Raw genomic sequence first — 51,252 nt, forward strand, 5'->3', positions numbered from 1 at the left:
AAAGCATGAAAAGGAGCTATTAATTTATGATCTGGTTTCTTCAAGAGCTTTGGGGTTTCCTTAAGTTTCGAAAGAAGTTTTGGCTCTTGCCGATCCTCCTTGCTCTCTTTTTGACGGGTAGTCTTTTGATCTTTACTCAAGGGTCGATCGTCGCGCCATTTATCTATACACTTTTCTAGTTTAAGGCCTCCTCTATGGAAGAAAGAAAACGGCAGGAAAGAGATTTTCATAACCTTGTTCGGGAAGAGAAGCTTAAAAATGATCCATCACGATATGATTATTTTTGGTCGAATCGTAAATTTTACTCCATTGCGGTCAAAAGTCGGGAGTTTGTGGAGCAATGGTTGAAACCACGAATTCAGGGAAAGAAGGTCCTTGATTATTGCTCGGGCAACGGTCTCATGTCGATCTGGCTGGCAAAGAATGGGGCGGCGGAGACCTGTGGCATCGATATTTCAGACGTGTCGGTTGTTAATTCTCAAAAGGCTGTTGGCGCCGAAGGACTTCAGAATCGCTGTCGTTTTTCCGTCATGGACGGGGAGAAGATGACGTTTGAGGATGACAGCTTTGATCTGATTTATGAGCGGGGTGTCCTCCACCATCTGGATCTTGAAAAGGCCTATTCCGAGCTTTCGCGTACCCTCAAGCCGGACGGGGCCTGTTTGTGTGTGGAGGCCTTGAAACATAATCCGGTCATGCAATGGTATCGCCGTAAAACGCCGCAGCTACGAACCTCTTGGGAAGTCGATCATATTCTGGGAAGAGACGAGATTGCATTGGCAAGGAAATTTTTTAATCACGTTGAAGTTCTGGGCTGTTTTTATCTCTTTGCCCTGCTGGCGGTCCCTTTCAGAAACACCCGATTTTTTAACCCTCTCCTCCGTTTTTTGGAAGCGGTCGATCATCTCGTTTTGCGCCTTCCCTGGATCAAATGGCAGGCGTGGCACGTGGTCTTTTCACTCGAGCAGCCAAGGAAATAATTACAATTTAAGGTTCGATCCCCATGATTTCGCCCCGTCGCATCCTGAAAAATACGACCTTCTTAACCGTTGCCTTCGTGACAAGGAAGGTCATTCATCTTGTCGCCTTTTCCCTGATCGCCCGATACACCGGCGTCCAGACAACAGGTCTTTATTTCTTGCTTCTTTCTTTTGCGGCTCTCTTTACCTCGCTGATGGATTTTGGTCTGACTCCGGCGATGATTCGTGAGGCTTCCAAGGCGCCGGAGCGGCTCCACGACTATCTTGGCAACGTTCTTGGGTTGAAGGTTTTTCTCTGCGTCGCCGCGTCCGCTGCCGGTTTTGGCCTGATTCATCTTCTGGATTATCCGGATCTGACCCAGCGGCTCGTTTATCTCACGACAATTTACATCGTCCTGGACTCGCTGGCGGATACCTTTTACGGCTGTCTCCGTGTCCATCACAGGATGGAGTTTGAGGCAAAGGGGATGGTGGTCTCTCATTTCCTGATCCTCCTGATCTCGTCTTTCGTTGTTTTTTTTCAACTGAATATCTACGGACTGGTTTTTGCCTTGATTATGGGCGGTCTTTATAACCTGATCTATTCCCTGTTTTGTACCCTTCGCGTCTTACACCTGAAGTTGAATCTTTACTTCGACCATTCGGTTGTTAAACAACTTGTCTCCATCGCGATACCGATTCTGGGAGCGGCGGCCTTCAGCAAACTCCTGTTCATTGATACCTTTCTTCTCTCTTATCTTACCGATGAAACCGTCTTAGGCTGGTTTAGCGTTCCTTCCACGCTTGTTCAGAGCTTCATGTTCATTCCGATGGCGGTGACCATGGCGATCTATCCGGCCTTGAGCTCATTCCATATCCATTCGCCCGAGCGGCTCATTGAGACCTTTGAACGTTCCGTTCAGATCCTGATGATATTTATTATCCCCGCAGCGATCGGCATGGCGGTTCTGGCGCCGGGGATCATCCGGTTTTTCTTCGGGATTAGTTATGGTCCATCTGTCCTTCCGTTTCGAATATTGACTTTCTCATTGATTCCGATTTTTTTCAATGGACCGATGAGCGTCCTGCTCGATGCCTGCCATCGGCAGGTCAGCAATAGTTTCTTGATGGCTGTCGCCGCCATTCTTCATCTGGGATTGGCATTGACCTTCATCCCGAACTATCAGGCGGTCGGCATTGCATGGGCTGCCGTGTTCGGCCATACGGCATTTTTTGTCTTGGGAATTTTCGCGGTACGCGGGATTTTGGCAGGTGCCTTGAAGAGATGTCTTACTGATATGGCCGTCATTTTTGTCGCAGCGGGTCTGATGGGACTAGCTGTTTTCGGCTTGAGGAACATCTTCCATTTTATTGTCCTGATTCCTGTCGGAATTGCGGCTTATGCTGTTTTGTTTTTTCTGATCACTCGGCTGGCAAAAAGATATCTTGGCAGAAAAACATTCCATTTTATTGGATCACCATTTATGAGGATGCCCCCAAAAAAAGGTGAAGATCTGGTGGAATGCCGAACACCATGAGATTGAGAAACGCAATGCCTTTGAGTCAACAGTCAATCGTCCTTCTTCTGGCCGCTGGAACGATGGTTCTTTGGCCCTATCCCTCTCCAATCCTGTCGCTGGGTTTCCGTCCCTTTGTTTTTGTCTTTATCCTCTTCTGTCTAGGGGCTTCTCTCCCGATCTTCCGGAATGCATCGCAGCTCATCGCAATCAAAAAGTTCGCACCATCGATTCTGTTTGTTGGCGTTCACTGGTTTTCCTGGTTTCTCATGCCGAACTATGCGGCATTGTCTTTTACGGGATCGGTTTCGATCTACCTCGCGGCCTCCATCATCCTCGTTTTGGCGATAAAACGGCTTGATGACTATGCGCTTGTGATCAAGGTCATTCTCTACCTGTCGTCAATAAGTATGGCCGTGCTGATTTACAGACACCTTGTGAACTTCGATGTTTTCTATCTGGCTCCCCATTTCTCGTTTTCGGAACGGCGGGGCTATACAGACAGGAACGTCCTCTCTTTTTTTCTATTATTGTTTTTCCCGTTTGCCTATGCCCTTTTTACTCACCAGCGAAGGCTCGGACACCTTCTTCTCCTGGCGATCATCTCCTTTTCCGCTATCCTGACCTTTTCGAGGATGGCGCTTGTCGTCGTTCTGTTTTCCATTCTTATTTTTCCTTTCATGGGATCGATGAGAAAAAGGTATCTTGTTCAGTTAGGGACTCTTTTAGCTTCAGGGCTCATTCTTATTGGGGTCTTTCGTGTGAGTCCTTGGGACGGCTATCTCAAATATCTCAAATGGAAGCGAACGACTATCATGGAGCAGGATCGCCGTAGTTCGCTAGCGGCATTGAAGTGGGGTTTTTCTCTGGAACGGGGAAGAGGCAGGTATCTCCTCATGGCGGCACAAGGTTTCCTGGAGAAACCGGTCCTGGGTCATGGCTTGGTGTCTTTTGGCAAGAACAATCCCGAGTTTTGCGCCCCTGAAGACCTGGAGTGTCAGAACTTTTATGGTCGGAGCAAACCTGTTCGACTTCCGAGAACGCACAATGACTACGTACAGATCCTCTTTGAGTTGGGGGTAGTCGGTTTTATTCCCTTACTTTGGCTGGTGTTGGACATCTTGCGGCGGCTTTGGCGCTCCAAAGAGAGAGTCCCTCGGCAATATCAGTGGCTCTGGGATGGACAATGCGGTGCGGTTGCAGCCCTATTCCTCAGTCTTTTCTTCAATAATGCCTATGAGGCATGGCCGTTTTGGTTTATTGTGGCAGGCTGCTATATTGTTGCCGAAACCAGTTCGAAATGGGGTGAGGCAGCCGTTTCAGCGCCAACGAACGAAAGATGAAAGAAATTGCGGTGACCAACTTTATCTGATAATTACCTGGCATGGTTAAAAATCTCTGTGTTAAATTGATGGCATATAGCGGTCGGCCTCAAGCTTTGGTGGGCATGACACTTCTCGCACTGCTCGTTCCAGGGCCCAAGTATTTCCTTTTTTCGGGTCTTCCTCTGATCAACCGGGCGGATATTGTGGCACTTGTATTCCTGATTCTACTTTTTCTCTCCTTCACAATGATGCCGTTTCAAGGGAATCGTTCCTCCAGGATGATCCGCTGGAGCATGGTTTGCCTTGCATCGGTGACACTCCTGAAATTGTTCTCTTTTCTCTTCTTGAATGCCTATTATAAAGGTTCCTACGACTATTGGCCATTACTCAGAGAACGGGACTGGACCCACGTTTGTGAGGTTGGAACACGGGACTGTTTTCGCAATCCGGTTCCGAAGAAAGACTCTCTGCATCAGATCCTGGGGGGAGACCCTCATCTTCTTACAAGTGATTCGCGGTTGAGCTCCCTTCCCCCGATCCGGCCGGCGTTTTCACCTGACAATATTTTGTCTTTTCCACGGTATACCCGTCGAGACGCCTCGATTGATTTTCACGCGACGCCGCATTTCGATTTTTTGCGATGGGGATACGGTTCCTGGCGACTCGGTTTCTTCAATACGTTTGAATACGGTTGGAGTCCCTCCACTCCGGGAAATCGTATCCGGACGAAGGCCCCCTTTGTGGCCTCCTGGGAGGTCTGGCCGGAGGGGGAGGAGATTAGAATCCAGTTTCAGGGGATGCTGCTGCTCAGCCAGTGGGACCGTATTTTGTGGGAGGGAGAATCAGGCGAGAACGAACAGGTACTCTCCTTGAGTGAGGGAAGGGATTTCGAGGCAGGAAAGCCTCTTAAAATCACCTATGGATATGAAAAAGGGATTTTTACGTCGGACGATGAATGGAAGTTTTTTTATAGTAATGAGTCGGAGATCTTTGCTCCGTTCTTAAAGATGGAAGGGATTCGTCCCGGCATGGGGCCCGCCCCATGGCTGAAGTGGATGTTGAGTGGAATCTATTCGATTGTTTTTCTTTTTGTGATGGGACTCCTGGTAACGATCTATTGGGTCCGTCGTGATTTTTTACAGACCTTGAAAAGTCCCAGAGGTATTGTCTGGTGTATCACATTCCTCGCGATGATGGTTGGTCTTCTCGTCTGCCGAGTCAATGAGGTTCTCATATGGAAGGGAGGGGCCGATGCGATCATGTATGATCACTATGCCTCTCAAGTCCTCTCACTGGGATCCCTGGAGGCGGGAGAGAAGTATTTCAGGGTGAATCCCCCCGGGACAGTCATTCATGGATCGCAATCCTCTTCGGTCTTTTTACTTATCTTTTTGGGCAGATGATTTTCCTTGCCTCCAGGCCGTTTTCACGGTCCTTCCTCCCCCTTCTGATTATCGGCTTTCTCCTCTATGGTTACCAGACATCCTTCCTCTATTTTGACGGCAGAAATGAGAGCACAGCGAGTTTTCTTATTGTGGCCGGCCTGTTTTTTGCTTTGACACGAAAAGGGGATGTTGCGTCGGTTTTTTCAGGTCTCCTGCTGGGCCTTGCCACCACGATCCGTCCCGACAACCTCCCTTGCATCCTTGCCGTGACGGGATTCATCGGCCTTCATGGAAAGAAGTCCGGAAGAGAGCTGGCTCTCATGGTCGTTCCGATGTTGATGGCGACGACGCTGCCACTCATCCATAACCTTTATTATGGTCACACATGGGTATGGAGTTCTACTGTCGCGTGGGACTCAAACCTCCAACTGTCGCCCAAAGTCTTTTTCAAAGGTATTTTCAGCCTCGATGGAGATATCCTGTTGATGGTTGGAAAACGTATTCTGAAAGCGCTCTCTTGGACTCCATTCATGCGAGTGCCCTGGGAGACTGTCTCCCATTTATTTTCCGGTGTTTTTTTCCTCTTGAATATCGGTCTCCTCGCGCTGCTGTTAACCGCAAGGTCGCCGCGCCGCTATCTGGATATTCTTCTTGTCTGTCTCATGTTTTCACCCATTCTCTTTTGGAAAACCGGTGGTCGATTTACTTACGCTTACTTCCTTCTGGTATATTTTCTTTTCTGTTATCGGTTGTGTAGACGTCTTTCTGCTGCCAAGTTGACAGCGGCATGAAAAAAGTGAGAATTTATCTATTGCTCTTATGAAGACGATCGTTACCGGTGGAGCCGGTTTTATCGGAAGCCATCTTGTTGACCAGTTAATTGCTGAAGGTCATGATGTCGTGGTCATCGACAATTTTTCTACGGGTCGGAGGACCAATCTTGCTCATACCCGCCAGACCAAGATTGTAGAAGCGGACATTAATGATCATTTGTCTATCCGACGCTGGTTCGAAGGAGTCGATTGGGTTTTTCATTTGGCCGCGTTGGCTGATATTGTTCCTTCCATCGATCGACCAGAACAATACGTACGAAATAACGTTAACGGTACGTTTTCGGTATTGGAGGCAAGTCGAAAAGCCAAGAAATTTATTTATGCTGCATCCTCTTCGTGTTACGGGATTCCCGATCTTTATCCGACCCCGGAAACGGCGGAAATCCGCCCCCAGTACCCCTATGCGCTCACCAAGTTTCTGGGAGAGCAGTCTGTGCTCCACTGGGGATTAGTCTATAAGCTGCCCGTCATTTCACTCCGATTCTTCAATGTATATGGTCCGCGATCCAGGACCTCAGGGACCTATGGAGCCGTGTTTGGAGTTTTTATGGCACAGAAGATCCATGGTCGGCCATTTACGGTAGTTGGAGATGGGACTCAGGTTCGGGATTTTACCTATGTTACTGATGTCGCAAGGGCGATTCTCATGGCCGCTGATTCTCCCATTCGGCAGGAGGTGTTTAATGTCGCAAGCGGAGAGGTTCACAGCGTGAACGAGATTGTGGATCTGATCGGAGGAGAGAAGGTTTTCATCCCGAAGCGACCGGGAGAACCGGACAAAACCCAGGGGGATATCTCCAAGATAAGTGAAATGCTTGGGTGGCAGCCATCTGTCCCATTTGCCAAAGGAGTCCGAGAGCTTTTAAAGAATATAGACTATTGGCGAGAAGCCCCCGTCTGGACGTCAGAGGCAATCGCTCAGGCGACTGAAACGTGGTTCAAATATCTATCCTGATATCCACTAGTGTCCTGTCCTGAGTCATAAATAGATGCTAAAAAATGAGGTTGCAATCAACGTGTTGATCGAGTAGCTAGCTCAATTCACAATTCAGGTGAAGAGGTGGGTGTTTTCTTACATGGGTGCTACACAGTTTGAGAGTTATGCCAAAAATTACCGAAACCGTTTCATCGGTTTTCTTCAACAGTTAGATCTGGGGGCGGTTGCCACTGCCGCCGAAGTTTTGATGCGAGCTTGTCAGGAAGGGCGGCGAATATATTTAGTGGGCAATGGAGGGAGCGCCGCGATTGCGTCGCACTTTGCCATCGACTTTTTGAATGTGAATCGTGAGTGGAAGGGGGAAAAACCATTCAGAGTCACCAGTTTGGCGGATAATTTATCTGTCGTAACGGCCTTGGGAAACGACGAAGGTTTCGAAAATATTTTTGTAAGACAGCTTGAGAGATATTTTGAGCAAGGAGATGTCTTAATTGCAATATCTGCAAGCGGACATTCGCCTAACATCATCAATGCCGTTGAATATGCCAATCGGAAGGAGGGGATCACGGTTGGGTTAGTCGGATTTGATGGCGGGGTTCTGAAGGGACTTTGCAGGCACTTGATCCATGTCGCGACTCCTGTTGGCGAATATGGTCATGTGGAGGATTCGTTCGCGTTTCTTGATCATTTGCTAACTACGTATTTTTTTCGGATGGTTAACGATCGTTTTTTGAATCAATGCAATCAATCAAATTAAAGACAGTCGAGGAGTTGTCTCATCTGCTGGCTGAACGGAAGGGGCAGGGGAAAAAGATCGTTCTCTGCCATGGCGTCTTTGATCTGATACATCCCGGCCATATTCACCATTTTGAAGAAGCCAAACGACAGGGGGATATCCTTGTTGTGAGTATCACGCCGGACAACTTTGTGAATAAGGGGCCTGGACGTCCTGTATTTAATCAGAGATTGCGGGCCGATTTTCTGACGGCGCTTGAAATGGTGGACTATGTTACCATTAATCGATGGCCTACAGCTGTTGAGACGATTCGTTTTCTTCGTCCCGATATCTATGTTAAAGGGTGGGAGTATAGCGATGGGGAAAACGATGTGACGCAAGGGATCACGAAGGAAACCGAAGCGGTCCATAAAGTTGGGGGAGGGATCTTTTTTACTCGGGGAGATGTCTTCAGTTCTACGGAGCTTTTGAATGCTTACTTTGACGTCCATTCGCCAGAGACAAAGGAATTTCTGAGGAATTTTCGTCAAAAATACTCCGCAGAAAATGTCATCGGTTTTCTCGATCAACTTCGATCTCTGAAAGTTCTTGTGATTGGAGAGACTATCATAGACGAATATCTTTATTGCCACACGATGAACAAGTCAGCCAAAGACAACATACTTGTCAGTCGTTATCTTTATGAAGAGGCCTTTGCAGGCGGCATACTGGCTTGTGCCAATCACATGGCAGGATTTTGTGGTCAGGTTGATCTGGTCAGCGTTCTGGGGAAGGAGGATGACCGGCAGGATTTTATTCGCAGTCGATTACACTCAAAAGTGAGGCCATATTTCTTTTTTGGGAAGGGGAAAACAATCGTCAAACGAAGGTTCGTTGATCCGCAATTCGTTTCAAAACTGTTTGAAGTTTGTTACCTTCCCGATCCTGAACCAATGTCGTCATCGGCCTCTAGGATCGAGGATTTTCTCGCCACGCGTCTCCCTGAATATGATCTGGTCTTGGCGGTCGATTACGGGCACGGTTTTTTTCAGCCGGGCATAATCGGGTTGCTTTCCGAAAAGTCCTCATTTTTGGCCATCAACACGCAGACCAACAGCGCCAATCTTGGTTTTAACGTCATCACAAAATATCCGAAGGCGAACTTCATTTCTCTTTCAGAGCCAGAGATAAGACTGGCGACTCATGATCGGGATGGGTCGCTTGAGGAGAGTATAGGGGTGATTTCACGTCAGTTGCATTGTCGCCAAGTGGCAGTGACCCGGGGGAAATTGGGTTCGATCACTTACCGCGAGCCGGAAGGTTTCTTTTCGGCGCCTGTTTTTTCCAATAAAGTTGTCGACCGGATTGGGGCCGGAGATGCGTATTTGTCGATTACGGCACCTTGTGCCGTCAAAAACTATCCAATCGATTTGATGGCTTTTGTCGGTAATGCCGTCGGTGCGATGGCGGTCAATGTCGTCTGTAACCGGGAACCGGTGGCACCGGTGCATCTTTATAAATTTATAACGGCTCTCCTGAAATAACAAAATGACGGACCAACTTCAGATCGACGGCGAAAAACTTTCATATCATCCTGCTCGCGTCGCCCAGTGGGCGGAGGCTCAGGACGATTGGGAAAAAGCCAGGAAAGTCTATCCTGTTTATATAGAAGTTTCTCCGATGGGTGCCTGTAATCACCGCTGTACATTTTGCGCTGTCGACTACATAGGGTATCAGATGCGCAAACTGGATATTTTTCATTTGAAACGAGCGCTGTCTGAGATGGGCGCGGCCGGTGTCAAGAGTGTGATGTTTGCCGGAGAGGGGGAACCGTTGCTCTTTAAACCTCTTGCCGAGACGGTAGTTCATTCGGCGGCTTCCGGGCTGGATGTCGGCATTACTACGAATGCGGTGCCTCTTACGAGAACATTTTGCGAAGAGGCCTTGGGTTCTGTTCAATGGATCAAGGCGAGCGTCAATGCGGGCTCCGCGGAAACATATGCCAAGATCCATAAGACCGACCCTCGTGATTTCGAGAGGGCACTGCGGAATATGGAAACGGCTGCCGTTTTGAAGGAAAGCGGCGGTTTAAAAAAATGTCGACTCGGAATCCAAATGGTTCTTCTGCCGGAAAACGCGGGTGAGGCCCATGCTCTTGCTCAGCGCGCCAAGGAGATCGGAGTCGACTATGTTGTCATCAAACCCTACTCTCAACACCTTAAAGGGATCAGCCGCGTTTATGAAGGGATCGAGTACAGCCAGTATTACCATTTGGCTGAACATTTAGAGAAGCTTAACGACGATCGGTTTCATGTTGTTTTTAGACGTCATACCATGGAAAAGCTCCAGCAGGAGCGGTCCTACTCGGTTTGTCAGGCGACACCGTTTTTCTGGGCCTATATTATGGCGAATGGGGATCTTTACGGTTGTTCGGCCTACCTTAATGATACGCGTTTCTGTTATGGGAATATCCATGAACAGGGTTTTAGGGAGATCTGGGAGGGTGAAAAACGCAGACAAAATTTTGAATATGTTCGCAGCCAACTGGATATTTCCGAGTGCCGTACGAACTGTCGTATGGATGAGGTTAACCGTTATTTGTGGAAGGTCAGGTTTCCTCCGGAGCACATCAGCTTCATTTAAAGGATTGTTATTATGGCCTCCTTATTACTTGATATTCCATTGGCGATCGTCTCTGACCTCTACCGTTCGCTCTACTTGATTCGAAGAACAGAAGAAAAAATTGTCGAGCACTATGGAGAACAAGAGATGCGATGTCCTGTGCATCTTTCAATCGGACAGGAGGCTATTGCTGTTGGTGTTTGTACTGCCTTGAGACAGGAGGATGTTATTTTCGGAACTCACCGTTGTCATGCGCATTATCTGGCCAAGGGAGGGGATCCGGCCCTATTGTTTGCCGAGCTTTGCGGGAAAGAAACCGGATGTGCTTCGGGCAAGGCCGGTTCCATGCATCTCGTCGATGTCGCGCAAGGCATGTGGGGGGCCTCTGCCATCGTGGGAGGGTCGATCCCGCTAGGTGTCGGTGTCGCCCTTTCGGCCCAGATGACTCGATCCGGAAAAGTGGCGGCCGTGTTTTTCGGGGATGGAGCTACGGAACAGGGTGTTTTCTATGAATCATTGAACTTTGCTTCTTTAAAAAAACTTCCGGTTCTTTTTGTTTGCGAGAACAATTTTTACGCAACGTACACTCCCTTTGCCAGACGGCAGGCTCGGGACAACATTTTCGAGCGAGGAGAGAGTTTTGGAGTTCCTGGTTGTCGCGTGGATGGTTCAGACGTTCTGGAAGTTTTTCGAGCGGCGCAAAAAGCGGTTTTGCAGGCACGTCATGGCGGAGGTCCGACTTTGCTCGAGTGCCAGACATATCGCTGGAAAGACCATGTAGGCCCCGGTTGCGATCATGAATTGGGATATCGGAGCGGGGCCGATCTCCAATTTTGGAGGGAGAAATGTCCGGTCAAGCGTTTGCGCGGGTCACTTGTTGAACAAGGTTTGGATCCCTGTGTTGTTGAAGGATGGGAGAAGGGCATTGATTTCAGGATTCAAAATTCATGGGAGTTTGCTAAGGAAAGTCCTTTTCCAGTCAACAGTTCCCTTTTTCAAGGAGTGTTTTGATTCCAATGCGTGAATTGACCTTTCGAGAGGCCATAAGCGAGGCGCTTGTCCAGGCAATGCGAGGAGATCAACGGATTTTCATCATGGGAGTTGGTGTGGATGATCCAAAAGGGGCCTTTGGAACAACTTCCGATGCCCTAAAACAATTTGGTGGATCCCGAGTCTTTGACGTCCCCATTTCTGAAAATGCGATGACCGGTATTGCCATTGGGAGCGCCATGGATGGCCTTCATCCGGTGCTGGTTCATGCCCGAAATGATTTCCTGCTGCTCACAATGGATCAGCTTGTTAACAATGCGGCAAAATGGTCCTATATGACGGCAGGCAAAATATCCGTGCCAATGACCGTCCGAGCCGTTATTGGTAGAGGGTGGGGACAGGCTGCGCAGCACTCCCAAAGTTTACAGGCGCTTTTTGCACACGTTCCAGGTCTGAAGGTTGTTCTTCCTGGAGGCCCCTTCGAGGCCAAGGGATTGTTAATGTCGAGCCTGAAGGAGAAAGCGCCTGTTATTTTTCTAGAACACCGGTGGCTTTACGAAAAAAAAGACGGGGTCCCGCAAGAACCGTACTCATTACCCTTGGGGAAGGGCAGGATTCTCAGACAGGGGAAGGATATCACTATCGTGGCGATGTCCTATATGGCATGGGAATGTCGGCAGGTTTCGGTTAATCTCGCCCGTCAAGGGATAGAAGCTGAGTTGATCGATCCGATGACGGTCTCGCCTCTGGATGTCGATATTATTGTCTCGTCCGTCAGAAAAACCGGTCGATTGCTGGTTGTTGACACTTCCTTTGTATTTGCAGGAATGAGCGCGGAAATTGTTGCCTCGGTGAGTGAACGTGCCGGCCCGGCCTTGAAATCTCCCGTGCAACGTCTGGGGCTTCCTTTCGCGCCAACCCCGTGCAGTGCCGTTCTGGAAAGAGTCTATTACCCGGACACGGGAACCATTGAGCAGGCCGTACTGAGGATGCTTCAGAATGGGTCCCTTGAACATTTCAATGTCGTTTCAGGGAAGGGATATCAGGCAGAAAACCCCTCTTCGGAATGGAACGGGCCTTTTTGATGAAATTGGACGAAATTAGTGTCATTGTGCCAGCCCTCAATGAAGCGGGAAACTTGTCTCAAACGGCGGAGGCGATCTTTAATGCCGTTCATGGGTTACCGGTTTGTCTGGAAATTTTGCTTATTAACGACGGAAGTCGAGACGAAACCGGATCGTTGGCAAATCAGCTGGCGGGTCGATATTCGGAAATCAGGGTGATTCATCATTCAGAGCCAAAGGGGCTTGGTTTCTGCTATCGTGAAGGCATTCGTAGGGCCACCTATCCTCGCGTTGTGATGATTCCCGGTGATAATGAGATCGAAGAAACCTCCATTCGAAGGATGTTCGAAGCCTCCGTGATGTGCGATTCTGTACTCCTCTTCATTGGCAACACGTCAGTTAGGTCTCCTGTACGCAGGCTGATCTCCTCCTTCTATGTTCAGCTTTTGAATTTCCTCTTTGGGTTAAAGATTCGTTACTACAATGGTCCCTGCATCCTTTCAAAAGAAAGGGTTCGCGAGGTCATGCTATCGACGGATGGTTTTGGCTATATGTCGGCGATTGTTGTTCAACTTGCAAAAATGGGAGTGTCGCTTCACGAAGTCGAGATGAGACTGAAACCTCGGACGTATGGACAGACCAAATTTTTTACTTTCAGGAATATCTGGAGTGTATTAACGATGTTGGTCAGACTCTATTACAAGATTTACCTGTCACCTCAACGACGTCGATGGTATACCAACGTTAGTTGAAATTTGAGAAGAGAAAAAATCATGAGGGCTGTCAAAGAATTTCAACTAAAGACTGGACATCATCTAAGAAGATGCATTACTGAACGGCGCTTGTCTGGATAAGCGGAGCGATCAATGAGTGAAGAGATAAATATACTGGAATATGTGAGGATCATCTATCGTCGGTGGTGGATTGTTGGAACCTTTGTCATTGTGGGGCTCCTCGTTGGGGTTACTTATGCCTTAGTGTCAACTTCGTTTTATCGTGCCCAAGCATCAATTATACCGTCTGCTTCTGAAGGAAGCGGGATTGCCCTTCCTGCGGGGTTGGCAGGATTTGCCGGTGCAATGGGTGTTCCGATGGCTAATGATCCTACCAGAAGAGCGGTTACCCTTCTCGAAAGTCGCGCTCTTGCGGAATTAATTGTCAAAAAATTCGATCTCATCCCCGTTCTGTATGATATACCTGAATATCTTTCTCCGGAGGAGCGAGAGAGGGAGATAAAAAAAATTCCCCTCTATAAGGCGGCGGAATCTTTGCGGGGCATGATGAGTTTTGAGGAGGCCAGACAGGCAGGTACGGTTGAGATCGCTGCGGTTTCAGTCAAGCCGGAACTGACGGTCGATCTGATTCGCTGGTACCTTGAGGGTTTTCGAGAATTTATCAATCAGGAGTCGATGATGAAGTCACGGCACAAGCGTGTCAATTTGGAGGCTCAAATTTTGAGAAATCAGGTCGAACTGTTGGAGGCAACAAAGCTCATCAGCGATTTTTATGAAAAGACATCGATTTCGGGTGTCGATTCGAAAGTTGATGTGACAATTAACTCCTCAGCTGTCGTGAATGACACTGGAATTTCGGTTGCCTATGGTGACCAGAATGAGTCCGGTCCGGATGTTGGTGAACAATCGGATTCGTCCTCGTTCGACCTGGGGGAAATTCGGATGAAAGAAAAAAAACTGGAAGAAAGAACACGGGGTGTCATTGTCAAGGATGTCCCTCAACAGGCCTATTTAGAGTATCTTATGGGGAGATTGGCGCTTTTGAGGCAACTTCAGGGAACCTTGGTTCAGCAGTACGAAAATACCAAGGTGGAGGAAGCCAGCGCCATAGCCGGTTTTTCTCTCCTCGACGCGCCGTCCCTCCCGGCTCGGCCCTGGAAACCGAATCGAACTATGGCTATTAATGTTTCTTTGTTGTCATCGTTTTTCCTTTCTCTATTCGTTGTTTTGGGATGGGAGTATATCCACCGCTTGAGAGTGGGAGAGCGACACCTATGAAATTTAAAAGTTCCTGGATAAATAGGTTTCTTGCTTCTCTTGTTCTTGTTTCATTTCTCTTTTCTGTTGGGGTAAGCGACGTGTTGGCTCAAACGAAAATCCCGACCGAGAGTGGTGGTGGTGCCGATGCGGCCTCCGGATTAAGCTTTCGCGAAAAAAGCATTCCTCCTCCTCCGTCACCGTTTCTTCATGGGGGTGGGACAGCTGGCGTGCCTCAGATTTCTTCGCCGATGGGCGGAGGAATGGGCGCTCCCCCTGTTCTTTTTTATCAGGTTCACGTGCTTGGGGAGGTGACTTATCCGGGGACTTATCGGGTGATGGCCTCAACACGAATGGCTGAACTGGTTGGGATGGCCGGCGGAGTGACTCCACTTGGGTCCGATAGACGAGTCGAGTTGCGTCATGAGAAGCAACAAAAAACCTATGATCTGCTTCAATTCAAGATTTCGGCTGATCTCTCTCAAAATCCTTATGTTCAGGATAACGATATCATCTTTGTGCCACTTAAAAGAAAAACGATTCGTATTGTTGGAGCTGTCAAGAGGCCCGGTGAATACGAGATGGTTCGTGAGACATCTATTGACGATGTGGTTCGTTTGGCCGGTGGATTTACTGTCGGCTTTCTCGTGGAAGACGGAATTCATATAATTCGTTTTGAGGGATCACAGCGACAAGTTATTAAATTGGAACCTTCTTCTAGTGATTGGAAAAAATTCGATATCCAGGGGGGAGATGTTATTTATATTCCAAATGTTATTACCAAGAAGAACAGGTTTGATTTCGGTTTGCCCAAGCTCCCGGGAGACAATATTTTTTATCCGTCTTTTGAAGACAGGGTTTTTGTCGTCGGTGCCGTGAACGAAGCGGGCGCCTATCCCTTTAATCCTTACTACACGATCTCTCAATACTTGAGTCTGGCAGCTGGAAAAACGCTCATGGCAAAGAGAAAGCTCTATGTCGTTTCTCCAGACGGCAAGCGTGTCAAGGTGAAGAAAGGCAAAGAAGAGGGCATCGTCATCAATCCGGGGGATACGATCATTGTGCCGGAAAAGAGATTCGACTCTGAAGGGTGGCTGAGCCTCTTCATGACGATCACCAATTTTACTACGAGCATGATCTTTACGATCGTGGCACTCTCGCGACTTTAAGAATTTCTTTTCATCTCATCCCGGTATTGAAACCAGATCTGACCATAAGGATGGCTCTTGTGGTTTTCGTACCACGGTCCGCCTTCCGTATAGTGAATCAACTTCGTTGATTCATCATACCTCTCCAGAACATTCCAGCTCTTTGGGATTTCTCCGATAAACTGATCCGAAATCGGTTCAAACCGATGAAGCCAGCTTGCTGGCTTCATCTCCACATCCTCCTTCGACCAACAGGTCAATCGTTTACAATTTAATAGCATCAGGCTGGACCAGTTCTTCCGGGGGTAGTTTGTCTGGGGTCGTCCATCCAACTTGATTGCTACTTCCGAATGGTAGTTATGTTTGACGACCCGGAGCCAATAGGAATCAAGATCCAGGTCAAACAACTCGTTGATATCGGAGAAACAGAGCATGTCGTTATCCATAAAGAGTGCCTTTCCTTTGAAACCACAGAGATAAGGCACCAAGAAACGTGTATAGGTAAATTCTGTTGTGGCGAGCGGGTCTTTTTCTCTTCGGAATCCTGTTTTTGCAACAATATCCTTCAACCTAAGGGGATTAATTTCCACCGGTCTTGAGGCATGTTTTTCTATCGAGTATTTCAGAACGTGGTAAGCAATTTCCGAACCAGGATCAAATCCGATAAAGATTTTGTTTTTTTCCACCATGACTACACAACACCTGCTTTCAAAATATCATTCAGATGAATGACCCCTTCCACGTGTTGATCGGCGTCAACAACTACAAGGGCCGCAATTTCGTGACACTCCATTAACTGGACCGCCTTGGCAGCCAGGTGATGCTTGTAAGTTGTTTTTGGGGCTTGAGTCATAACATCACGGGCCTTTAGGTGAGAAAAATCGGTTGTCTTTTCCAAGAGACGCCTCAGATCACCATCGGTGATTACTCCCGCAAGCCTTCGATCATGATTAAGCACCGAGGTCATCCCCAGCCTCTTGGCGTTCATCTCCGTGATAACCTCTTTCATCGGTGTCTCTTCGTAAACAATCGGAAGATCCGATCCTCCCCTCATCAGATCCTGTACCTTGGTCAATAATTTCTTCCCCAACGTTCCTCCGGGGTGAAAGAGGGCAAAGTCTTCTGCCTGGATCCCCCTCTTTTCTAACAACGCAACCGCCATTGCATCTCCCATCGCGAGGGCTGCCGTGGTGCTAGTGGTTGGGACAAAACCGATCGGAGCCGCCTCTTCACGAACACTGACGTTCATGACGATGGTACTTGTCTTGGCTAGCGTGGAATGTTCATTTCCAACAAGGCAGATGAGAGGGAGATCCATTCTCTTGATGGAGGGGAGTAGTTTAAGGATTTCTTCGGTTTCTCCGCTGTTGGAGAGGGCGAGAACGACATCTCCCTTCGTCAGCATGCCAAGGTCGCCATGGCTTCCTTCAGCGGCATGAAGAAAAAAGGAGGGAGTGCCTGTGCTGGCCAACGTGGACGAGATTTTTCGGGCAATAATTCCCGATTTGCCAACTCCTGTCACCGCGACTCTTCCTTTGCAGCGAAAGAGAATGTCAACGGCCTCGCAAAAGTTGGCATCAATCCGGCCTCTCAAGTCCTGAATCGCCTTGGCCTCAATTTCCAGGACCCTTCGCCCACTTGTTATGATGGTATCATTTTTCATCAGTTCACTTTCCTCTTACAACGGCATAAACGGTTTTCAGTTTTTTTAGAAGCGCCGGGGCGTCACTTAAACGTAGCATATTTGTTCCATCGGAAAGGGCTCTTACCGGATCTGGATGGATTTCCATAAAAAAACCATCACAACCAGCCGCCACTGCTGCCAAAGAGAGTGTTGGAATGAATTCCCGCTGACCATCTGTTGAGGTTCCGTTTCCACCAGGGAGCTGAACGCTATGCGTGGCATCAAAGATCACCAGACAGCCGGTCTTCTTCATGATTGGAATTGAGCGCATATCGGACACCAGATTGTTGTAACCAAAACTTGTTCCCCGATCTGTCAACAGGACCTGGCTATTGCCTGTGGAACGAACCTTTTCAACCGCCTGTTCCATGTCCCAGGGGGCCATAAATTGACCTTTTTTGATATTCACCGGCTTTCCCGTACGACCAGCGGCGAGTAACAGATCGGTTTGACGACAGAGAAAGGCGGGAATTTGAAGAATATCAATAATCTCTGCCGCGGCCCGAGCCTCTTCCGGATGATGGACGTCAGACAGTATCGGGACACCAAATGTTTTCCTGACTTTTTCCAAGATTCGGAGCCCCTCTTCGATCCCCGGTCCCCGGAACGACTTGACAGAAGTCCGATTCGCTTTGTCATAGGAGGACTTGAAAACATAGGGGATCCCCAATTCGTCTGTCAGACGTACCATGGATTCTGCGACCTGCAACGCCAGATTTTCGCTTTCCAGGACACAGGGACCTCCAACAAGAAAGAGACTTTCTCCCAAAATGACTCTTCGCTTTTCTGTGTTAAGAATAATTGTCATTGTTGTGAAAGAAGAAGGGAGGCTTTCTGAAGATCCTCTGAGGTATCAACCTCAACGACTGATTGGGACGTTGAAAATACACGGATGGGATAACCATTTTCGAGTGCTCGAAGCTGCTCCAAGGATTCTGCTTTTTCAAGCGGTGAGGGGGGGAGTTGGCTAAAGAGAGGAAGAAACTGACGCTGAAAGATATAGACTCCAATATGTCTGAAAACTTGGGTCTGTTTTCCATCTCTGGCAAATGGGATAGGAGACCTGGAAAAATAGAGTGCCATCCCCTTTAAATCGGTTACCACCTTGACCAGATTTGGATTCTCAATTTCGGTTGGATCGGACAGGTCACTTTTGAGGGTCCCCATCGGGGCGGTCTGACCCGGTTCACAAAAGCCCGAAATCAAGGTGTCAAGTGTTGCAGGTTGAATCAGCGGAAGGTCCCCCTGGAGGTTGACAACCACTTCGGCTTGATATTTCGCGTTGACCTCGGCCACTCGATCTGTACCGCTGGTGTGACGCGATGAGGTCATGATGACATGGCCATCAAATGACTGGGCTACTTTGAAAATCCTTTCATCATCAGTTGCTATCACAACCTCGTTGGCCAGTTTTGCCTGCCTGGCCCTCTCATAAACATGCTGGACCATCGGTTTTCCACAAAGGTTGGCGAGGGGTTTTACAGGTAGGCGTGTTGAACCGTAACGTGCCGGAATAACTATCAAAGTTTTAAGAGCCCTCATGGAGGAGACTATATATAAGCGGCGGTTTAGGGGGAGTCAAGTTGCCATCATTTTATGGGACTGTTGAAAAATGCCATCTGCTGCGTTCCCCTCGTCGCCGGCTCCTCGACGTACCCTCAAGTACGCCTGCGTCGCGGCTCCTCGGGGTGCCTTTAATCATATTGATCTTAAGCTAAACCATCCATATTAAAAACCATTTATATGTGAAAAGGAGGATATAACTATGAGTTTGGCTACCAGTGTAGGCTCGGTGCAGAAAGAGGTTATTACGGGAAGAATTGACAATATTACCCGCATTCCTCCGAAGTATAGGAGTGTTACACCTCCATGCCCCAAAAGTGTTAAGATTGAATTGACGGCACGTTGTGATTTCCAGTGTTTTTTCTGTGCGACCAGCTTTAGACTGCGCGAAAAGGGGGATATTGACTGGGATTTATTGTGCCGACTCCTTCGTGAGATGCGAGCGGCAGGTGTCGAAGAGATAGGAATGTTCTATCTCGGTGAGTCTCTTCTTTACAAAAAACTAGCCGAAGCGATTGCCTATGCCAAAAATGAGATTGGATATCCTTATGTTTTCTTAACCACCAATGGGAGGATGGCTACTCCGGAGAGGATTAAGGCCTGCCTCATGGCGGGTCTCGATAGCTTGAAATTTTCCTTTAATTGGTCAGGACCCGAGCAGTGCAAGGAAGTGACGGGTGTTGATGCCTTTGAAACCGTTGTTCGGCATATCCGTGAAACATGGGAAGTGCGGGATCAGGTAGAGAAGGAGACAGGTCACAGGTGCGGTTTATATGCCTCTTCGATCCAGTACGATGGAGAGCAGCTGAAACGAATGGAGAACGCCGTATTGCAGATCAAGCCTTATGTCGATCAACACTACTGGCTTCCTCTTTATTCGCAGGCGGGACTTACTGGTGGTGCTAAGGATACACAGCCCGTTGCCGGCAACATTGGGAGGATAGGAGCGCTGAGAGAGCCTCTTCCCTGCTGGTCTCTTTTCACGGAAGGGCATATTACCTATGATGGACGACTCTCTGCCTGTTGTTTTGATCATGATGGGCGCTTCAACATGGGGAATTTGAATGAGATCTCCTTTATGGAGGCCTGGCATAGTAAGCCGTTTCAAAAACTCCGTCAGGCCAATCTTCGAGAAGATGTGGCAGGGACCGCCTGCGAAAAGTGTATCGCTTATTGCTAGCGTTAGTTACACCACCAATACCTTCAGAGGGCTTGCGATCAGCGCAGAGATTGGGGTAGTGAAGTGGCCGATGCCCGATTATTCCACCATTACCGAACTTCCGGACAGTCTCGTTATGCCGATCCAGATTCGGCGGACCTACAGTCGGTACCTGTTTGGCTCTCTCTATTGTGAGGGGAAGGATGTTCTGGAGGTCGCTTGTGGGGGGGGGCAGGGGTTGGGGCTCCTTGCCAAAAGGGCGAGAAAGGTTGTCGGAGGGGATTATGAAGAAAAGAACCTTGCCTATGCCCGGCAGACTTACAAGGGGCAAGGGAAGATAGAGATCGTATCGCTGGATGCCCATGACTTGAAGTTGCCGGACAGGAGCTTTGATGTTATTTTGCTCTACGAAGCGATCTACTATCTCCATTCGCCCGAAAAATTTTTACAGGAGTGCCGCCGTGTTTTAAGGCCTGGAGGAGTCCTGATCCTTTGTACTGCCAACAAGGACTGGCCTGATTTTAATCCAAGCCCCTTTAGCCATCGCTATTTTTCTGTGCCCGAACTGAACCGATTTCTTGGCGAGAACGGTTTTCGTCCAAAATTTTATGGGGCGTTCCCCGATGATCCAGCGGAGGGGAGTCGGCTGCGCTCTCTTATCAAGAAGGTCGCCGTGAAGCTCCACCTGATTCCCAAAACCATGAAGGGAAAGGTCTTGCTCAAGAGGCTCTTTTTTGGGGGGTTGGTGAAGCTGCCTTGGGAACTGAAGGAGGGGGATGCGACCTATGAGGAGCCTGTGGCATTACCTGCGGACCAGGTTGACACGGTTCATACCGCGCTATACGCTGTCGGGACTTCAGTATGATAATCAAGAAAAACATCCCCTTTTTCCCCTATCAGGCATTCTTTGGCTCACGCGATAAGGAGTTTACGGAGGTTCTCCAGGATGTCTTAAGGCGAGGGGCCTTTATTCTTCAAAAAGATCTGGAGGAGTTTGAAAAAAATCTTGCCCGTTACCTGGGCGTGAAACATGCCCTGGGAGTTGCCAATTGTACGGATGGATTAGTAATTGCCCTGAAGGTGGCGGGGATTCAGCCAGGGGATGAGGTGATCCTCCCATCGCATACGTTTATTGCGACCGCCTCCGCGATCCATCTCGCGGGTGGAGTTGCCGTTCCCGTAGAGTGCGCCGAAGACCACCTGCTTGATCCTGAATCGGTGGAGTTGGCGGTGACATCACGGACCCGTTTTTTGATGCCGGTTCAACTCAACGGGAGGACCTGCCGGATGGATCGCCTTCAGAAGATAGCGGACCGGAACGGCTTGCAGATTGTCGAAGACGCAGCCCAGGGGCTTGGATCGAGCTATAAGGGGCGATACGCGGGCACGTTTGGTGTTGTCTCGGCCTTCAGCTTTTATCCGGCGAAGATCCTCGGCTGTTTTGGAGATGGCGGGGCGGTTGTGACGAATGATGATCGCCTTGCGGAGATCATTTATGCCATGCGGGATCACGGCCGGAATCGCGAGGGGAGGGTGATTTGTTGGGGCACCAACTCACGTCTTGATAACGTTCAGGCGGCTATTTTGAATTATCAGTTTCAGTACTATGCCGAGACGGTTCGTTGTCGTCGTGAGGTCGCCTCTCTTTATACGAATTGCTTGAAGAATATTTCCGAGCTTCTTCTCCCCCCTGCCCCTGACAGTGATCCGGACCATTTTGACACCTTTCAGAATTATGAGATTGAGGCCGAGCGTCGTGATGAGCTCCGGGCCTACCTTAAAGAGGTCGGTGTTGGGACGCTTGTCCAGTGGGGAGGGACGGCGGTCCATCAGTTTCGAGAACTGGGATTTAAGCAGAATCTGCCTAAGACAGACCGGTTGTTTACCCGTTGTTTGATGTTGCCTATGAATACCTACCTGACCAACGAAGAAGTTACTTATATTTGTGATCGGATTCTGGAGTTTTATTCCCATCGTCGTTGATTTCATGCAATCACTCTCATCAAAAGAATTGTCAAAACGGATTCGTCTCCACGCCCTCCGTATGACGAGCCGAGGAGGGAGCTCCCATATCGCTTCAGTCCTTTCCATGGCGGATCTGCTGGCGGTTCTTTACGGCGAGATTCTGAATCTGGATCCTTCTAATCCCCAATGGGCCGATCGGGACCGATTCATTTTGAGCAAGGGGCATGGGGGCGCCGGTGTCTATGCCGCTTTGGCAGAAAGAGGTTTTTTCCCCGTGGAACAGCTCAAAACTCACTATCAGGATGGTGCCTTATTGAGCGGTCATGTCTCTCATAAAGGAATTCCAGGGGTGGAGGTTTCAACAGGATCTCTGGGGCACGGTCTGTCGATTGGCGCCGGAATGGCGTATGCGGGGAAACTCGATGGGCGAAAGCACCGCGTTTTTGTCCTCTTGAGTGACGGTGAGTGCGATGAGGGATCAATTTGGGAGGCGGTTCTTTTTGCCTCGCATCACCATTTGGATAACCTCGTTGTTGTTATCGACTATAACAAGATCCAGAGCCTCGCCTCTGTCTCCGAGACATTGGAACTCGAGCCGTTCGCGGATAAATGGAAGAGTTTTGGGTGGGCCGTTTACGAGGTGGAGGGGCATGACCATGAAAAAATCAGGGACCATTGCCTGAAGATTCCGTTTCAAACCGGTCGTCCGAGCTGCCTGATCGCGCATACAACGAAGGGGAAGGGGGTCTCCTTTATGGAAAATTCTGTTTTATGGCACTACCGGACTGCCCGAAATGAGGAGTTCGAAAAGGCGTTGAAGGAACTTGAAGGAGAGGCATGAGGGATCATTTCATTAAAAGACTGACTGAACTTGCCGCTAAAAATCCAAAGATCCTCTTGATCACGGGTGATCTTGGTTTTGGTGTATTCGAGGAGTTTGCCAGGCGGTTTCCGAAACAGTATCTCAATGCAGGGGTAGCAGAGCAAAACATGTCGGGACTGGCCGCCGGTCTGGCATTGGAGGGGCGTACGGTTTTTACCTATTCGATTGGCAATTTTCCCACATTGCGTTGCCTGGAACAGATTCGTAATGATATCTGTTATCACCAGGCCGATGTGAAGATCGTTTCGATTGGAGGCGGCTTCAGTTATGGGGCCCTTGGATTTTCGCATCATGCCACAGAGGATTTGAGTATTCTTCGGGCCCTGCCGGAGATGACAGTTGTTGCTCCGGGGGATGATTGGGAGGCGGAGGAGGCAACCGAGGCCCTCGCTCGTCAAGAAGGGCCAGGTTATCTCCGTTTGGACAAATCGTCTGCTGGTCATACCGCTCGAACGGGGGAGACGTTTGAAATTGGACGGGGTCGTGTTTTGCTGGAAGGGGATGATTTTACACTTGTCTCCACGGGGGGCATCTTGGGTGTCGTCCTGGAGGCCGCCAAAAAATTAGTTCATGAAGGGATAAAATGCCGCGTGATCAGTCTCCATACATTGAAACCTCTGGATACAGAGATTCTTCTAAAGTCGGCTCGTGAAACGGGTGGCATCATGACGGTAGAAGAGAATACCGTGACCGGTGGATTGGGTGGGGCAGTTGCGGAGGCCTGTCTCGAGGGAGGTGTTCCCCCAGCACTCTTTTATCGGATCGGTTTGAGAAACAGTTTTGCAACGATTGTTGGTAGTCAATCTCATTTAAGGCGATGCTACGCCATGGATGAGCAGACGATTGTTAAAAAGGCTATTCAATTTCTTGGATTTAAAAGAAAAATATCAAAAAAGGGAGCTGCGCTATGAAATACCTTGTCACCGGTGGTGCTGGTTTTATCGGGTCTCACATTGCGGAACGTCTGGTTAAAGAGGGAGAGAGGGTCCGCGTTCTGGACAATCTCGATGCAGGCAAGATGGAGAATTTGGCCCCCTTGGGTGATCGAGTGGAGTTTATCAAGGGAGATATTCGTTCTCGGGAGGATATTAAAAAGGCCGTTCAAGGGATTGATTACATCCTTCATCAGGCTGCCTTACGGAGTGTTCCGAAGTCAATGACCCGGCCGATCGAGTATCACGAGGTAAACGTGACAGGGACTTTTAACCTGCTTAACGAAGCGAAAGGGGCAGGCGTGAAGAAGGTTGTTTTTGCCTCTTCGAGTTCCATCTACGGGGTTACGGACAAGTTTCCTCAAAAGGAAGGATCGGAGGCAATGGCCGTTTCTCCCTACGCCCTGACGAAAAAATTAGGTGAGGAATATTGCCAATTCTATTCCTCCGTTTTTGGTCTTCCGACCGTCTGTCTCCGCTATTTCAACGTCTTTGGTCCGCGTCAAAGCCTGGATGACGACTATGCGGTCGTTATTCCAAAGTTTATTACCTTTCTATTGCAGGGGAAACGGCCTCCCATTTACGGGGATGGCACTCAATCGAGGGATTTTACTTTCATTGCGAACGTTGTTGATGCGAATCTGGCTGCTTTGCGTTCAGATGTGGGACGTGGTGAGGCAATTAATGTTGCGTGTGGTGACTCCCACAGTGTGCTCTCCTTGGCAGAACAGATTGCCAAGCTGGCGTTGGTTAATGGGATCAAACCGGAGTATCTACCTCCTCGTCCAGGAGATGTGCCAAAGACACAGGCCGATATTACACGCCTCCGAAAATTGCTCGGCATTACACCCCGTATCTCTTTTCAGGAAGGTTTGAGGACGACTATCCAGTGGTTCCAGACCCAAAAAGCAGCCTAAAAGGGAAATTTCGTTATCGTAAGCTCGAGTTGCGCCATCCAATGGTCTTGATCGTGGTTTTGTTGAAAAAGGGCATTCCAGGCATGTTCGTAGCCAATCATCAGTTTCGAAGCTAGTCCTTCCCTCTTCCCACAATATCAATATTCTCCCCCCCTGCGGTGATTGTCAAAAAACGGTCACTGTCCCGCCTCTCATAGGCGAGTCCAGAAGTTAGCAACAGCCCCTCCCTCAAATCCCACCGGATTTTTCCATAAGCTCCATCACTGTCAGGACCTAAGGGATCTCCCAAAAGTCTCCGATTCAGGCTGTGTCCTGACGTATAAAGACTATGCCGATAGGCGATTGCGGGTAGATGTTTGTATTCGATTCGCAGGTCGACGGTTCCCGAATCGGTCCAGTAGGGGAGATAAAAACCTGTCAGGTACATCGCCTCGTCCTCAAAAAGGACTTCACTATCGGAGATAGTATCATCGAAAGCGCCCTCTGCGTAGAATGAGGCGTTTCGAAGAAACGGGAGCAACCAACGTATTTCAATACTGAAAAGCCGATTAGTGTCGGCCTCTCCCCCCTTGTTGCCAAGGAAGGCCGGGAAGACTCCTGTGAATTCGCTTATTGCATCAAAAAAGCCGGGAGCATTGGATCCTTCCCCTCCCATGAGGACCAGATGGTTCACGGCGATTTCGAAGAATCGTACCGGTTTGAACGCCAACTTGTAACCGGTCAGAAAAGGTCGTGGGATGTCTTGTTCCGGTCCCAGATTGGCAACGAATAGTTGGAACGAGGTAGGGCCGGCGTATTGGAGAAGGGAGGGGAGATAAAGAGGTGATTCAGTTCCGGCTCGAATCATATCAAGGGGGCGGGCATTGTTGGAGAGCAGGAGACCGCCATGCTCCCCCTGTCCCCATGCGATATTCTCTCTCCCAACTTGAAGAAAAAATTTTCGATAACCTGCCTTTCCGTAAAGTCGGTGAACAATGACATTAGCTTCATTACCTGTGGAATGAGGCAGGAGCGCCTCGAAACGCGGATTGGCAAGGACTGAAAAGTAGGGAGAAAGGCGGGCGGTGTGAACCGTTTCCAGAGCGGCGGTCTGTCCCTCGGCAAAATGGCGTCCTTCACTGAAATTTGTGAGTGGAGCGACCGTGGCATCGATGGAACCGAGGCCGTTGTTCACCGGGATTGGTGTGGGAGGGTTGTCGAGCGAGGTGAACCCAACGGTTGCTGATTGGATTGGATCTATTGTAAGCGGTCGCGGATTCTCTATGTCAAATCTCTTCTTGAGCCTTTTGATGATCGCCTCGACAAAGGAGGGCGGCGCGGTCTTGTCCCATCTTTTCTCTGCCTCCTGGACCATTCTGGCAATCTCTGCTTCGCTCCAGGGTCTGTAACCGTAGAGGGCATCTTCTATGAGACCAGCGGCGATCAGTTTGTCGATGTCACGATAGGCATGATCGTCGAGTGGGAGATTAGGGGTGCTATAACCTTGAGATTCGGGAGCCAGAAAAAGGATTGAGACAACGATACCGAAGAGGAGGATTCTATTCACCCATTCACCCGTTCGCCGATTCACTAACCGTTTCTTGGGTTGCCAGCTCCCGTTCTCGGAGTCGTAGGCAGCTCTTCTTTCTCTTTTGAAGAACATCCAACAGAGATGGAAACCAAAACAGCGTAGTTATAGCGCAGCAGGAAATTCCGAGACAGCAGAGTGTGCCAAAGGAGCGGACCCCGCCCATATTGGCAAAAATGAGGGAGCCGAAGCCGATGAGGGTCGTCAGGGCGGAGCCGACAATCGGCTGAAAGCTCTTTGTATAAACCTCGCCAAGTTTCAGGTGGGGCTCGGAGCGGACACGCTCATAGAAATGGATGGTGTAGTCATCTGCGGTTCCGAGGATAATCGGCAGGGCAGCCAGATTGATGATGTTAAAAGGAATCCCCAGAACTCCCATCCAGCCGAGCGTTGCCAGGAGCCCGACCCCTAACGGGATAAAGGCGGTGAGTGTTGAGGAGATTGTCCGGAAATTGATCAGGAGTGCTCCCAGAATAGTGAGCAGGGCAAATCCGATCACATATTTCCCCTCGCGCGAAAGCATTTTGACGATTTCATAGAAGAGAGTTGATTCCCCCGACGCATGAAAGGGGCCTGAGCAGTCGGGACACTGTGCCTCCCGGACCTCTTCTACAAATCTCATGAGTTTTTCGCTCTCCTGTATGCTGAAGTTCGGGAAGATGAAGACCATCCTTCCCAGGCCCCCCTCGCGATCGCTGAATTTTTGTGTGATCTGAACCGGCAGGGAATCGAGTCTGATTTTTTCCGGCCTCAGCATAATCTTGAAATCCTCATAGGCACCGCGTTCTTCAGGCCCAAGCCTTTGGAGGATGGCGGAGGTGAAAAGGGAGCGGATCTCGCGTACTATTTTGATCTTTTCCTCCTGATCCTCCGGCACGAAATCCTGGAGGGAGAGGACCGTTTTGAAGGTGGTTCCGATAGAAGAGGCCCGCTGTTTTTTCTGGACCTCTCGAAGGGACGAGGCGAGTCGTGGGGCATCCTCGGGCACCGTTGTTAGAACCACTTCGGGATTTACGGTGCGATTAAAAATGGTGTCCACCTGCTGATCCAGATTTTTTGTCTCCTGTTCCCCCAGAATTTTGTTCAGGTCGTAATCAAACCGGACTTGCGGAATCATGATGAGCGGAAGGAGGAGCAATAGGGAGCTGGCTATAAAGGTATATTTTGAGAAGACCCATTGGGCGGAGAAGGAGAATCTTCTCTCTGTCTTGAGGAATCCGGATTTGGAGGGGAACCACTTTTCGGTCAGGAGGACGAGAGGGGGAAATAGGAAGACAAAGGCGACCACGCAGAGAATGATACTGATTCCGGCAATGATCCCGAGTTCAAAAAAGGCCTTGAACCGACTGAGAGAGAGGGCCAGGAACGCGGCGGATGTTGTGAAAGAGGCGGCGGCAAACGGCCGCCCCAGATGTTCGACCGCCTCAGAGAGGGCCTCTTCAACAGACCTCCCTTCCTGTCGGTGGCGTTTCCATTCTGAGAAGATATGGATGCCGTAATCGGCTGCCAGTCCCAGAACAATAGCACAGGCGGAGGCGCTAAAGAGATTAAGTGAGTGGAAGATCCAATAGGCGACTCCGAGTGTCCAGCTGAGACTCACGATCAGAGGCAGACTGATGAGAAAGACCGGTCTCAAACCTCGGAAGTGAAAAATGAGATACAGGATCGCCCCCAGAAGAGAGATGAAAGAGAGGAGCGTGGCATCTCTCTCAAGGATTGTCCGTTGAGTTAATGCCTTAATGTAGGGACCGGTGAGACGGACCGATAGGCCCGGGTCGTACTTCTGAGGATTCAAGTCCGCGATGATCCGGTTTAGATCCGAAACAAACGGTTCTGTTTTGCTAATTTCCGTGGCTCTCCAGTCGGGCTTGATCAGGGAGACAAAAAGTGTTCCTTCCTTGTTTTGATACCGGTGGGTTCCGCCGAGATAGGATTGATATTCCTCTCTGAGTTTTGTGAATTCCCCCGAAAGGTCAGTGGAATTTTCTTCCAGGTCAATAAACAGGTTTGTCTTTTTTAATTTTTCCTGACTGATCTGTCTCTGTATCTTATCTTTCAGGTGGGCTAATTCCTCTGCCGTGAGATAAAGGAGACCGTTCTTTTTAATAAATTGGTGTGGTGGCTCATCGTCGATGTATCGGATCCCTTTGTGTCGTGAGACCGCCTGCCGCAAGTCGCCTAAAAACCGGTCTGCTGCCTCGGCGTTTTTGCTTTCGGTGGCCACGACAATAAAGCTCGCACCGCCGACGATTCGATCCAGTTCTTTAGCCTGGATAACGGCCGGATGATCATCGGGGAGGAGATCGCTAAAGCTGCTTCGAATCTCAATTTTTTTTGCCGCCAGGACCGAGAAGGTGGTTATGAGAAGACCGAGCAAAAGGACGACCACCGGATGACGAAGTGTGATCCTGGCTAAGCCCTTTAATAGGGATGAGAAAATGATCATAGGAACCTGCTATAGTATTTCAACTTTTAGCGGATACGACTGTACCCGCTAAAAGTTAGAAATACTTATGGTTTATCAACAAAAATGTACTAACCAAAAGCTGATCAAGGAATAAAAAGCACCCGCCAGCAGATCGATAATATAGTGGTGGCGGAGGTAGACGGCTGAGAACCAGACAAGCGCAGCGAAGCAATAGAAAGGGATCACCCCCTTTTTGAAAACCTTGTGGGCAAAAAGGATGACGAGTACCGGAAATCCGGCGTGCATGGAGGGGATTGCCCCAAAGACCCAGGCACTCCTGGCATAGAGGTGCTCAAAATACGGTATTCCAATCCATTGATCAAAATAAACAAGGCCCGCCACATTTCCTGGGATCGTCCAGTCACCCGGGACGAGGCCGTATTGTTCCACGTACCAAGGGGGTGCGACCGGGAGCAAAATGTAGGTAAGAAAGGCAAGCAGGTTTACGAGCAGGAAGGCCCAGGCAAAGTGTTTTGAGAGAGGACGATGTTTAAACCAGGTCCAGAGAAAAAAGCCGATCGGGACAACGACATGAAGGGAATAGGTGATGGCCGTCAGTAGATCGAGCGGAAGAGAGTGGTGTGAGGCGAAATATTCGTTCGGGATGATACGGGTTCCATGATAGGAAAATCCGAAGAGGCTCTTTTCGAGCTCATACGGCCAGATAACATGAATCGGGCCGGTCCAGGATTTTGGAATGGCACGGAGAAAATCGTAGAGAACCCCAAAAAGGGCTAATGGCAGGAGATCAAGGATCAACTGCCGGCTCTTCTGATGGGCATAATATCCCGTCAAAAGAAGACCGACAATAAAAAGATGTTCTGTGCCGACCCCGAACAGGAGTTGTACGGAGAGAAGATACAACGCAGCCAAGATGAAAGGGAGCCGCTTCATGTTACGAAAAGAGCCTCAGGGCTTCCGGAAGGACCTCCAGATGGAGCGGCAAGGTCCCGATCTGTTCCCCATCAATATCGAGAGGGACAGGAAAGGACGAGTTAATCTCAACCCTGCGGCCACGCCGCATAGTGACCTGTGGAAGATGATCGAGTTTCCCCGCATACAGGGCCGGGAGTACAAGTGGCAATCGGGTGGGAGAGAGGTCGCGGACAAGGGTGATGTCAATGAGACCGTCCTCAAGATTGGCGTGTGGGGCAATCCGCATCCCCCCACCAAAGCATTGGCCGTTTGCCAATGCGATCAGGAGGGCCTTTTCTCTCCAACCTCTTTCGCCATCAACAACGATCTCCATCTCATGACACTTGCGATGACGATACGCTTGCAAGGTGGCCAGAAGATAGGCGGCGCTCCTTCCAAAGAACCTTCGCGAGGTATGGAGTCGCTCCAGGACATCAGCTCCCAAGCCGGCATCAACAATGTTTAAAAAAATTCTTTTCTCTTGTTTTCCCTTTAGAGTGAATTCAATTTTACCGACATCGATTTTCCTTGTCTGACCCTGTTTGAGGGTTGCAACCTGATGGAACGGATCGTTCGGAATCTTCAGGCTTTTGATAAAGTCGCTGCCGGTTCCCATGGAAAGAATACCCAAAACAGGCCGGTGCCTCTCATCGATTTGAAATAGGCCATTGGCGACTTCATGGATCGTTCCGTCTCCGCCACAGGCAATGACCCTCGAGAAGTTTGCAGTCTTACCAGCTATTTTCTGTCCCTCCCCCCGTTTCTTGGTAACCTTTATTTCAAAAGATCCGAGGGCCTCTTTAAGACGGGGTTCGAGAGTTGGCCAAAGCGCCTTTGCGCGCCCCCCACCGGCTGTGGGATTGATGATGACAAGGGATTTGCTCATGACAGTAGATCCAGAAGCCCCATGACTTTTATTTTCGGATCGATTGCCTTGAACCGGCAGGCACATTCGGGTGAGGCGGTGACTAAAACCGAGGCGCCGGTTCTCTTGAATTCTTCGATACGGTTCATGGTGATTTGTCTGGCTGTATCGGGAGATGAGATTGGCAAGAGTCCTCCCGCGCCGCAACAGGAACTGTTCGCTCGATTTGTAAAAAATTCAACCGGCTCGACACCGGTTGCTGCTTTGATGAACTGACGGGGTGGATCATAAATCCCTCGAGCCCGACCCAGATGACAGGGATCGTGATAGGCAATCCTTTGACCTGCCCTAAGCTCTGGCAAAGGGTGAAGGGAGGTTGGGGGGATTTTTATTTTCTCCACAACATGATAAAACCGCGTTGAAAACCGGAAGCCCAGTTGACGATATGTCACATCGATTGTTTGCAGGCAGGTCGGCGATCCGACAATCACCTCCCGGTACTTTTGAAAGGCATGGATGTTGATCTCGGCAATCTCCCTGAAATTCTCGATGTCCCCCGCAGCATAGAGTGGATAGCCACAACAGAGGATCGGTTCGTGGAAGAGTTCGAGGTCGATCCGACACTTTCGAAGAAGTACAAGGGCATGCGCCGTCGATTTTGGAAAATGTTGGATCTCGGAGCAACCTGGAAAGTAGGCGATCTTTTTTAGTGGCGTGGAGAATTCCCTTGGTAATAGCGATTTCATTTTTTTCTGGAGATCAATCCCAAAGGGATTGCTGAATTTTTGGAACTGTTCCGCATAAGTGAGTATGGAGGGAGGCGCCACTTTGGCCGCAAACGCCTTCGCGCGATAATGGAAAAGGGTTTCGGGGACCGGGTTGTCGAGCTCACACGCCCCTTCAGAAGCCTTGCAATCAAGGCATTTGTAGGCGAGTGAGGCGGTCTCGCGATTAAAGGGGAGAATCCCATTCTCTGATAGTTTCATGGCACTCATCTTCCCCCACGGGGTCGTCGCCTCGTTCTGATCCGTCTCCGCGACGGGACAGGCATAACGGCACAATTTTGGACAGGAGTGGCAGAGGGAGGTCGCTTGATCGGGGCTTTTCATCTCTCTCTCCTTATGGAACAGGTTCCCCCTGTTTCCTTGACCATCTTGTGAACGGTCTTTAGGCCTGCTTCCACACTCTCCCTCGATCCACAGAGTTCTATCTCCAGTTCCTGCGAATTCATCTTTTGAAGCGATCGAAAGCTGACCCCACTCCCCAAAAATCTCTTGAGAAAATTCTCCTGATTTCTCTTTTTCCATCTTATTTGAAGTGCGATCTCCCTCTCGGGTCTTGGAGAAACACGGAGTATCACCTCCTGAAGGGTCCCATATTTTTTTGAAGAGCCGATAAATATTTTTTTGAAATCAGGACCCGTTGCTGCTCGTGGGGCCCTCCGGGTCTGGATCGGGCCGAACGGCGTGTTAACGGACAGGGCCATACAAATATTCTCTATTTCACCGTATCTCGCTGCCCAGCGATTCGGAATTCTCTTTTCGAGGGCCTTTTGAAGGGTTAGCTTGGTTCCGGCTTCCGGTTGATAGCCGAGGGTGTATTTCTTCTTTCGCAAATAGGTCTCCAGGTCAGCAATCAATAATGCCGCCGGGCAGGTGGCTGTCAGAGAGATCTCGTCGAGAAAGATTTTTTTCATTTTTCCCTCACCCCATCATTTCGAGCCCCATCTTCCCCGGATTCATGAAGTTGTGGGGATCAAGCTCTTTCTTGATCCTTTTAAAGAACCTCATGGCCCCCCCCAGCTCCTGGGCAAGCCATTCGGCTTTGAGCAACCCAATCCCATGGTGATGGCTGATCGTTCCACCTGCGGCAAGGGTTGCCCCCATCGCCTTCCTCCAGACCTGGCGATAGCTCTCGAGATTCTTCCTGGCGGAGCCCGTATGTCCTATCACTGTAAAATAGATCGAACAGCCCTCCGAATAGGCATGCGAAAAATGGGCCAGGACAAGGCACTGTTTTTTAAGCTCCCTCCGGACACCTTCATAAAGCGCTTCGAGGCGATCCCATGTGGCGGCGACCTCGATGGTATCGACAAAACAATCCTTTTCCAGGAGGTCTGGCATCTTGAAGGAGACGCTGTACCTCTTTTTGAGCCAATGGAGTCCCGGTTTTTCACCCAGATCGCGTGCAATCCGTTCCTTGCAGATTTTGAGTGCCTCCTTTTCCTGATGACGAATGAAATCTGCGTCCCCCTCGAATCCGATAATCAGCAGGCATTCGGCAGGGGCTAACTGAAACAAGGTTTGTATCCAGTCGGGATGATGCAAAAGGGCGTGAAAGGCATTTTCCTTCAGGCTGCTCAAGTAGGGGAACTCCGAAAGAAATTTCTTCCCTGTTTTTTTTCTGTCATCTGCTTCGTAACCGTATTTCAAAAGGAGGGAGTCAAGCTCGTCATAGAGACGAATAACAGAAGGGCGGAGACCTGTCTGCATGATGTTGCGGATTGCCCGGAGGGCGGAAGAGAGGCTGTTAAATGAGATGCCACGGTATCTGGCGGCTGGGGCCATCGGATGGATTCTCATCCGGGCACGCGTGATGATCCCGAGTGTCCCTTCCGATCCGACAAGAATTTCTTTGGGTGCGACCTCCGGATATTTTTTGATCCTTCCGCCGAAAGGAACGATTGTGCCCAATGGCAAAACCGCCTCGAGATCCTCCACCATCTCCTCAATCTTGCCGTAACGGGATGAGAGCTGCCCGGCCGATCGGGCTGCAAGATAGCCGCCAAGTGTAGCGCAAAGAATCGAAGAAGGAAAATGTCCGAGGGTGTATCCCCGTTCGTTCAGTTTTCTTTCGAGATGTTCTCCCAGGATACCGGACTGAATCGTTGCCACATAATGGGGATAAGGGTCATCGACTCTTTTGATTGTTTCGAGAGACGCCATCCTTTTGAGATCGATCATGATGCCACCGCGGAGTGGGAGGGTTCCTCCGGAGACACCGGAGCCTCCCCCAAAAGGGATGACGGGGATCTTATGGTGATTGGCGGTTCTCACAATTTTTGATACCTCTTCCGTTGTTTCCGGCCAGCAGATAAGATCAGGCAGATGGGGGTGAAGCCCCGCCTTCATTTCCAGCGTGGAACCGCTCATCATATCCCTGCAATAGAGGGCCCGATTAACGGGGTCGACAGCCACACGGCTGGGTCCGAGGAGATTCTCGAGAGTCTTTTTAATGGAGCTCTTCATTTTTTCTCTTTATAAAATTGATCATCTTCCTCAGGGGGACTTTTCTAGGGCAGATCTCCTCGCACCGCCGATATTCCTCATTCGTATTAAAATTGAGGGGAATGTTTCCGATAAAATTAGGGATCGACCGTACCAGGAACGGAAGTGAGGCGGCGCCAGAAAAGTTGGAATCGCAGAGCCCACAGGCGAGGCAGTCTGAAAATCGATGCTCTTTGTCCTCAAGCGTGTAGGGAAGAATACGGTCATCGTTGTAACAGGCGTGGAAGCGTTCAAGGGCAGGTTTTTTTTTTGAGAAGGCATGCAACAAAAGAACAGCGATGAGATTCCAGGCGAGGTTCGAAAGGGCATGGAGTCTCTTCAGCATGCAGCGAACCTCCCGGCGATCATTCCTGTGGCAACCGCCACCCCCATTCCGCATCCCTGGCTCGCCTCCTGGTAGCCGGTCAGGAGTGAGCCGGCGGCCCAGAGGTTTTCATAGAGGAGGTAGCCTCTTTGATCAACCGGCTGGAAGTGAGCCCCAACGCGGACCCCTGCCTCAAACAAAGGATGTGAAGAGAGAAAGTTGGGCGAGGTCAGGCGCGATGGTTTTGTGCCATCAACCCGTTTCCCTTGGGAAAAAAGTGGGAGATTGAGGATCGGTTCGCGCAAGGCCTCGTCGCTCGCCAAACCACCGCCGATATAACGCCCTGTGGCAAGGATAAGATTTTGCACCTCGATTCTTTTTCCGTCGGATAGCTCCAGATGAGTGATCCTCTTGGCATGAGTGGCTGCACCCTTCACCTCTCCTTCCAGGTAATCGATCCTTCCTCCCTTAAAGAATTTTTCTATCTGGCGGTGCAGTCGTAGGCCCGGGAGTGACGGGGGGGTTCCCGGCATCTCAAACCATTTGATGGCGGAATTTTCCCGGAGCCGTGTCATGAGATGATTGGATTGCTCCAGCCCCATGACAGGTGGAAGCGCCACATGTGTGGCCCGAAATTGTTCGGCCGCATCGATCAATTGATCGTAAAACCGGTCCTGCCGTGATTCCTGATCCAGACGGAGGGCAAGGTCCATCGGTGAACCAAGGAATCGAAACTCTCGGAGAGAGAGAAGGGTCGATTTTGTCTCCTTCAGGTAGACTTCCTTTTGAGTCGATAGCTGCCTTTTCAGGACTGCCTCTGCGAGGGAGGGAAAGTAGGTCCCAAGCCCACAAAAACCGACGAGCAGAAGACGGGCCTCCCGCATGTCGAGCAGATTGCCCGTTGATTGCATCGGTCCTACGTAGGCCGTCACCTTGGGTGTGCCGAGCGGTGTCAGGGCAAGGAAAGGTTGGCGCAGGGAACCACGCAGGTGCAGGGACAGTTCGGAAGAAAGACGCTCCAGTGCCTTGCCGACGAAAGAGATCGGATCTTCCTTCTTTTGAATCAAAGAATAAGGGTGATCTGACTCGAACCGCAAGAGTTGTTCCATGCAGGTCATTGCAGAAGGGATCTCGTTCCATGGAGAAGCAGACGTTGGAGGAGAAAGGGCAGCGACGTCCCATGTTCCTGATGAGAGTGCGGTGGCGCCAGGCTGCCCGGAAATGACCGTGACATGGGTCCCGTGTTGAAGTGCCTCCAGTGCAGCAGCCGCGGCGGTGATTCCAGAGCCAATGATCGTGATCCTTGAAGTCATTTCATAACTCCCAATCCGAAGACCCCTTGATAGACAATCTGGAGAATCTCTTCCTCCGCAACCTGGACTCCATTCAAAACGGGAGATCGTGCCTTCCAGGATTCCTCGAGAAAAGAGCGGAGTTCGTCCAGAGGTCCCCTCTGATCCAGCCAGGAAAGACCCGCATTCTCTTCCTCAAGGATCGCGAGGGCGGGGAGAAGACATTGCGCTCCCTGGCACGATCCCATTCCGAGTCGCGTCCTTCTCTTCAGATCTCCCAGGGTGCAGGCCCACTCCTCACGGATTGCATGACGGATCTCACAGACGGTGACGGGTTCGCAGGGGCAAAGAACCGCCTTCTCTTCCGGTTTTTCGGAAACTGATTGAAGAACCGTTTCAACATGACTTCCCTGCCTGCTGATGATTCTCTCTGCGATGTAAGGGTGGAGATCAAATTTTTTGGCAACCTCTTGAGGAAGAGGAATCGTATCGCCTCCTGGAAGCGGCACCTCATGGGTGGTGCATCGGGAATGTCGCCCCAATTTTTTACAGACAAGATCACTCGCCTCTTCCGACATCTGCCGATAGGCTGCCAGCTTTCCGCCCGCCATGGAAAGAAACCCTTTTAGGCCATCTTCCTTCTCATGATCGAAGATCTTGTGTTCACGTGAGAGGGAATCCTCGGATTTTCCATATCCGAAGAGGGTTGGACGGACTCCGCGGGTTGTTGAGACGATCCGTGCCTTCCGGATCTCAGGATAGGACTGTTCCATTCCTTGAAGCAGATACTCCACCTCATCTTCGGTGACCGGAATATTGTCGAGGTCGCCATAGTAATCGTCGTCGGTGGTGCCAATGAGGGTCCGGTTATCGTGGGGGTTAAAGAAGATTTCTCTCCCATCAATACACTTGGAAACAACCGCGACATTACTGATTCGCCGGTCCAGAATGAGATGGATCCCCTTGGCGGGGCGCAGGCGGATCTTAACTCCCGCCATGTCACAAATTTGGGGAACCCACGGGCCGGTTGCATTGAAGACGATTTGGGCGCGGTATTCGAGCAGTTCATCAGTCCGTCGGTCATGGGCGATCAGGCCGATAACCGTCTCCCCCTCCCGCCTGATTTTTTTTACTTCGGTATGGTTTTTGATGATGGCCCCATATTCGTGGGCGGCCAAGGCATTGGCAATACAGAGCCGATCGGTCTGGATTCCCCATTCATCGAAGGTAACCGAACCGACGACATCGGGGGAGATCCCCGGTTCTAAATTCAGCGTCTCCTCGCGCGTGAGACGGAGGTGCTTTTTCCCTCCCTTGAGTTCCGAGAAACGATCGTACGCCTGAAAGTAGGCATCAACAAGCAGGAGACGGATCTTCTTTTTCCAAAGAGCATCATCCCGCACCTCTGGGTAGAGAAATGGGGTTCGAAAACAGAGGTGGGGGGCAATCTTGCGAATGTATCCCGCGTCTTGTGAGGAGAGCTTCGTTGTTTTGACATCGCTCATGAGGTACTTCGGACCGCCGTGGATCATCCCGGAGGAGGCACCGGTCGTCCCGGCCGAGAAATCGTTTTTTTCAATGAGAAGGACCTTGAGACCGCGCATGGCGCAATCGCGGGCAATGCCGGTACCGTTGCAACCACCGCCAATGACAATGATGTCGAACTGTTCCGGCATATTTTAATCGAACCACGGACTCCAAGACGGCTGTGTCGCTCCCCCTTTTGGTCCCACGGGTGTTTGATTTGAGCCATCCTCTTTCATGATAAAAAGTTGTAAGGCGTCGTTTCGTGTGGAACCGAAGACGATCATTCGGCCGTTAGGTGCCCAGGAAGGGCTTTCATTGTCCCCTTGATTGGCGGTTAACCTCTGGATCATCGAACCATCGGAGTTCATGATGAACAGATCCCAGGCCCCGGCGTCCCGTGCCTGAAAAGCGATCTTGTCGCCGCGGGGTGACCAGACGGGGTTGTCGTTATGATAACCAACATAGGTCAGTCTCCGAATCTCTCCCCCATCATTATTAGCGGAAAAGATGTGGAGCCGTCCTGCACGCTCCGAGGCAAAGACAAACCGCTTTCCATCCGGTGACCAGGAGGGATTGATGTCGATACCAAAACTGTTCGTTAGCTGGCGCAAGACCTTCCCCTTGGAGCTGAAAAGATAAAGCTCGGTGTCACCATCCAGGGCCGAGGCGACGGTAAGATACCCTTGTCCCGTCCAGCGGGGCGAGAGATTGATATTGTTGTTTTGAGTGACCTGATAGGTAGCGCCCGAGGCGTTTACGGTAAAGAGTTCCGGGATGCCATCAATATAAGAGGTATAGACAATCTCATTGCCGGCCCCAGACCAGTCAGGGGAGAGGCTGATGGAACGATGATTTGTCAATTGACGCTGGTTTTTTCCATCCATATCCATGAGGCAAATTTCCTTGACCCCCTTCTTCCTTTTACTGGGTTGACAGACATAGGCGATTTTTGTGGATGAGACGCCCCGTTCGCCAGTCAGCTCCTTCATGATCTCATCGGCAAAGTGGTGGGCGACCGTTCCGACCTCTCCCTCCTTGGCCCGATAATTCCGGTTAATCAGCTGTTGACCCAAAAAAGGGTCGTACAGATAGAGCGAAATTCTGATGCCGTCCTCCAGGACAGAGTAGGTTCCGCCGGCGACCGCCTGGACCCCGATTAATGTCCAGGAGGGAAATTGGATCTTGTCCGGCTCCAGAGAGCCTTTTGGATAATCCGATCGATCGACAACATCAAACAGCCCTGTCAGGATCAGGTCATTCCGGATCTGCTCTGACAACCCCTCCGACCATCCCTTGATTTTCTTGGGTCCGTCGGTGGGGAGATCAGCAATCGCGATCGGGAATGGCTTGGGAGACGGTTCGTTTAAGAGGATATAGACCCGTGCCTCACTGTCCAGAGGCAGCAAGGGCAGCAGGATTGAAATCAAAAAGAATCCCCTCCTGAGCCAGCTCCCACCGCAGTTTTTCCGGAGGGAGAGGGAGAGGAAGGGCCTTTTGAAGCGCTCGCAGGGCCGATGCATCATACGATCCGTTACCCGATTTTTGATCCCAGATTGTTTCAATCGCCTCACCCCGCTCGTTAATACGGACGATCAGTCTGCAAATCAATCCTAAATTCGGATCCCTCAACTTGTAGGACGGGAACCATTCCTCCATGATGATTTTGGTGACCTTCATCTTGTAGAGAAGCAATTCCGGATCATCGGGCGGGACCTGACTTCCCGCTGTGACCCCCTCCGGAAAGCCACCATTCTCTCCCACAGGAATTTGTGCTGCCTCAGGGATTGCTGCCTTCCGGCTGGCGACCTCCTGGCTTGCCTTGGCGAGGATTTTCTCCATTGCCTTCTCTTCGGCTGTTTTTAGGCCACGGAGGGATTTTTTGGGCCCCGAATAGATCATGTTTGAATCCTCTTTCCCTTTTTTCATTTCCGGGATCTCCCTCTTTTGATCCTCGATCGTTGTTTTCGGCAGGCCTTCGGATTTTTTCATGCTGGCCCCGAAGGTTCCGGTCACCCCTTTGGGAAGAGTGATCCAGGTAATCTTCTGCTCGTGATGGCGGTAGGGTTTGAATGGCAGGTAGGGTGAAAAAATCAGTAAAAAGAAGGCAACCATATGACAGGCTAAGGACCAGTAGAGACTTTTTCGAAGAGTAATTTCCACACGTTCCGAGAGACTTACGTTTTTTCCTTTTCTTCTTCGGTCATCATTCCAACCCGTTCGACCCCAGCCTTTTTGAACAGAGCGATCGCCTTGACAACGATTCCATAAGCGGTCTTCCTGTCGGCCTGAAGGAGGATCTCTTTTCTTTCGCGGCGTTTGAAAACGGCCTGCAGCTTCTCCTCGATGTTGTCGAGGGAATAGGCGGTTTTGTCGTCTAGAAGGAAGATTTTTCCTTCCTTGTCGATCGTGATAATAACATCTGACTCCGAGCGCTTCATGTTAGGGGCCGCTGTCTCAGGGAGGTCGACATCAAGACCTTGGGAAATGAGGGGTGCCGTGATCATGAAGATGATCAACAAAACGAGCATGACGTCTACAAAGGGGGTGACGTTGATTTCGGAGAGAGGTTTTCCTTTGTCGGAATTATGAATCCCCATGATCAGTTAAGGCTGTCTCTTTCAAGACGGTCAATCAGGTCCTCTCCAAAGTTTTCGATCTCCCGGGTTAACAGCCGGATTCGTCCAACAAAGTAGTTGTAAAAAATGACGGCCGGGATAGCGGCGGCCAGGCCGACGGCGGTGGCGATCAGCGCTTCGGCAATGTAAGGGCCGACAACCGCGAGGCTCGTTGAGCCGGCGCGGCCGATCTGCCAGAAGGCGGCGAGGATTCCCCAGACGGTTCCAAAGAGACCGATGAAGGGTGCCGAACTGCCCGTGGTTGCGAGGAAAGGAATATATCGTTCAATACGTTCGATCTGTTCGTGGATCTCCCGTTCAACCCTCCGGCGAATGCTGAGACCCGACGATTTTTTAGTCCCCTTTTTGAGCAGGTCACCGGCGGCCGAGCGAAAAATATTAGAGAGGGGGCTCTCGATAGAAGAGTATTTACCCAGAAGATCTTCGAGGTTTTGGGCCCTCATGAACGCCTCCAGAAAACGGGCGGAGGTGAGGGTCAGTTTTTTGAATTCCTTCTGCTTGAAGTAGATGATCGCCCAGGAGGCGATCGAGAGGGACAGAAGTGTCAAGAGGGTCAGTTTGACGACGATGTCAGAACCCCAAAAGATTTGGAGGAGGTGACCGTTTCCCGAAGCAGCGGCCGTTGAAGAGAACATTCTCTTACCTTAAAAGGGGGAGACTAAGGTATCAAGGGATTTTTGTAAGATTCAATCAGGATTTTTGCCACCTCAGGTCGGGAAAATTCCGGTGGTGGCAGTTCCCCTTTCAGGAGCAGTTCGCGGACCTTTGTGCCGGAGAGAACCACACGATCCTCGGCGGGGTGAGGGCAGGTCTTGTTCGAGACCATCTCTTCGCATTTTCTGCAGAAGAAAGAATGATCAAAAAAGAGCGGTATAATTTCGATCTCTTCCGGGCTGAAGGCATCAAAAATTTTGTGGGCATCAAAGGTCCCATAATAACTTCCAACCCCGGCGTGATCACGCCCCACAATAAAATGGGTACAGCCATAATTTTTTCGGACGAGGGCATGGAAGATTGCCTCACGTGGGCCGGCATATCGCATGGCGGCCGGATTGACGGAAAGAAGGACGCGATTGGGGGGATAATAGTTCTGAATGAGCACCTCATAACAGTTCATTCTTACCGAGGCCGGGATGTCATCCCCCTTTGTTTCACCGGCGATCGGATGGATGAGCAGACCGTCACAGATCTCCAATGCACACTTCGTCAGATATTCATGGGCCCGATGGATCGGATTACGCGTCTGAAAGGCGACGATCCTCTTCCAGCCTCGATCTTCAAACATCTGACGGGTCTCCCTTGGTTCTTTTCGGTAATCAAGAAAATCATTATGGGGGATCTGATTCAACAGGGTGATTTTACCCCCCAGATAAACCGGTCCCTGCCGATAGAGGGTGGCAACCCCCGGATGGACCCCTTCGGTTGTTTTGTAAACCTTTTCGGCCTCTTTTTTGGCATCGTAATGAAATTTCTCCTCGAGGTGAAGGAGGGCCAGCGGTGCGCCAGGGGGCTCCCCTACAAGGGCAACATCATCTCCAGATTTTAATTTCTTCGCCTCTTCTTCTGTCACCGACAACGTAATCGGGATCGTCCAGGGGAGTCCACTCAGAAGCCTCATCCTTTCAACGACCGATTGATAATCTTTTTCCCCCATGAACCCCTCAAGGGGGGAGAGTCCTCCCGAGGCAATCATCTCCAGATCGCTCGTCTCGCGAGGTTTGAGGGTGAGAGAAGGAAGGGAGGGGATTTTTTTAAGCCACCGGCTGCTCTCGGAAGCCGTTACCCGTCTGTCGATCAGGCGGCCACCGTGTGCTGGAATGGGAGACATGGAGGGTTTGTGTAAGGGTTTTGCTCAGCCTTGTAAAGGGCCGAGATCACGGCCGTGCAGAAGTGTAACGCGGTGGGATTCCCATTCCTCTCCCTTCAGATAATGGATGTTCCGGCAGGCCTTGAAGAGGTTCTCAGGACTGATCTCATAGATGTCCCACAGGCAGGGCTTGATCAGAACGATGCCGAAGGTTGGCGGATGCCGCCCGAAATCAAAACCGGGACCGAGCCCCTGCTCTGAAACCAGTTTTTTGTAATCGAGCCAGTAGCCGATCCGAAAAGGGAGTCGGACGAGGCGCCACATCTGGTTTACGAGCGCCTGTTCCGGACTCGTTCCTCCTTCGTGAAGCTCTGCGATTCCCTCCCACCGAAACTGAATCTGGCGAAAACTATCCAGGTAGCATCCTGCTATCCTGGATTGCAGTTTAAGCTGTCCCCACTTCGCCGATTTGACATTGGTGCCAAAGGCAAAGATCTCCTTGTCGGGGAGGTAGCGGAAATGGATCGATCGGACCCTCGGCTCTCCCCGCTCATCAACCGTTGCCAGTTGACCGTAGGCAGGATGCTCCTGGTCCGTGAACGCCTCAATGAGGAGCTCTCGATACGGTTTGGGGAAGAGGGGGGACGGCATAACGGTCGCCTTCTTACCCGTACTTTTTGTTGTTTTCAAGGGGGCACTCCAGTATAAAGCCGGGGCATGAGTGACGAGATCAATCTCATCGCCTGCTGCAGGACGCTCTGGTTGCGACGGTACTTTATCCTCGTGATCAGCCTCATAGCACCACTTGTCACAGCCTCCGTACTGTTTGTCTTGAATAAAAAGGTTCGGTATCGGGCCGAGGCGAGGATTCTCCCTGTTGAAGAGAAGGGGCAGGGGATGGTTGTCGTTCTTAAGGACCCTCCATTGGAGGGGAGTCAACAACGCGGGATTCTTTTGAGCACTGAAGAATTGATGATCATCCTGCGAGGATATCCTATGGTTGAACGTGTCTTGCAAAAGATGGAACCGGAATTACTGATACACGAGGATCAGTTTCGGGGGGCTGAGCATGATGCAAAGCTAGAATCTTTATTGGACATGGTTAGTATTAACCGTCCCCCCGGCTCCTATTGGATTTCAATTGAGACAATCACGAGAAAGCCGGTCTTGTCGGCCGATCTGGCGAACACCTTTCTGGATGTTCTGGATCGCTATCTTTCGGAAAACCGGTTTCGGTTCAACTATGTCGTCCTTTCGCGGGCACTCCCCGCCAAAGGGCGCTTTGTCCAACCGATCTGGCAGCGTGTCTTGCTGGCGTTCATCGGCGGTTCCCTTGTTGCGATCTTTCTCGTGTTCGTGATTGATTTTTTTAAGGAACAAAAGAAGCAATTTTCGTGATCCGAACCCTCCTTGCTGCCTGGATCCTGCTACTGCATTGGACTTATTCAGCGGACTGGCCGCGTCCTTACGACGACTGGAAGAACACCGTTTTTTATCTGGGGGCGGGGGTTTTCGGTCTCGTTTTTGTTCTCAAACAAAGAGGGAGTTTTTTGGAAAAGTTGGCCAAACCACTTCTCTGGATCGGACTTTACTTGGCCGTTTGCCTTGTTTTGATTCAAGTGCCGGCATATGAGGGTTATCTTGCTTGGGCACGGCTCCTCCTCTGGGCCGGCCTGATCGGCCTCTTAATGCAGACTGAAAAAGATGATCTTCTGTTTCTTGGCAACCTCTCTTTGCTTTCCGCCTCATTGATAGCAGCCCTGGCCTGGTCGGTTTACTGGATGCAGTACCACGAACTTTCTTTCTTTCATTTCACAACGGCCTACACCGCCAATGTCATCCCCCCGATCGGCCATATCAGCTATTTTGGTGATTTTGCAGGTCTGCATATCCCACTCGCCGTTTGGTTTTTGGTTCGCGGTGGAACGAGGTGGCAAAAAAAACTTGGGGCACTCTCTTTCATCCTTCTCCTCGGGGGGGCATGGATCTCCGGGACAAGGGCGACGCTATTTGCCATTTTCATCTCGGTCTTGTTTGCCCTTCTGCTTTTCCTCAAGGCAAAGATCTTGAATCTCAGACAGGCCGCTTTGCTCTTTGTTGCCTTTTTGTGTCTCCTTGCCGGCCTTGCCCTGTTCCAACCAAGCGGATTTCGTACCCAACCTGTCTTGACCAGGGTGACGGAGACATTTCAGGCGGGTCGTCCGGAAAAACAGGCAACAGTTTTGGGAGTCAAGGCCCCCGTTGAACTCATTACAGGGACACGAACGTTGGCCTTGTATCAATCATTCAAAATGTTTTTGGAGAGACCGCTCCGGGGATGGGGGGTCGGGAGTTTTCGGTTTGTTTATCCCCCCTTCTCGCAGTTTCCACGACCGAACGAGGATTTTTCAGAGAGGAGCTGGTTTTATCACCCCCATAATGAATTTGCCCACCAGGTGGTCGAGGGCGGCCTTTTGGGACTTGGCCTCTTCTTGGCCCTTTTTGTGCTTCTTTTTGTCAAGGGGATAACGGCGTTGCAGAAAAATTCGGTCGAAGAGATCGTTCCAGTTGTCATTGCGTTGTCCGGGCTGGTTTTCCTGATCGTCAGTTGGCAATTCAGCACGACGTTTTTGAATCCCCTGATTCGATTGATGACCGCTTTTTATGTCGCCCTTATTTTAAAATACCCTCTCCCCTTGGCTTGCCCTGAGCCATGCCGAAGGGCGGGAGAGGGTAAGGGTGAGGGAGGCCTTTTTTCAGTGAGGTGGATTGTTATTCCCCTCGTCCTGTTATTTTTAGGCTCAACGACTCTTTTAGGTTCCTATCAATTGAGCCTTTATTACATGCTGCATGGGAAGAGATCGATAGAACCGGCCGACAAGGAGAAATATTTAAGCCGCGCCGTCCATTTGGCCCCAGGGGCTTTTGATCCGTTGCTTGCCTGTGTGGCGTGGCGTGGCGGGTATGAGGGGTATCCCAAGGTTGAGCGGGAGGTTGAGAGACTTCTTAAGAATTACCCGCACGTTCCCCTCGTCTTATACCATGCCGCCCTCTTGAGAATTGAACAAGAGAGGAACGAAGAGGCGATCCGTCTGCTGGAACAGGCACTCCAGATCGCCCCCGCCTTTAAAGAGGGGAAAAGGGTACTTGAGATTTTGAGCCCCAGCTAGGGCAACAGCCCACTTGTCTCGGCGCAGACAATAACACGGTTCAGTGTAACAGTCGGCCAGTAGGATGGTACTGTATCCCAACAGACTATGGTGCTAGTACAGTATCGTACATTGGAGCTGATGCGCTCACCCTCGTCATTAGCTGCGTAGTGCCACAGACGAAGCTGGACATCATCGGCATCACAGGCAAGCGTAGCAACGGTTCCATCAACTCGACAATTGTTGGTCCAATCCATTGGAAGCGTACCTCCGTACATATCGACTACATAATCGGGGTTGTACTGACATCTGGCGGTTATCGTGTCACTCCTGGTATAGAATGCATCTCCCGCCGACCCATCACACTCGGCTGGGCAAGAGCCGGTTGCCCCCATGGGGCCTGCCGGTCCCGCTGGTCCGGTATCGCCCCGCGCACCAGGTGCTCCCGGGGTCCCTGCCGGTCCTGCTGATCCAGTTTCGCCTCGTGCTCCAGGGGCTCCCGGTACTCCTGCGGGTCCAGCCGGTCCTGGTAAGCCTCGTGGTCCAGTTGGACCTGCTGGCCCTCGGGGGCCTTGAATAACAGGAACCTCATTCCTACCACGACATGGATTCTGCTGACACTGGGGTGCGGCCGACAGCTGTCTGAAATATCCACTCCCCAGAACGATTAATATAGCTAATGCTGCTAAGTTGAAAAAACGTCCCATATGACCTCCCTTATTTTTGATTGGGCGTGGAGCTAAATAACAACAGGAAACCAACACAAGGGGCAATTCTATACCTTCCACCGTATCTAGCAAGAATTTTTTAAGGGATCTGAATCCCCAGAATCGGCCACCAGAATTTGGCGGTCAGCATCAGGAAGATCCAGGAAAGGGAGGTCATCGCCAATCCCGCGAGTACTACCTCTTTGACCCGGAGGTAACGGCTTGAATAGGCCAGTGCAATCGCCGGCGTACTCATCGGCAGTGTGTAATTCAAGCCGGAGGCGGAGGCGATCAGACAGACGATCACCTTCGGATCAAGATGGAACGATCCCGCAAAGGAGAGTGAGATCGGCAAGAGCATCGCGACAACCGCCGAATTGCTGACCGCCTCGGTCAGCACCATCGTGAGAATCGCGATGAGTCCTATCAACATCCAGGGGGAGGTGATGTGGGGAATGACATAGGTTTCAACCAACCAGCGACTGGCCCCTGTGGAGCTCACGATCGAACTGAGGCCGATCGCCCCGCCGTACATCAAGACGATCCCCCACTCGACATTCTCCTCGAGCGCCTTCCAGTCAACGACCTTGAACATGAAGAGCAGCACGACGACGAGAATGGAGATCGTTGCCATTCCGATCTTTGTTCCCCAGAAGATCCACGCCAAAATTGCCCCCATCGTCAGGACGAGCAGAAACTGCTCCTCAAGACGAATGCGCCCCAATTCCCGAACCCGCTCTGAGATTATGCGGTCGGCCTCGTAGACTGACTCAACATCAATTTTGAAAAAGCGGGTCAGGACAAGATAGGCGGAGAAAAAGAGCAGGATGACGATTGGAATGACTGTTAATGTCCACTCTATAAAGGTGATCGGGGTATGCCCGGCCTCCTGCATGATACCGACGGCGAGCGGGACCCTTCCACCACCGAGCATCGTGGCAATACCGCCCACAACACAGCCCCAGGCCATCGCGAGAAACAGGAGTCTTCCGTAAGAGCCTCCTTTGGGGACGAACTCAAGCGCCTTGGAGATCACAACCACGAGGGGGAGCATCATCGCCGCAACCGCATGTTCGCTCATGATGAAGGAGAGGAGTGAGGCTGTGAGCAGGATCTGGAAGATGAGGCGTTTGGGTGAGTGCCCCGATTGTCTCAAGAGAAAGAGGGCGATCCTGCTGGAGAGTCCTGACTTAAGCAGCGCTGCAGCAAGGATCAAGACCCCCAGGATGAAGAAGACCGGTTCAGAGCCGAAAAAAGAGAACGCCTGTTTAGCCGACAACACCCCCATTAAGGGGGGGGCGACAAGCGCAAAGAGCCCTGTGATCGCAAGCGGAAGCAGGTGAAAAACCCAGAGGATGAGGCAGATCAGAAAGACGACGAGCGAGCGAAAACCTTCCACGGAGAGTCCGGAAGGGGGCGGGGTGAAGTAAGAGTGATAAAGGATCCAGCCCAGCAGGAGGTAGACGGGGAAACGCCACCAGCGGGAGAGGATGACAATCGGCAACGGGCGTGTGTCGATCTCAATATTCATGGGGTTACCGGTATCCCGCGGGGTGGTGTTTGACACGGAGACGTCTTCGTATGCCGATCATGCTCCGGCGCACCTTTCTTCCAAAACCTGTTTCATAAAATTTTTTCAGGGCGAGGTGGAACCCGGCTGATTTTTCTGAAAAAAACCGTCCCTCCAGCGGCGTGAGGAGGACATCCTGTTGATGAACCCAATGGGGTGTGTTTTTCACTTGGACGAGCCGTTCAAAGAGGTGCGTATAAAGAGGGGTCACCTCTTCCGGTTTCATTTTCCACCGTTCGCTTAAAGGCGAATGGGGTGATGGGGGGAAGTAGACGAGCAGGGGGACAACACCGCGCTCAACCAGGAGATCGATCCCCTTCTGCGTATCGCCCATCGGTTCCAGTCCTATGACGAGGTGAGACAGGACCGCCCCTTTAGGGAAGATACGGGCGGCATATTCGATCGTTTCGAGGTATCGCTTTTTATCCTCCTCCGATTTTTTGTTGCCGGTCACCTGATGTGGGGCAAAGTCGCCGAGGTCGTAGTAGACGGCATCAACCCCCATCGCATAGCTCTGATCGATCCAGCTATTACTTTTGGGGGGGGCGAGGTCGAGCGAGATGAGGATATCAATATGTTTGCGGATCTCCGTGACCCAGGGGGTGAGCCAGACGATGCCGCCATCCTCCGTTTCGACATGACCCGAGGAGAGGTGCACGACATCACAGGAGGTCTCTTTCAGAACCGTCTGGATCGCCTCGATCAGATCCTGTTTCGAAAAGGGGGGATGATTGCTGAGTTCCCTGGAGGAGCCGCAGTAGCGACAGGCCAGGCCGCTCAACCCGAAACGACACGGTCCTTTGGGGTGAACCGCGATGAGTCCACTGTGAACCGTGAGGATGTCGGAGATCAAAATCCCGCTTCGGGTCTTTTTATGGTAACACTTGAGAGGGGGCACCCACTGAACCGGTGTTTCTTTTCCGGAAAAATTGAGGAAAAATCGTTTTCCATGATGAAGCAGCGTAAAAGGGGTCTGTTGCTTGTCGGAGGCCTGTTGAACGCTCACGGAAACTCCCTCGGGAAGGATGAGGTGAATCAATCCAAACGGATTGGTGAGTGGCGAGGGGAGACCTTCTCCGAGATTGATCCCCGAGGCGATCAATTCCAGTTTTAAAAGGCCGGTGTTGGTTGATTCTTTACCTTCCGCCGGCAATGGCTGGGACAATGGAGATTTCATCACCATCCTTAATAGGAGTTGCCTCTCCCTTCAAGAAGCGGATGTCTTCGTTATTGACATAAAAATTGATGAAGCGCCGAAGCGATCCTTTTTCATCGTAAATTCTCTCTTTAACACCGGGGTACTGTCGCTCCAGATCGACCAGGATCTCTTTGACCGTTCCTCCGGCGGCGGAGACCTCCGCCTTGTTTGTGGTAAGCTTCTGAAGGGGGGTAGGGATTCTTACTTTTACCGACATGGGACCTCCTTAAATTAGGGCAATCTATTTACGACAAAATCTTTCACCCTGTCATCCCAATAATATTCGTTCGCTTCCTTGAATTTTTGATTCCAGACAGAGATGACAATATAGGAAATTCCCGGGAAGAGCGGCTCCCCCCAAGGTGCGGCGACCAATCGATCCTCGTCCGAGAAATAGGCGTCGTGATCGGTGTGGGAATGGACGACCGATTTGATCTCCTCGTTACTTTCATGGGCCTCTCGGGCTATTTTTTGATAATCAAGGCTGTCGATCAGATAGGCCGTCTTTGAGGTGCGGGGGTAGGTGGTCGGGTCCTTGGCATGCATTGTATCATAGATGTTCTTGCAAGCGATGAATCGGGTCACTGTTTTTTGCTCTTTGGGTCCGATGAGTAGCCCGCAGGCCTCGTGGGGGTATTTCAATTCGGAGTGGCGGATTATTTCATCCAAGGTTGATTGGCAGAGGGTTAACATGATCTGCTCACCCTAAATACCGATCTCCATGATCTGGAAAAAGCGTTACGATTACCCCTTCTTTCAGTTTTTCGGCGACCTTCATTGCCCCTAATAGCGCCGCTCCGGAAGAGTGTCCGACAATCAATCCCTCTTCGCGGGCCAGACGTTCTGCAATCTCATAGGCCGGTTCCGTTGGCATCGGGATCTTCTGATCCAATTCTTTCTCCTTATAAATGCCAGGAACGATTGCCGTCGCCATATGTTTCAACCCCTCAAGTCCATGGAGCGGGTTATCCGGTTCTACAGCGACCACCTTGATATTTTTGTTATAGTCTTTGAGTCGTCGTCCCGTCCCCATGAGGGTACCGCTTGTCCCGATCGTTGCAACAAAATGGGTTATCTTCCCGTCGATCTCACGCCAGATCTCGACGCCGGTCGTATCGTAATGGGCCTGCGGGTTGAATCTGTTGTTGTACTGGTCCGGCATAAAATATTTTTCAGGATTTTCCTTAAACAGTTTTTTGGCGAGACGGATTGCCCCATCAGAGCCTTCCATGGGGGAGGAGTAGGTGATTTTGGCACCAAAGGCGGTGATGATCTGTTTTCTCTGCTGGCTCACGTTCTCCGGCATTACGAGTTCTACGGAGAGGCCCAGGGCGGCCCCGATCATTGCATAGGCAACCCCCGTGTTCCCTGAGGTGGAGTCCATGATCACCTTCTCTTTTGTGAGCTCGCCTGATTTTACTCCCTCCTGAACCATACGGTAAGCAGGGCGGTCCTTCACCGAGCCACCTGGATTGAAGTATTCCACCTTGGCGTAGATCTTAACCTTGCCAGACCTGACCTGTGGAATCTCGCTCCCAACCTTCCGGATTGGGACCAGGGGAGTGTCACCGATTTTGTCTAGGATAGAAGCAATGATCATAGCGCGTGTTACTCCTCACCCCTAAAGAGTTTCTTGTTCGCTCGGGAGAAAAGGGAAATCATTCAATCACGTTGATCTCGATCGGTTCCACCTTAACCCCTCGCTTGCGAAAATATTCAAACGCCTCTTTCATCTTTTGTTCCGTCCCTTCCAGTTCAAGGGCAATGAGGCCGACATGATCGTCCACGCTGGCAGAGCGGATATTGAACCGTACCCTGCAACGGTCGTACATGTCGCAGATAATCGCCTCTTTTGTCCTTTCACCGGGAAAGGTGAGGTAGACCTTTCGTTTAACGATTTTTTCCTTTGTCATCGATCCCTCCTTTAAGAATGATGCATGAGAGTTTCAAATTCCGACAGGGAGGCATTAATCACCTTGGGGGGTGGGATAAACGGTGCAACCGCCTCCTGAGTCTTGAGTCCATTTCCCGTGATGAGCAAAGCGACCGACTCATCCTTTTTAATAAACCCTTGTCGTATCAGTTTTTTGGCAACACCGACGGTAACCCCTCCCGCCGTCTCCGTGAAGATTCCTTCTGTTTCGGCCAGCAACCGGATTGCCTCGATGATCTCTTCATCATTCACATCCTCCCCGGTTCCACCCGATTCCCTCATGACACGCATCGCATAAAATCCATCCGCAGGATTTCCAATGGCCAGTGACTTCGCAATTGTCTTTGGCTTGACAGGCTTGAAAAGATCCCATCCCTCCTTGATTGCGGTCGTGATCGGTGAGCAGCCGGTCGCCTGTGCCCCGTGGATCTTGCACTTTTTTGAAGAGATCCACTTAAGGTTGTGAAACTCTTTAATCGCCTTTGAGACCTTCGTGATGAGTGAGCCGCCAGCCATTGGCACAACGACATGATTCGGAAGTTTCCAGCCCGATTGTTCGATTGTTTCGTAGAAGAGGGTCTTTGATCCCTCTGCGTAGAAGGGGCGGATGTTGATGTTGACGAAGGCCCATTGATATTTTGCGGCAATTTCACTGCAAAGGCGGTTGACCTCGTCGTAGGTCCCTCTGATGCCGATCAGGTTGGTTCCGTAAATGGAGGTCCCGAGAATTTTGGTCTGTTCCAGGTCGGAGGGGATAAAGATGTAGCTTTTCATCCCGGCTGCGGTGGCATTGGCAGCAACAGAGTTGGCGAGATTTCCGGTGGAGGCGCAGGCCGCTATCTTAAAATCAAATTCGAGTGCCTTGGAGAGGGCAACCGAGACAACACGGTCTTTAAAGGAGAGGGTTGGGTAATTGACTGAATCATTTTTGATCCAGATCTCTTTTACGCCGAGTGCCTTGGCGAGTTGTTTACCTCGAATGAGAGGCGTGAAGCCAACCTCTCGTCCGACGGTCGGCTCGTGATCAATCGGAAGAAGCTCCCGGTAACGCCACATTGACGGTTCCCTTTTGAGGATCTTCTCTTGAGTGAGATGGCGTGCAATCTCGTCATACTTGTAGGTAACCTCCAGAGGGCCGAAACAGTATTCGCAGACATGGATCGGCTCCTTGGGGTATTCGTGACCGCACTCGCGGCATTTGAGGCCTTTAACGAAAGACATTGAAATATCTACTCCTCTTATGTCCCAAGAAAACCATGACTGACAGCTTTACCGGGAAATCATGACTGACAGTTTTATCTGGTCTCGGTAATCTTGCAACCTTTTTGGAGGCGTCAAAAATTTAACGAACGCCCGCTCTCGTGACCGTCACCCCCCCAACACCCATCGGGTATTTTCCCACCCATTTTCTTTTCTGACCCCTCAATTTTCTGATTGATTTTATGGGGATAAGAATAGAG

The 51,252-nt window shown here is 50.6% G+C and carries 50 protein-coding genes; 22 read left to right on the top strand and 28 right to left on the bottom strand.

Annotated features, from left to right (window positions below; all coding sequences use genetic code 11):
• The first annotated feature begins 194 nt into the window (after nucleotides 1-194).
• The 14 genes from HYT77_08125 to HYT77_08190 all read left to right on the top strand — a co-directional run bounded on the left by HYT77_08125 (nucleotide 195) and on the right by HYT77_08190 (nucleotide 15,507).
• Nucleotides 195-980 (top strand): class I SAM-dependent methyltransferase, encoded by a 786-nt coding sequence (locus HYT77_08125; GenBank protein MBI2067962.1) that lies wholly within the window; start codon nucleotides 195-197, stop codon nucleotides 978-980.
• A gap of 23 nt (nucleotides 981-1,003) precedes the next feature.
• Nucleotides 1,004-2,497, top strand: a complete 1,494-nt coding sequence (locus HYT77_08130) for a flippase (protein ID MBI2067963.1) — start codon at nucleotides 1,004-1,006, stop codon at nucleotides 2,495-2,497.
• Between the two features lie 20 nt (nucleotides 2,498-2,517).
• The gene (locus HYT77_08135) at nucleotides 2,518-3,819 is read left to right on the top strand and encodes an O-antigen ligase family protein (protein ID MBI2067964.1); all 1,302 of its coding nucleotides are present in this window, start codon (nucleotides 2,518-2,520) and stop codon (nucleotides 3,817-3,819) included.
• 104 nt (nucleotides 3,820-3,923) lie between these two features.
• Nucleotides 3,924-5,204, top strand: coding sequence for a hypothetical protein (locus HYT77_08140; GenBank protein ID MBI2067965.1), 1,281 nt, complete (start codon nucleotides 3,924-3,926; stop codon nucleotides 5,202-5,204).
• Nucleotides 5,201-5,977, top strand: a complete 777-nt coding sequence (locus tag HYT77_08145) for a hypothetical protein (protein ID MBI2067966.1) — start codon at nucleotides 5,201-5,203, stop codon at nucleotides 5,975-5,977. The genes HYT77_08140 and HYT77_08145 overlap by 4 nt, the downstream gene beginning before the upstream one ends.
• Before the next feature lie 28 nt (nucleotides 5,978-6,005).
• On the top strand, nucleotides 6,006-6,974 hold the full coding sequence (locus tag HYT77_08150) for an SDR family oxidoreductase (GenBank protein MBI2067967.1): 969 nt from the start codon (nucleotides 6,006-6,008) through the stop codon (nucleotides 6,972-6,974).
• Between the two features lie 121 nt (nucleotides 6,975-7,095).
• Nucleotides 7,096-7,713 carry an SIS domain-containing protein gene (locus HYT77_08155; protein ID MBI2067968.1) on the top strand — a complete coding sequence of 206 codons (618 nt, stop codon included), beginning with the start codon at nucleotides 7,096-7,098 and terminating at the stop codon, nucleotides 7,711-7,713.
• Entirely contained in the window at nucleotides 7,695-9,215 is a 1,521-nt protein-coding gene (locus tag HYT77_08160) for an adenylyltransferase/cytidyltransferase family protein (protein ID MBI2067969.1), read from the top strand. Before HYT77_08155 ends, HYT77_08160 begins: the two co-directional genes overlap by 19 nt.
• 4 nt (nucleotides 9,216-9,219) lie before the next feature.
• Complete coding sequence (locus HYT77_08165) at nucleotides 9,220-10,314, top strand: radical SAM protein (GenBank protein ID MBI2067970.1); 1,095 nt, start codon at nucleotides 9,220-9,222, stop codon at nucleotides 10,312-10,314.
• Nucleotides 10,315-10,326: 12 nt separating this feature from the next.
• Nucleotides 10,327-11,304: a thiamine pyrophosphate-dependent dehydrogenase E1 component subunit alpha gene (locus HYT77_08170; GenBank protein ID MBI2067971.1), complete on the top strand. Its 978-nt coding sequence runs from the start codon at nucleotides 10,327-10,329 to the stop codon at nucleotides 11,302-11,304.
• Nucleotides 11,305-11,309: 5 nt separating this feature from the next.
• Nucleotides 11,310-12,368, top strand: a complete 1,059-nt coding sequence (locus HYT77_08175) for an alpha-ketoacid dehydrogenase subunit beta (protein ID MBI2067972.1) — start codon at nucleotides 11,310-11,312, stop codon at nucleotides 12,366-12,368.
• Nucleotides 12,368-13,099 carry a glycosyltransferase family 2 protein gene (locus HYT77_08180; GenBank protein MBI2067973.1) on the top strand — a complete coding sequence of 244 codons (732 nt, stop codon included), beginning with the start codon at nucleotides 12,368-12,370 and terminating at the stop codon, nucleotides 13,097-13,099. The genes HYT77_08175 and HYT77_08180 overlap by 1 nt, the downstream gene beginning before the upstream one ends.
• Nucleotides 13,100-13,213: 114 nt before the next feature.
• On the top strand, nucleotides 13,214-14,359 hold the full coding sequence (locus HYT77_08185; protein ID MBI2067974.1) for a hypothetical protein: 1,146 nt from the start codon (nucleotides 13,214-13,216) through the stop codon (nucleotides 14,357-14,359).
• On the top strand, nucleotides 14,356-15,507 hold the full coding sequence (locus tag HYT77_08190; GenBank protein ID MBI2067975.1) for an SLBB domain-containing protein: 1,152 nt from the start codon (nucleotides 14,356-14,358) through the stop codon (nucleotides 15,505-15,507). Before HYT77_08185 ends, HYT77_08190 begins: the two co-directional genes overlap by 4 nt.
• On the opposite strand, the gene HYT77_08195 is transcribed toward HYT77_08190, so the two are convergent.
• Genes HYT77_08195 through kdsB form a run of 4 tightly spaced genes read right to left on the bottom strand, consistent with a single transcriptional unit; the run spans nucleotide 15,504 to nucleotide 18,712 of the window.
• Nucleotides 15,504-16,175, bottom strand: coding sequence for a glycosyltransferase (locus HYT77_08195; protein MBI2067976.1), 672 nt, complete (start codon nucleotides 16,173-16,175; stop codon nucleotides 15,504-15,506). The two genes, HYT77_08190 and HYT77_08195, sit on opposite strands and share 4 nt — an antisense overlap.
• A 2-nt stretch (nucleotides 16,176-16,177) precedes the next feature.
• Entirely contained in the window at nucleotides 16,178-17,149 is a 972-nt protein-coding gene (locus HYT77_08200) for a KpsF/GutQ family sugar-phosphate isomerase (GenBank protein ID MBI2067977.1), read from the bottom strand.
• A gap of 4 nt (nucleotides 17,150-17,153) precedes the next feature.
• Nucleotides 17,154-17,978, bottom strand: coding sequence for a 3-deoxy-8-phosphooctulonate synthase (kdsA, locus tag HYT77_08205; GenBank protein MBI2067978.1), 825 nt, complete (start codon nucleotides 17,976-17,978; stop codon nucleotides 17,154-17,156).
• Nucleotides 17,975-18,712 (bottom strand): 3-deoxy-manno-octulosonate cytidylyltransferase, encoded by a 738-nt coding sequence (kdsB, locus tag HYT77_08210; GenBank protein MBI2067979.1) that lies wholly within the window; start codon nucleotides 18,710-18,712, stop codon nucleotides 17,975-17,977. The genes kdsA and kdsB overlap by 4 nt, the downstream gene beginning before the upstream one ends.
• A 223-nt stretch (nucleotides 18,713-18,935) precedes the next feature.
• Between kdsB and HYT77_08215 the strand changes: the two genes are divergently transcribed.
• From HYT77_08215 to HYT77_08240, 6 genes are all read left to right on the top strand, one after another.
• Nucleotides 18,936-19,913, top strand: a complete 978-nt coding sequence (locus HYT77_08215; GenBank protein ID MBI2067980.1) for a radical SAM protein — start codon at nucleotides 18,936-18,938, stop codon at nucleotides 19,911-19,913.
• A gap of 70 nt (nucleotides 19,914-19,983) precedes the next feature.
• The gene (locus HYT77_08220; protein MBI2067981.1) at nucleotides 19,984-20,757 is read left to right on the top strand and encodes a class I SAM-dependent methyltransferase; all 774 of its coding nucleotides are present in this window, start codon (nucleotides 19,984-19,986) and stop codon (nucleotides 20,755-20,757) included.
• The gene (locus HYT77_08225) at nucleotides 20,754-21,875 is read left to right on the top strand and encodes a DegT/DnrJ/EryC1/StrS family aminotransferase (GenBank protein ID MBI2067982.1); all 1,122 of its coding nucleotides are present in this window, start codon (nucleotides 20,754-20,756) and stop codon (nucleotides 21,873-21,875) included. Before HYT77_08220 ends, HYT77_08225 begins: the two co-directional genes overlap by 4 nt.
• Before the next feature lie 4 nt (nucleotides 21,876-21,879).
• A complete protein-coding gene (locus HYT77_08230; GenBank protein ID MBI2067983.1) occupies nucleotides 21,880-22,698 on the top strand; it encodes a transketolase in 819 nt (272 codons plus the stop codon).
• The gene (locus tag HYT77_08235) at nucleotides 22,695-23,651 is read left to right on the top strand and encodes a transketolase (protein ID MBI2067984.1); all 957 of its coding nucleotides are present in this window, start codon (nucleotides 22,695-22,697) and stop codon (nucleotides 23,649-23,651) included. The genes HYT77_08230 and HYT77_08235 overlap by 4 nt, the downstream gene beginning before the upstream one ends.
• A complete protein-coding gene (locus HYT77_08240) occupies nucleotides 23,648-24,589 on the top strand; it encodes an SDR family oxidoreductase (protein MBI2067985.1) in 942 nt (313 codons plus the stop codon). Before HYT77_08235 ends, HYT77_08240 begins: the two co-directional genes overlap by 4 nt.
• Before the next feature lie 112 nt (nucleotides 24,590-24,701).
• On the opposite strand, the gene HYT77_08245 is transcribed toward HYT77_08240, so the two are convergent.
• The 16 genes from HYT77_08245 to HYT77_08320 form a co-directional block, all read right to left on the bottom strand.
• Nucleotides 24,702-26,135, bottom strand: a complete 1,434-nt coding sequence (locus HYT77_08245; protein ID MBI2067986.1) for a hypothetical protein — start codon at nucleotides 26,133-26,135, stop codon at nucleotides 24,702-24,704.
• 4 nt (nucleotides 26,136-26,139) lie between these two features.
• Entirely contained in the window at nucleotides 26,140-28,602 is a 2,463-nt protein-coding gene (locus tag HYT77_08250; protein MBI2067987.1) for an MMPL family transporter, read from the bottom strand.
• Nucleotides 28,603-28,677: 75 nt separating this feature from the next.
• On the bottom strand, nucleotides 28,678-29,517 hold the full coding sequence (locus HYT77_08255; protein MBI2067988.1) for an inositol phosphorylceramide synthase: 840 nt from the start codon (nucleotides 29,515-29,517) through the stop codon (nucleotides 28,678-28,680).
• A gap of 1 nt (nucleotide 29,518) precedes the next feature.
• The gene (locus tag HYT77_08260; GenBank protein ID MBI2067989.1) at nucleotides 29,519-30,424 is read right to left on the bottom strand and encodes a diacylglycerol kinase family lipid kinase; all 906 of its coding nucleotides are present in this window, start codon (nucleotides 30,422-30,424) and stop codon (nucleotides 29,519-29,521) included.
• A complete protein-coding gene (locus HYT77_08265) occupies nucleotides 30,421-31,512 on the bottom strand; it encodes a (Fe-S)-binding protein (protein ID MBI2067990.1) in 1,092 nt (363 codons plus the stop codon). Before HYT77_08265 ends, HYT77_08260 begins: the two co-directional genes overlap by 4 nt.
• Nucleotides 31,509-32,099: an FAD-binding oxidoreductase gene (locus tag HYT77_08270; GenBank protein MBI2067991.1), complete on the bottom strand. Its 591-nt coding sequence runs from the start codon at nucleotides 32,097-32,099 to the stop codon at nucleotides 31,509-31,511. Before HYT77_08270 ends, HYT77_08265 begins: the two co-directional genes overlap by 4 nt.
• Before the next feature lie 7 nt (nucleotides 32,100-32,106).
• On the bottom strand, nucleotides 32,107-33,651 hold the full coding sequence (locus HYT77_08275; GenBank protein ID MBI2067992.1) for an FAD-binding oxidoreductase: 1,545 nt from the start codon (nucleotides 33,649-33,651) through the stop codon (nucleotides 32,107-32,109).
• Entirely contained in the window at nucleotides 33,635-34,015 is a 381-nt protein-coding gene (locus tag HYT77_08280) for a hypothetical protein (protein ID MBI2067993.1), read from the bottom strand. Before HYT77_08280 ends, HYT77_08275 begins: the two co-directional genes overlap by 17 nt.
• Nucleotides 34,009-35,307: an anaerobic glycerol-3-phosphate dehydrogenase subunit B gene (gene glpB / locus HYT77_08285; GenBank protein MBI2067994.1), complete on the bottom strand. Its 1,299-nt coding sequence runs from the start codon at nucleotides 35,305-35,307 to the stop codon at nucleotides 34,009-34,011. The genes HYT77_08280 and glpB overlap by 7 nt, the downstream gene beginning before the upstream one ends.
• The gene (locus HYT77_08290) at nucleotides 35,304-36,962 is read right to left on the bottom strand and encodes a glycerol-3-phosphate dehydrogenase/oxidase (GenBank protein MBI2067995.1); all 1,659 of its coding nucleotides are present in this window, start codon (nucleotides 36,960-36,962) and stop codon (nucleotides 35,304-35,306) included. Before HYT77_08290 ends, glpB begins: the two co-directional genes overlap by 4 nt.
• Nucleotides 36,963-36,965: 3 nt before the next feature.
• Nucleotides 36,966-38,240 carry a Tol-Pal system beta propeller repeat protein TolB gene (gene tolB, locus HYT77_08295; GenBank protein ID MBI2067996.1) on the bottom strand — a complete coding sequence of 425 codons (1,275 nt, stop codon included), beginning with the start codon at nucleotides 38,238-38,240 and terminating at the stop codon, nucleotides 36,966-36,968.
• Nucleotides 38,200-38,973 (bottom strand): TonB C-terminal domain-containing protein, encoded by a 774-nt coding sequence (locus HYT77_08300; protein ID MBI2067997.1) that lies wholly within the window; start codon nucleotides 38,971-38,973, stop codon nucleotides 38,200-38,202. Before HYT77_08300 ends, tolB begins: the two co-directional genes overlap by 41 nt.
• A gap of 14 nt (nucleotides 38,974-38,987) precedes the next feature.
• Nucleotides 38,988-39,410: a protein TolR gene (gene tolR, locus HYT77_08305; GenBank protein ID MBI2067998.1), complete on the bottom strand. Its 423-nt coding sequence runs from the start codon at nucleotides 39,408-39,410 to the stop codon at nucleotides 38,988-38,990.
• A gap of 2 nt (nucleotides 39,411-39,412) precedes the next feature.
• On the bottom strand, nucleotides 39,413-40,084 hold the full coding sequence (locus tag HYT77_08310; protein MBI2067999.1) for a MotA/TolQ/ExbB proton channel family protein: 672 nt from the start codon (nucleotides 40,082-40,084) through the stop codon (nucleotides 39,413-39,415).
• Between the two features lie 23 nt (nucleotides 40,085-40,107).
• Complete coding sequence (sat, locus tag HYT77_08315; GenBank protein ID MBI2068000.1) at nucleotides 40,108-41,277, bottom strand: sulfate adenylyltransferase; 1,170 nt, start codon at nucleotides 41,275-41,277, stop codon at nucleotides 40,108-40,110.
• Between the two features lie 24 nt (nucleotides 41,278-41,301).
• Entirely contained in the window at nucleotides 41,302-41,907 is a 606-nt protein-coding gene (locus HYT77_08320) for a pyridoxamine 5'-phosphate oxidase family protein (protein ID MBI2068001.1), read from the bottom strand.
• 66 nt (nucleotides 41,908-41,973) lie between these two features.
• On the opposite strand from HYT77_08320, the gene HYT77_08325 reads away from it, so the two are divergent.
• Both HYT77_08325 and HYT77_08330 read left to right on the top strand, forming a co-directional pair.
• Entirely contained in the window at nucleotides 41,974-42,654 is a 681-nt protein-coding gene (locus tag HYT77_08325; GenBank protein MBI2068002.1) for a hypothetical protein, read from the top strand.
• A complete protein-coding gene (locus HYT77_08330) occupies nucleotides 42,651-44,405 on the top strand; it encodes an O-antigen ligase family protein (protein MBI2068003.1) in 1,755 nt (584 codons plus the stop codon). Before HYT77_08325 ends, HYT77_08330 begins: the two co-directional genes overlap by 4 nt.
• Here HYT77_08330 and HYT77_08335 read toward each other — a convergent pair.
• The 8 genes from HYT77_08335 to HYT77_08370 all read right to left on the bottom strand — a co-directional run bounded on the left by HYT77_08335 (nucleotide 44,402) and on the right by HYT77_08370 (nucleotide 51,013).
• Nucleotides 44,402-45,091, bottom strand: coding sequence for a collagen-like protein (locus HYT77_08335; GenBank protein ID MBI2068004.1), 690 nt, complete (start codon nucleotides 45,089-45,091; stop codon nucleotides 44,402-44,404). The genes HYT77_08330 and HYT77_08335 overlap by 4 nt on opposite strands.
• Nucleotides 45,092-45,191: 100 nt before the next feature.
• Nucleotides 45,192-46,658, bottom strand: a complete 1,467-nt coding sequence (locus tag HYT77_08340) for a DASS family sodium-coupled anion symporter (GenBank protein MBI2068005.1) — start codon at nucleotides 46,656-46,658, stop codon at nucleotides 45,192-45,194.
• Nucleotides 46,627-47,838, bottom strand: coding sequence for a hypothetical protein (locus HYT77_08345; protein ID MBI2068006.1), 1,212 nt, complete (start codon nucleotides 47,836-47,838; stop codon nucleotides 46,627-46,629). Before HYT77_08345 ends, HYT77_08340 begins: the two co-directional genes overlap by 32 nt.
• Nucleotides 47,798-48,076, bottom strand: a complete 279-nt coding sequence (locus HYT77_08350; GenBank protein ID MBI2068007.1) for a MoaD/ThiS family protein — start codon at nucleotides 48,074-48,076, stop codon at nucleotides 47,798-47,800. Before HYT77_08350 ends, HYT77_08345 begins: the two co-directional genes overlap by 41 nt.
• 14 nt (nucleotides 48,077-48,090) lie before the next feature.
• Nucleotides 48,091-48,552: a M67 family metallopeptidase gene (locus HYT77_08355; GenBank protein ID MBI2068008.1), complete on the bottom strand. Its 462-nt coding sequence runs from the start codon at nucleotides 48,550-48,552 to the stop codon at nucleotides 48,091-48,093.
• A 7-nt stretch (nucleotides 48,553-48,559) separates the two neighbouring features.
• On the bottom strand, nucleotides 48,560-49,459 hold the full coding sequence (locus tag HYT77_08360; GenBank protein MBI2068009.1) for a pyridoxal-phosphate dependent enzyme: 900 nt from the start codon (nucleotides 49,457-49,459) through the stop codon (nucleotides 48,560-48,562).
• Between the two features lie 58 nt (nucleotides 49,460-49,517).
• Nucleotides 49,518-49,772 carry an NIL domain-containing protein gene (locus HYT77_08365; protein MBI2068010.1) on the bottom strand — a complete coding sequence of 85 codons (255 nt, stop codon included), beginning with the start codon at nucleotides 49,770-49,772 and terminating at the stop codon, nucleotides 49,518-49,520.
• 11 nt (nucleotides 49,773-49,783) lie between these two features.
• Entirely contained in the window at nucleotides 49,784-51,013 is a 1,230-nt protein-coding gene (locus HYT77_08370) for a threonine synthase (GenBank protein ID MBI2068011.1), read from the bottom strand.
• Nucleotides 51,014-51,252 lie beyond the last annotated feature (239 nt).

This window comes from Deltaproteobacteria bacterium, assembly GCA_016180855.1.
Classification (GTDB): domain Bacteria; phylum UBA10199; class UBA10199; order JACPAL01; family JACPAL01; genus JACPAL01.

Coding starts and splice junctions, on each gene's coding strand:
- HYT77_08275 (MBI2067992.1), bottom strand. CDS start 33,651: ATGAAGAGCTCCATTAAAAAGACTCTCGAGAATCTCCTCGGACCCAGC.
- glpB (MBI2067994.1), bottom strand. CDS start 35,307: ATGACTTCAAGGATCACGATCATTGGCTCTGGAATCACCGCCGCGGCT.
- HYT77_08360 (MBI2068009.1), bottom strand. CDS start 49,459: ATGATCATTGCTTCTATCCTAGACAAAATCGGTGACACTCCCCTGGTC.
- HYT77_08165 (MBI2067970.1), top strand. CDS start 9,220: ATGACGGACCAACTTCAGATCGACGGCGAAAAACTTTCATATCATCCT.
- HYT77_08140 (MBI2067965.1), top strand. CDS start 3,924: ATGACACTTCTCGCACTGCTCGTTCCAGGGCCCAAGTATTTCCTTTTT.
- HYT77_08350 (MBI2068007.1), bottom strand. CDS start 48,076: ATGTCGGTAAAAGTAAGAATCCCTACCCCCCTTCAGAAGCTTACCACA.
- HYT77_08325 (MBI2068002.1), top strand. CDS start 41,974: ATGAGTGACGAGATCAATCTCATCGCCTGCTGCAGGACGCTCTGGTTG.
- HYT77_08345 (MBI2068006.1), bottom strand. CDS start 47,838: ATGAAATCTCCATTGTCCCAGCCATTGCCGGCGGAAGGTAAAGAATCA.
- HYT77_08170 (MBI2067971.1), top strand. CDS start 10,327: ATGGCCTCCTTATTACTTGATATTCCATTGGCGATCGTCTCTGACCTC.
- HYT77_08180 (MBI2067973.1), top strand. CDS start 12,368: ATGAAATTGGACGAAATTAGTGTCATTGTGCCAGCCCTCAATGAAGCG.
- HYT77_08260 (MBI2067989.1), bottom strand. CDS start 30,424: ATGAGCAAATCCCTTGTCATCATCAATCCCACAGCCGGTGGGGGGCGC.
- HYT77_08355 (MBI2068008.1), bottom strand. CDS start 48,552: ATGTTAACCCTCTGCCAATCAACCTTGGATGAAATAATCCGCCACTCC.
- HYT77_08215 (MBI2067980.1), top strand. CDS start 18,936: ATGAGTTTGGCTACCAGTGTAGGCTCGGTGCAGAAAGAGGTTATTACG.
- HYT77_08175 (MBI2067972.1), top strand. CDS start 11,310: ATGCGTGAATTGACCTTTCGAGAGGCCATAAGCGAGGCGCTTGTCCAG.
- sat (MBI2068000.1), bottom strand. CDS start 41,277: ATGTCTCCCATTCCAGCACACGGTGGCCGCCTGATCGACAGACGGGTA.
- HYT77_08130 (MBI2067963.1), top strand. CDS start 1,004: ATGATTTCGCCCCGTCGCATCCTGAAAAATACGACCTTCTTAACCGTT.
- kdsA (MBI2067978.1), bottom strand. CDS start 17,978: ATGACAATTATTCTTAACACAGAAAAGCGAAGAGTCATTTTGGGAGAA.
- HYT77_08235 (MBI2067984.1), top strand. CDS start 22,695: ATGAGGGATCATTTCATTAAAAGACTGACTGAACTTGCCGCTAAAAAT.
- HYT77_08370 (MBI2068011.1), bottom strand. CDS start 51,013: ATGTCTTTCGTTAAAGGCCTCAAATGCCGCGAGTGCGGTCACGAATAC.
- HYT77_08230 (MBI2067983.1), top strand. CDS start 21,880: ATGCAATCACTCTCATCAAAAGAATTGTCAAAACGGATTCGTCTCCAC.
- kdsB (MBI2067979.1), bottom strand. CDS start 18,712: ATGAGGGCTCTTAAAACTTTGATAGTTATTCCGGCACGTTACGGTTCA.
- HYT77_08225 (MBI2067982.1), top strand. CDS start 20,754: ATGATAATCAAGAAAAACATCCCCTTTTTCCCCTATCAGGCATTCTTT.
- HYT77_08160 (MBI2067969.1), top strand. CDS start 7,695: ATGCAATCAATCAAATTAAAGACAGTCGAGGAGTTGTCTCATCTGCTG.
- HYT77_08255 (MBI2067988.1), bottom strand. CDS start 29,517: ATGAAGCGGCTCCCTTTCATCTTGGCTGCGTTGTATCTTCTCTCCGTA.
- HYT77_08250 (MBI2067987.1), bottom strand. CDS start 28,602: ATGATCATTTTCTCATCCCTATTAAAGGGCTTAGCCAGGATCACACTT.
- HYT77_08280 (MBI2067993.1), bottom strand. CDS start 34,015: ATGCTGAAGAGACTCCATGCCCTTTCGAACCTCGCCTGGAATCTCATC.
- HYT77_08150 (MBI2067967.1), top strand. CDS start 6,006: ATGAAGACGATCGTTACCGGTGGAGCCGGTTTTATCGGAAGCCATCTT.
- HYT77_08220 (MBI2067981.1), top strand. CDS start 19,984: ATGCCCGATTATTCCACCATTACCGAACTTCCGGACAGTCTCGTTATG.
- HYT77_08190 (MBI2067975.1), top strand. CDS start 14,356: ATGAAATTTAAAAGTTCCTGGATAAATAGGTTTCTTGCTTCTCTTGTT.
- HYT77_08290 (MBI2067995.1), bottom strand. CDS start 36,962: ATGCCGGAACAGTTCGACATCATTGTCATTGGCGGTGGTTGCAACGGT.
- HYT77_08195 (MBI2067976.1), bottom strand. CDS start 16,175: ATGGTGGAAAAAAACAAAATCTTTATCGGATTTGATCCTGGTTCGGAA.
- HYT77_08365 (MBI2068010.1), bottom strand. CDS start 49,772: ATGACAAAGGAAAAAATCGTTAAACGAAAGGTCTACCTCACCTTTCCC.
- HYT77_08335 (MBI2068004.1), bottom strand. CDS start 45,091: ATGGGACGTTTTTTCAACTTAGCAGCATTAGCTATATTAATCGTTCTG.
- HYT77_08320 (MBI2068001.1), bottom strand. CDS start 41,907: ATGCCGTCCCCCCTCTTCCCCAAACCGTATCGAGAGCTCCTCATTGAG.
- tolR (MBI2067998.1), bottom strand. CDS start 39,410: ATGGGGATTCATAATTCCGACAAAGGAAAACCTCTCTCCGAAATCAAC.
- HYT77_08200 (MBI2067977.1), bottom strand. CDS start 17,149: ATGAAAAATGATACCATCATAACAAGTGGGCGAAGGGTCCTGGAAATT.
- HYT77_08240 (MBI2067985.1), top strand. CDS start 23,648: ATGAAATACCTTGTCACCGGTGGTGCTGGTTTTATCGGGTCTCACATT.
- HYT77_08270 (MBI2067991.1), bottom strand. CDS start 32,099: ATGAAAAAAATCTTTCTCGACGAGATCTCTCTGACAGCCACCTGCCCG.
- HYT77_08145 (MBI2067966.1), top strand. CDS start 5,201: ATGATTTTCCTTGCCTCCAGGCCGTTTTCACGGTCCTTCCTCCCCCTT.
- HYT77_08185 (MBI2067974.1), top strand. CDS start 13,214: ATGAGTGAAGAGATAAATATACTGGAATATGTGAGGATCATCTATCGT.
- HYT77_08155 (MBI2067968.1), top strand. CDS start 7,096: ATGGGTGCTACACAGTTTGAGAGTTATGCCAAAAATTACCGAAACCGT.
- HYT77_08125 (MBI2067962.1), top strand. CDS start 195: ATGGAAGAAAGAAAACGGCAGGAAAGAGATTTTCATAACCTTGTTCGG.
- HYT77_08310 (MBI2067999.1), bottom strand. CDS start 40,084: ATGTTCTCTTCAACGGCCGCTGCTTCGGGAAACGGTCACCTCCTCCAA.
- HYT77_08265 (MBI2067990.1), bottom strand. CDS start 31,512: ATGAAAAGCCCCGATCAAGCGACCTCCCTCTGCCACTCCTGTCCAAAA.